The organism is Coprococcus sp. OM06-34AC, from assembly GCF_003462545.1.
GTDB lineage: Bacteria > Bacillota > Clostridia > Lachnospirales > Lachnospiraceae > Coprococcus > Coprococcus aceti.
Map to the genome: position 1 here is coordinate 115,343 of NZ_QTZF01000001.1, position 57,671 is coordinate 173,013.

Annotated in this window: 48 protein-coding genes and 2 tRNA genes (1 of these 50 cut by a window edge); 5 read left to right on the forward strand and 45 right to left on the reverse strand. The window is 43.5% G+C overall.

Annotated elements, in window-relative coordinates:
- Positions 1-114 precede the first annotated feature (114 nt).
- The 15 genes from DXB91_RS00495 to thyA form a co-directional block, all read right to left on the reverse strand.
- Positions 115-1,602, reverse strand: a complete 1,488-nt coding sequence (locus DXB91_RS00495; protein WP_118016561.1) for an MATE family efflux transporter — start codon at positions 1,600-1,602, stop codon at positions 115-117.
- A 600-nt stretch (positions 1,603-2,202) separates the two neighbouring features.
- Positions 2,203-3,264 (reverse strand): electron transfer flavoprotein subunit alpha/FixB family protein, encoded by a 1,062-nt coding sequence (locus tag DXB91_RS00500; RefSeq protein WP_015535002.1) that lies wholly within the window; start codon positions 3,262-3,264, stop codon positions 2,203-2,205.
- 27 nt (positions 3,265-3,291) lie between these two features.
- Positions 3,292-4,077, reverse strand: coding sequence for an electron transfer flavoprotein subunit beta/FixA family protein (locus tag DXB91_RS00505; protein WP_022058361.1), 786 nt, complete (start codon positions 4,075-4,077; stop codon positions 3,292-3,294).
- Between the two features lie 17 nt (positions 4,078-4,094).
- The gene (locus DXB91_RS00510; RefSeq protein ID WP_004852934.1) at positions 4,095-5,261 is read right to left on the reverse strand and encodes an acyl-CoA dehydrogenase; all 1,167 of its coding nucleotides are present in this window, start codon (positions 5,259-5,261) and stop codon (positions 4,095-4,097) included.
- A gap of 42 nt (positions 5,262-5,303) precedes the next feature.
- Positions 5,304-6,176, reverse strand: coding sequence for a 3-hydroxyacyl-CoA dehydrogenase family protein (locus tag DXB91_RS00515; RefSeq protein ID WP_022216397.1), 873 nt, complete (start codon positions 6,174-6,176; stop codon positions 5,304-5,306).
- Between the two features lie 154 nt (positions 6,177-6,330).
- Entirely contained in the window at positions 6,331-7,122 is a 792-nt protein-coding gene (locus DXB91_RS00520) for an enoyl-CoA hydratase-related protein (RefSeq protein ID WP_004852940.1), read from the reverse strand.
- A 25-nt stretch (positions 7,123-7,147) separates the two neighbouring features.
- Positions 7,148-8,332 (reverse strand): acetyl-CoA C-acetyltransferase, encoded by a 1,185-nt coding sequence (locus tag DXB91_RS00525; RefSeq protein ID WP_044998303.1) that lies wholly within the window; start codon positions 8,330-8,332, stop codon positions 7,148-7,150.
- Between the two features lie 140 nt (positions 8,333-8,472).
- The gene (locus tag DXB91_RS00530; protein WP_118016562.1) at positions 8,473-10,452 is read right to left on the reverse strand and encodes a YgiQ family radical SAM protein; all 1,980 of its coding nucleotides are present in this window, start codon (positions 10,450-10,452) and stop codon (positions 8,473-8,475) included.
- Positions 10,453-10,456: 4 nt separating this feature from the next.
- Entirely contained in the window at positions 10,457-11,449 is a 993-nt protein-coding gene (locus tag DXB91_RS00535) for a rod shape-determining protein (RefSeq protein ID WP_117548903.1), read from the reverse strand.
- A 112-nt stretch (positions 11,450-11,561) separates the two neighbouring features.
- Positions 11,562-15,071 carry a hypothetical protein gene (locus tag DXB91_RS00540; RefSeq protein ID WP_242992600.1) on the reverse strand — a complete coding sequence of 1,170 codons (3,510 nt, stop codon included), beginning with the start codon at positions 15,069-15,071 and terminating at the stop codon, positions 11,562-11,564.
- An 80-nt stretch (positions 15,072-15,151) separates the two neighbouring features.
- Positions 15,152-17,488, reverse strand: a complete 2,337-nt coding sequence (locus DXB91_RS00545; protein WP_117548902.1) for a tetratricopeptide repeat protein — start codon at positions 17,486-17,488, stop codon at positions 15,152-15,154.
- Positions 17,489-17,525: 37 nt separating this feature from the next.
- Positions 17,526-18,527 carry a rhomboid family intramembrane serine protease gene (locus tag DXB91_RS00550; RefSeq protein WP_118016563.1) on the reverse strand — a complete coding sequence of 334 codons (1,002 nt, stop codon included), beginning with the start codon at positions 18,525-18,527 and terminating at the stop codon, positions 17,526-17,528.
- Positions 18,528-18,542: 15 nt separating this feature from the next.
- Positions 18,543-19,652, reverse strand: coding sequence for a heavy metal-binding domain-containing protein (locus DXB91_RS00555; RefSeq protein ID WP_118016564.1), 1,110 nt, complete (start codon positions 19,650-19,652; stop codon positions 18,543-18,545).
- A gap of 121 nt (positions 19,653-19,773) precedes the next feature.
- Positions 19,774-20,274 (reverse strand): dihydrofolate reductase, encoded by a 501-nt coding sequence (locus DXB91_RS00560; protein ID WP_117548899.1) that lies wholly within the window; start codon positions 20,272-20,274, stop codon positions 19,774-19,776.
- Between the two features lie 42 nt (positions 20,275-20,316).
- Positions 20,317-21,147 carry a thymidylate synthase gene (gene thyA, locus DXB91_RS00565; RefSeq protein WP_118016565.1) on the reverse strand — a complete coding sequence of 277 codons (831 nt, stop codon included), beginning with the start codon at positions 21,145-21,147 and terminating at the stop codon, positions 20,317-20,319.
- A 156-nt stretch (positions 21,148-21,303) separates the two neighbouring features.
- Here thyA and DXB91_RS00570 point away from each other — a divergent pair, with 156 nt between their 5' ends.
- Positions 21,304-21,705 carry a helix-turn-helix domain-containing protein gene (locus DXB91_RS00570; RefSeq protein ID WP_117548897.1) on the forward strand — a complete coding sequence of 134 codons (402 nt, stop codon included), beginning with the start codon at positions 21,304-21,306 and terminating at the stop codon, positions 21,703-21,705.
- A 60-nt stretch (positions 21,706-21,765) separates the two neighbouring features.
- Entirely contained in the window at positions 21,766-22,209 is a 444-nt protein-coding gene (locus tag DXB91_RS00575; RefSeq protein WP_117548896.1) for a helix-turn-helix domain-containing protein, read from the forward strand.
- A gap of 5 nt (positions 22,210-22,214) precedes the next feature.
- Here the strand turns inward: DXB91_RS00575 and DXB91_RS00580 are convergent, their stop codons facing one another.
- The 5 genes from DXB91_RS00580 to DXB91_RS00600 form a co-directional block, all read right to left on the reverse strand.
- Complete coding sequence (locus DXB91_RS00580) at positions 22,215-23,093, reverse strand: TIGR01212 family radical SAM protein (protein ID WP_118016566.1); 879 nt, start codon at positions 23,091-23,093, stop codon at positions 22,215-22,217.
- A 27-nt stretch (positions 23,094-23,120) separates the two neighbouring features.
- A complete protein-coding gene (locus tag DXB91_RS00585; protein ID WP_118016567.1) occupies positions 23,121-24,767 on the reverse strand; it encodes a putative manganese-dependent inorganic diphosphatase in 1,647 nt (548 codons plus the stop codon).
- A gap of 170 nt (positions 24,768-24,937) precedes the next feature.
- Entirely contained in the window at positions 24,938-28,144 is a 3,207-nt protein-coding gene (gene carB, locus DXB91_RS00590; RefSeq protein WP_117548893.1) for a carbamoyl-phosphate synthase large subunit, read from the reverse strand.
- Positions 28,144-29,217: a carbamoyl phosphate synthase small subunit gene (locus DXB91_RS00595; RefSeq protein WP_117548892.1), complete on the reverse strand. Its 1,074-nt coding sequence runs from the start codon at positions 29,215-29,217 to the stop codon at positions 28,144-28,146. Before DXB91_RS00595 ends, carB begins: the two co-directional genes overlap by 1 nt.
- Before the next feature lie 192 nt (positions 29,218-29,409).
- Complete coding sequence (locus tag DXB91_RS00600) at positions 29,410-30,069, reverse strand: epoxyqueuosine reductase QueH (RefSeq protein WP_082418038.1); 660 nt, start codon at positions 30,067-30,069, stop codon at positions 29,410-29,412.
- A gap of 163 nt (positions 30,070-30,232) precedes the next feature.
- Between DXB91_RS00600 and DXB91_RS00605 the strand changes: the two genes are divergently transcribed.
- Positions 30,233-30,463 carry a hypothetical protein gene (locus tag DXB91_RS00605; protein ID WP_022216385.1) on the forward strand — a complete coding sequence of 77 codons (231 nt, stop codon included), beginning with the start codon at positions 30,233-30,235 and terminating at the stop codon, positions 30,461-30,463.
- A 98-nt stretch (positions 30,464-30,561) separates the two neighbouring features.
- Here the strand turns inward: DXB91_RS00605 and DXB91_RS00610 are convergent, their stop codons facing one another.
- The 7 genes from DXB91_RS00610 to DXB91_RS00640 form a co-directional block, all read right to left on the reverse strand.
- Complete coding sequence (locus DXB91_RS00610) at positions 30,562-30,978, reverse strand: putative ABC transporter permease (protein ID WP_022216384.1); 417 nt, start codon at positions 30,976-30,978, stop codon at positions 30,562-30,564.
- Between the two features lie 55 nt (positions 30,979-31,033).
- Positions 31,034-31,555 carry a DUF6106 family protein gene (locus tag DXB91_RS00615; protein ID WP_022216383.1) on the reverse strand — a complete coding sequence of 174 codons (522 nt, stop codon included), beginning with the start codon at positions 31,553-31,555 and terminating at the stop codon, positions 31,034-31,036.
- Positions 31,556-31,622: 67 nt separating this feature from the next.
- Entirely contained in the window at positions 31,623-32,177 is a 555-nt protein-coding gene (gene ispF, locus DXB91_RS00620) for a 2-C-methyl-D-erythritol 2,4-cyclodiphosphate synthase (RefSeq protein ID WP_022216382.1), read from the reverse strand.
- Positions 32,178-32,236: 59 nt separating this feature from the next.
- Positions 32,237-32,310: transfer RNA gene (locus DXB91_RS00625), tRNA-Met, on the reverse strand.
- A 12-nt stretch (positions 32,311-32,322) separates the two neighbouring features.
- A tRNA-Val gene (locus tag DXB91_RS00630) sits at positions 32,323-32,395 on the reverse strand.
- A 91-nt stretch (positions 32,396-32,486) separates the two neighbouring features.
- Entirely contained in the window at positions 32,487-33,020 is a 534-nt protein-coding gene (locus DXB91_RS00635; RefSeq protein ID WP_118016568.1) for a DUF1700 domain-containing protein, read from the reverse strand.
- Positions 33,021-33,057: 37 nt separating this feature from the next.
- Positions 33,058-34,125 carry a transglutaminase domain-containing protein gene (locus DXB91_RS00640; protein ID WP_242859624.1) on the reverse strand — a complete coding sequence of 356 codons (1,068 nt, stop codon included), beginning with the start codon at positions 34,123-34,125 and terminating at the stop codon, positions 33,058-33,060.
- A gap of 233 nt (positions 34,126-34,358) precedes the next feature.
- On the opposite strand from DXB91_RS00640, the gene argH reads away from it, so the two are divergent.
- Both argH and DXB91_RS00650 read left to right on the forward strand, forming a co-directional pair.
- Entirely contained in the window at positions 34,359-35,768 is a 1,410-nt protein-coding gene (argH, locus tag DXB91_RS00645; RefSeq protein ID WP_118016569.1) for an argininosuccinate lyase, read from the forward strand.
- Positions 35,769-35,773: 5 nt separating this feature from the next.
- Positions 35,774-35,971: a hypothetical protein gene (locus DXB91_RS00650; RefSeq protein WP_022216378.1), complete on the forward strand. Its 198-nt coding sequence runs from the start codon at positions 35,774-35,776 to the stop codon at positions 35,969-35,971.
- Positions 35,972-36,062: 91 nt separating this feature from the next.
- Here DXB91_RS00650 and sigG read toward each other — a convergent pair whose 3' ends face one another.
- From sigG to DXB91_RS00740, 18 genes are all read right to left on the reverse strand, one after another.
- On the reverse strand, positions 36,063-36,845 hold the full coding sequence (gene sigG, locus DXB91_RS00655) for an RNA polymerase sporulation sigma factor SigG (RefSeq protein WP_022216377.1): 783 nt from the start codon (positions 36,843-36,845) through the stop codon (positions 36,063-36,065).
- A 168-nt stretch (positions 36,846-37,013) separates the two neighbouring features.
- The gene (locus DXB91_RS00660) at positions 37,014-38,609 is read right to left on the reverse strand and encodes a peptide chain release factor 3 (RefSeq protein ID WP_055222719.1); all 1,596 of its coding nucleotides are present in this window, start codon (positions 38,607-38,609) and stop codon (positions 37,014-37,016) included.
- A 21-nt stretch (positions 38,610-38,630) separates the two neighbouring features.
- Positions 38,631-39,131, reverse strand: a complete 501-nt coding sequence (locus DXB91_RS00665; RefSeq protein ID WP_015535018.1) for a helix-turn-helix transcriptional regulator — start codon at positions 39,129-39,131, stop codon at positions 38,631-38,633.
- A 37-nt stretch (positions 39,132-39,168) separates the two neighbouring features.
- A complete protein-coding gene (locus DXB91_RS00670) occupies positions 39,169-39,915 on the reverse strand; it encodes a 4'-phosphopantetheinyl transferase family protein (protein ID WP_158564562.1) in 747 nt (248 codons plus the stop codon).
- Positions 39,916-40,008: 93 nt separating this feature from the next.
- Complete coding sequence (locus tag DXB91_RS00675) at positions 40,009-42,579, reverse strand: tubulin-like doman-containing protein (protein WP_118016571.1); 2,571 nt, start codon at positions 42,577-42,579, stop codon at positions 40,009-40,011.
- Between the two features lie 171 nt (positions 42,580-42,750).
- Complete coding sequence (locus DXB91_RS00680) at positions 42,751-43,713, reverse strand: NYN domain-containing protein (RefSeq protein ID WP_022216373.1); 963 nt, start codon at positions 43,711-43,713, stop codon at positions 42,751-42,753.
- 20 nt (positions 43,714-43,733) lie between these two features.
- Positions 43,734-45,164, reverse strand: a complete 1,431-nt coding sequence (locus tag DXB91_RS00685; RefSeq protein WP_117548885.1) for an alanine/glycine:cation symporter family protein — start codon at positions 45,162-45,164, stop codon at positions 43,734-43,736.
- Positions 45,165-45,399: 235 nt separating this feature from the next.
- Entirely contained in the window at positions 45,400-48,123 is a 2,724-nt protein-coding gene (locus tag DXB91_RS00690; RefSeq protein WP_118016572.1) for an FtsX-like permease family protein, read from the reverse strand.
- Between the two features lies 1 nt (position 48,124).
- On the reverse strand, positions 48,125-48,826 hold the full coding sequence (locus tag DXB91_RS00695) for an ABC transporter ATP-binding protein (protein ID WP_118016573.1): 702 nt from the start codon (positions 48,824-48,826) through the stop codon (positions 48,125-48,127).
- A 245-nt stretch (positions 48,827-49,071) separates the two neighbouring features.
- Positions 49,072-49,713: a TetR/AcrR family transcriptional regulator gene (locus tag DXB91_RS00700; protein ID WP_158564563.1), complete on the reverse strand. Its 642-nt coding sequence runs from the start codon at positions 49,711-49,713 to the stop codon at positions 49,072-49,074.
- A gap of 97 nt (positions 49,714-49,810) precedes the next feature.
- Complete coding sequence (locus tag DXB91_RS00705; protein ID WP_118016575.1) at positions 49,811-50,293, reverse strand: 6-carboxytetrahydropterin synthase; 483 nt, start codon at positions 50,291-50,293, stop codon at positions 49,811-49,813.
- Positions 50,290-51,360: a hypothetical protein gene (locus tag DXB91_RS00710; protein ID WP_118016576.1), complete on the reverse strand. Its 1,071-nt coding sequence runs from the start codon at positions 51,358-51,360 to the stop codon at positions 50,290-50,292. Before DXB91_RS00710 ends, DXB91_RS00705 begins: the two co-directional genes overlap by 4 nt.
- Positions 51,344-52,729 (reverse strand): TIGR03111 family XrtG-associated glycosyltransferase, encoded by a 1,386-nt coding sequence (locus DXB91_RS00715; protein ID WP_117548871.1) that lies wholly within the window; start codon positions 52,727-52,729, stop codon positions 51,344-51,346. The genes DXB91_RS00710 and DXB91_RS00715 overlap by 17 nt, the downstream gene beginning before the upstream one ends.
- A complete protein-coding gene (gene xrtG, locus DXB91_RS00720) occupies positions 52,701-53,309 on the reverse strand; it encodes an exosortase family protein XrtG (protein WP_117548870.1) in 609 nt (202 codons plus the stop codon). Before xrtG ends, DXB91_RS00715 begins: the two co-directional genes overlap by 29 nt.
- Positions 53,310-53,362: 53 nt before the next feature.
- Entirely contained in the window at positions 53,363-54,694 is a 1,332-nt protein-coding gene (locus DXB91_RS00725; protein WP_118016577.1) for a Firmicu-CTERM sorting domain-containing protein, read from the reverse strand.
- Positions 54,695-54,722: 28 nt separating this feature from the next.
- Positions 54,723-55,184, reverse strand: a complete 462-nt coding sequence (locus DXB91_RS00730; RefSeq protein ID WP_117548868.1) for a 6-carboxytetrahydropterin synthase — start codon at positions 55,182-55,184, stop codon at positions 54,723-54,725.
- Between the two features lie 371 nt (positions 55,185-55,555).
- On the reverse strand, positions 55,556-56,839 hold the full coding sequence (locus tag DXB91_RS00735; protein ID WP_117548867.1) for an aminotransferase class I/II-fold pyridoxal phosphate-dependent enzyme: 1,284 nt from the start codon (positions 56,837-56,839) through the stop codon (positions 55,556-55,558).
- A 311-nt stretch (positions 56,840-57,150) separates the two neighbouring features.
- Positions 57,151-57,671, reverse strand: partial view of a TIGR00266 family protein gene (locus DXB91_RS00740; protein ID WP_118016578.1) — the 3' portion only. 157 nt of this gene lie beyond the right edge of the window; only the last 521 of its 678 coding nucleotides appear in the window; its start codon lies off the right edge, out of view; it ends in the stop codon at positions 57,151-57,153.

Sequence of the window (57,671 nt, forward strand, 5' to 3'; positions counted from 1 at the left end):
ACACTGCATTCATCACACGAAACTATATTACTATATAGTATTCTACCACTATACAAATGCCACGTGCTATGTATATATTATTATGCTCTCATCATATCTCATTATCTTCGTCTCTTAATCTCTTTGGACGCTTTCCATAGGCTTTACTATTTTCTTATAGACCCTGAGAAGAAAGATCGTCGATATGATCACACTGAAAACCTCTGCGATAGGGAACGCTGCCCACACACCATTCACGCTGTTCATTGCTTTCGACAGGAAATATGCCACAGGAAGTATGACAAAAAGCTGTCTCGCCATAGACACTATCATACTGTACACGCCCTTTCCTACAGCCTGAAACATTCCCGAACATGTGACAGAAAATCCTGCAAATATAAACGCTGTACTCATGATCCTGACCGCTGGTATCCCCATCAACAGCATCTCATCTGTGGCATCAAATATTTTAAGTATCTGTCCCGGAAATACCTGCATGATAGCAAGACAGAATACCATAATGGAACAACCGACCATCACACCAAGCTTCATGGTGCGTTTCATTCTGTCAGGTTTCTGCGCTCCGTAGTTGTATGAAATTATCGGTATCATTCCGTTGTTCAATCCGAATACAGGCATAAATGCCATACTCTGCACCTTGAAATACGCTCCGAACACTGCAACGGCCAATTTCGAGAATGAGTACAGTATCAGATTCAGGAAATAATTCATCACAGAACCTATTGCAACCATGATAACCGACGGCACACCTACGCTGAGAATCTTACCAATTATCTCGCCATGTGGCCTGAATCTTCTGAGTGTTATATGGAGATCCGGATTCTTCTTGATATTGAATATCATAGCAAGAGTTCCAGCTATACACTGTCCACATACAGTTGCAATGGCAGCACCCTTTACTCCCATTTGTGGACATCCGAGAAGACCAAATATCATTATAGGATCAAGTATAAGATTGATGACAGCACCGAGTATCTGGGTTATCATACTGTACATTGTACGTCCCGTGGACTGCAGCAATCTCTCAAATGTCATCTGGAAAGCTATACCGAAAGCACAACAGCAGCACACCTCGAGATACTCTGTTCCATATTGGATTACCCGTACATCCCCCGTCTGACTTTCCATGAATGTCCTTGCAAAGAATAAACCTATTATCAGGAATATCACATATCCTATCGCCTCAAGGAATATTCCCTGTCTGGCAACTTCATTTGCCCTGTCAAATTTCTTCTCTCCAAGTGCCTTGGATATAAACGCATTAAAGCCAACTCCCAGTCCCGAGAAAACTCCTATCATCAGATTCTGTATCGGAAATGCCGTGGACACAGCCGTAAGTCCGTCCATGCTGAATCTTGACACAAACACACTGTCCACAACATTGTACATAGCCTGGAACAGCATGGAAATAATCATAGGAAGTGACATTGACATCAGAAGCTTTCCCTCGGACATCACTCCCATCTTATTTTCTCTACTCTCACCTGCGAACGCTTTTCCATTAGCAGATATTGTTTTATTATCAGATATTATTTTCTCACCAGATTTTTTCCTGTTATCAGGTGATTTTTCATTATTTTCGACGCTGTCTTTCTCTTTCATATGTACCTCTCCTCTGAATGCTCCTGCTGTGCATAATGTACTGTACCTGCCATTTGTGCTTATCCTCACACACACTTATCTTCACTTGCACTTATCCGCACATGCATACTCTCTTTATCTACTATACTCAAACTAATTAATACTACATTATTTTTGTATTATTTACAATACACTTGTATTTTGATTTTCTATCTCTATTTTCTGATTTCTAATTTTCGATTTATCGATTTCTCATCGACTCAATTCACCGACTCGTATATTGGACCCATATATTCACATTTACAATCATCAATTCATTTATAGCTCACTAATAATGCTATTCACTCATCATCGAGCAGAGTATCCCTAGTAATGAAAACGGACACTCAGCAAAGAACAGCACGTTATTTTTCGCCAGTATATCCTCAACACGACCCTCACGTAGCCGCACACAAATCGTTCCGTACCTGAATTCATCCTGCAACAGCCCTATGCAATTCAAACGATTCTACAATTCAGACCACCATACAGCTCAAAAAATCCCCCTCTTGAACATCAAATCCAAGAGGGGGACTTATAATTGATAATCTAAAATTATCTATATGACAAACAAGCTGTTAATTACTTATTAGCAAGCTCTGCCTTGATAGCCTCTGTAAGAGCTGGAACGATCTTGTTGAGATCTCCAACTACACCATAGTCAGCTACATCAAAGATAGGAGCATCCTCATCCTTGTTGATAGCAACGATGATGTCTGACTCTTCCATACCAGCTACGTGCTGGATAGCACCTGAAATACCGATTGCGAAGTATACCTGTGGACGAACTGTCTTACCAGTCTGACCAACCTGAAGCTCCTTTGGCTTCCAGCCTGAATCTACAACTGCACGTGAGCATGATACCTGTCCACCAAGTACCTCTGCAAGATCATCAAGGAGCTTGAAGTTCTCTGCTGAACCAACTCCACGACCACCTGAAACAAGGATTTTAGCATCCATGATATCCTTGATATCTGAGATAGCCTTTGAGATCTCAAGAATCTCAACATACTTGTTGTTAGGTACGAATCCTGGATTGTACTCGATAACCTCTGCCTTCTTACCAGCTACCTTGTCAAGCTTCTGCATAACACCTGGACGAACTGTAGCCATCTGTGGACGGTTGTCAGGACATGCGATTGTAGCGATTGTGTTACCACCGAATGCAGGACGTGTCATAAGAAGCTGATTGTGCTTCTGCTCCTGATTTGGAAGTGCAACAAGAGGGAAATCACCGATCTCAAGTAATGTACAGTCTGCTGTAAGACCTGTAGCAACTCTTGCTGAAACTGTTGGACCAAGATCTCTACCGATTGCTGTAGCACCAACTAAAACGATCTCTGGCTTGTACTCATTGATAACTGATGCAAGTGCGTGTGCATATGGCTCAGTTCTGTACTCCTTGAGCTCTGGATCGTCAACAACGATAACTCTATCTGCGCCGTACTCTGCAAGCTCATCTACAAGACCCTTAACGTCTGAACCGATAAGGACTGCAGTTACCTGCTCATCAAGCTTCTCTGCCAGTCTCTTTCCTTCGCCGATAAGCTCGAAAGAAATACCACTTAACTTATTATCTACCTGCTGTGCAAAGACAAATACGCCTTTGTAGTTCTTCATTTCTTCTGCGTTCATTGCGCCCATTTTATTCACCACTTTTCCTTTACTATATTAGATTACATGCTTATCCTTTAACTTGCCAACAATATAGCTAACTGCCTCATCTGGAGAATCAGGAACAACCTTCTCGCCTGCACCCTTTCTTACCTTATCTGAAGCCTTAGCGATCTTTGTAGGTGAGCCCTTAAGACCGATGTTAGAATCATCAACATCAACGAGGTCTGCTCTGCCAAGTGTTGTGATCTCTGCATTAACTGCATCGAAGATTCCACCTGGAGTCATGTATCTTGGCTCATTTAACTCAGAAAGTGCTGTTACAAGGCAAGGCATCTTAGCCTTTAACATATGATATCCGTCATCATACTGACGCTTAACGATAACTGCGTCTCCGTCAACCTTGATCTCCTGTGCATATGAAATTACAGGAATTCCAAGATGCTCAGCGATCTGTGGTCCAACCTGAGCTGTATCTCCATCGATAGCCTGACGACCTGTTATGATCAGATCATAATCAAGCTTTCTGAGAGCTCCAGCGATTGTTGTTGATGTAGCCCATGTATCAGCTCCACCAAGAACACGGTCTGTTACAAGAACACCCTTGTCAGCTCCCATAGCGATTGCTTCCTGAAGAACGTCAGCAGCCTTTGGAAGACCCATTGTAAGAACTGTTACCTCTGCACCATACTGATCCTTTAATCTAAGTGCAGCCTCAAGTCCTGCCTTATCATCAGGGTTCATGATTGTAAGCATTGCTGCTCTGTTTAATGTACCGTCTGGGTTGAACTGTACTCCACCCTTTGTATCAGGTACCTGCTTTATACAAACTATAACCTTCACGTTAAGTACCTCCTATATTACTTTAATAAGTTTGCAGAAATAACCATACGCTGAACCTCTGAAGTTCCCTCGTAGATCTCTGTAATCTTAGCATCACGCATCATACGCTCAACATCGTACTCCTTGATGTAACCGTAACCACCGTGTAACTGAACACACTTTGTAGTAACTTCCATAGCAACCTCGGCTGCGTAAAGCTTAGCCATAGCTGCCTCTACTGAGTAAGAAACCTTAGCACCGCTCTGGTACTCATCCTTCTTTCTTGCTGCCTTGTATACGAGAAGCTTAGCTGCCTCGATCTTTGTTGCAAGGTCTGCAAGAACAAACTGTGTATTCTGGAACTGAGCGATTGATCTGCCGAACTGCTTTCTCTCTTTAACATAGTTTACTGTTGTCTCGAGAGCGCCCTCTGCAATACCAAGAGCCTGAGCAGCGATACCGATACGTCCACCGTCAAGTGTGTGCATAGCGATATTGAATCCCTTACCCTTCTGTCCAAGAAGAGCGTCCTTTGGAATACGGCAGTCTGTGAAGATAAGCTCGTATGTTGAAGAACCACAGATACCCATCTTGTTCTCCTTTGTACCGAATGTAAATCCAGGTGTACCCTTCTCTACGATGAATGCTGAGATCTCCTTCATCTTTCTGCCACGCTTCTCAACGATACCAGTAACTGCGATAACGATATATACGTCAGCCTCTTTACCGTTTGTGATGAAGCACTTTGATCCGTTAAGTACCCACTCGTCTCCGTCAAGTACAGCCTTTGTCTGCTGTCCCTGAGCATCTGTACCAGCACCTGGCTCAGTAAGACCGAAAGCACCAAGCTTTCTGCCTGAAGCAAGATCAGGAACATACTTCTCCTTCTGAGCTGGTGTACCAAATGTTACGATAGGATCAACACAGAGTGATGTGTGTGCTGATACGATAACACCTGTAGTACCACAAACCTTTGAAAGTTCCTCAACGCACATAGCATATGTGAGAATATCACAGCCCTGTCCGCCTAACTCCTTAGAAACAGGGATTCCTAAGAAACCATACTTTGCCATCTTCTCTACAGTCTCTCTAGGAAATCTGTGCTGTTCGTCAATTTCCTGAGCAAGAGGCTTTACTTCATTCTGCGCGAACTCTCTGAATAAATTCTGCGCCATTTCATACTTCTTGTCTAAAGCGAAATCCATTCTAATTATTCCTCCATGAATATATTATATTACTTAGCACTATTACTGAGCATCAACTGGTGTCTTTGTACGATCAGCATTGTATACATAGAATCCTCTGCCGCTCTTAACACCAAGGTTGCCGCCACGTACCATCTTACGAAGTAATGGACATGCACGATACTTGCTGTCACCTGTCTCATTGTACAGAACGTCCATGATTGCAAGACAGATATCAAGGCCTACGAAATCACCTAACTCAAGTGGTCCCATTGGATGGTTAGCACCAAGCTTCATAGCAGCGTCAATACCAGCTATGTCTGATACACCTTCCATCTTGATGAATGCAGCTTCGTTGATCATTGGGATGAGGATTCTGTTTACTACGAATCCAGCAGCCTCGTTAACCTGTACTGGAGTCTTACCGATCTCCTCTGAGATCTTAACGATCTTCTCTACAATCTCAGCTGGTGTATTAACACCTGCGATAACCTCGATAAGCTTCATTCTGTCAGCTGGATTGAAGAAATGCATACCGATCATAGGACGTGTAAGACCATTTCCAATCTCTGTGATAGAAAGTGATGATGTGTTTGAAGCGAATACACACTCTGGCTTGCAGATCTTGTCAAGCTCAGCAAATGTTGTCTTCTTTACTTCCATGTTCTCGAAAGCAGCCTCAACTATAAGGTCGCAGTCTGCACATAAGTCTTCCTTAAGACCTGGAGTGATGCTGGCAAGAATACCATCAACCTTCTCCTGTGTCATCTTTCCTTTTTCTACGAGTCTTGCATAACCCTTAGCGATCTTGTCCTTACCGCCTTCAGCCCACTCCTGCTTGATATCACAGAGTGCAACCTCGTATCCGTCAACCTGAGCAAATGCCTTAGCAATGCCCTGACCCATGGTTCCTGCACCAATTACGCCAACCTTCATTTTTATGTCCTCCTAAATCTTTTTTTCCGGTAAACATGAGAAATTCATATACGTTTCGTTTAACATGCTACCATAATACTTATATCACACATTTAGGATGGTTTACCTTTATCAGATTCCCCACCCTAAATGTTAATATCAGAACTGTTAATTATTACTTATTCTGGAAAGGAACAACCTTAAGTTTCTTCTCCTTGTCTTTCTCAAGGAAATTGCCCATTCCTGCCTTCTGATCCTCTGTCTCGAAACAGTCACCAAAAAGCTTCTCTTCAATAACAATTGCCTGATCCATATCTACCTGTAAGCCATCGTTGATAGCCTTCTTGCAGTTTCTTACTGCAATAGGAGCGTTTGCTGCGATTCCGGCTGCCATCTTCTTAGCTGCTGGAAGGAGCTCCTCAAGTGGATAAACAGCGTTCACAAGACCGATTCTGTAAGCCTCATCTGCCTTGATGTTTCTTGCTGTGTAGATAAGCTGCTTAGCCATGCCTGCACCTACAAGACGTGCAAGTCTCTGTGTTCCGCCAAAACCAGGTGTGATTCCAAGACCAGCCTCTGGCTGACCGAATATTGCATTCTCTGAGCAGATTCTGATATCACAGCTCATTGAAATCTCGCATCCGCCGCCAAGAGCGAATCCATTCACTGCTGCGATGACTGGGATAGGGAATGTCTCAATGGCTCTGAACACATCGTTACCCTTCTTACCGAAGGCCTCTCCCTCTGCCTTTGTGAGTGTTGACATCTCACCTATATCAGCTCCGGCAACAAATGACTTCTCACCGGCACCTGTAAGAATAAGACATCTTGTTGTATCAAGATCAACTGCCTTGAATGTTGCATCAAGCTCTTCAAGAACTGCACTGTTGAGTGCGTTCAAAGCCTTTGGACGGTTGATTGTGATAATTCCTACATATCCATCCTGTTCGTATGTAACAAACTCCATGATGTATCTCCTTTATTATCTAAAATTAGTCCTCGATCTTAACGACTGTTGAGCAGCCCATTCCACCACCGATACAGAGAGTAGCAAGACCTGTCTTAGCACCCTTTGCCTGCATCTCATGAAGAAGTGTAACAAGAATACGGCATCCTGAAGCTCCAACTGGATGTCCAAGAGCGATAGCACCACCGTTAGGGTTAACCTGCTTGTCAACATCAAATCCAAGTTCCTTAGCAACTGCTACTGACTGTGCAGCAAATGCCTCGTTTGCCTCGATAACATCGAAGTCCTCAATCTTGAGACCAGTCTTAGCCATAACCTTCTTGGTTGAAGCTACAGGTCCGATACCCATGATTGAAGGATCAACTCCGCCAAGTGCTCCAGCTACCCATGTAGCCATAGGCTTAACGCCAAGCTCCTTAGCCTTCTCCTCGCTCATAACAACGATAGCTGCAGCACCATCATTGATACCTGAAGCGTTACCAGCTGTAACAAATCCGTTAGGATTGATTGTTCTGAGTCTTGAAAGTGTCTCAACTGTTGTACCAGGTCTTGGTCCCTCATCCTTCTTGAACTCAACCATCTCTTTCTTCTTCTTTACCATAACTGGAACGATCTCAGCATCAAATGCACCTGACTCCTGAGCTGCAACAGCCTTCTGCTGGCTCTTTGCTGCAAACTCATCAATCTCCTCACGTGTAAGACCCCACTGCTCACAGATATTGTCAGCTGTCTTGATCATGTGATAATCATTGAATGCATCCCAGAGAGCATCGTTTACCATTGTATCTACGAGTACACCATTGTTCATTCTGTAACCGAAACGACCCTTCATCATAGCGTAAGGAGCCATAGACATATTCTCCATACCACCTGCAACTACGATATCAGCATCTCCTGCCTCGATCATCTGTGCAGCCATGTTGACACAGTTAAGACCTGAACCACAGACAACGTTAACTGTAACAGCAGTTGTCTCGATTGGAAGTCCTGCCTTGATTGAAGCCTGACGTGCAACGTTCTGTCCCTGACCAGCCTGGATAACACATCCCATGTATACGTGGTCTACCTGATCTGCAGGAACTCCTGCTCTGTTGATAGCCTCCTTGATAACGATTGAACCAAGCTCTGCTGCTGGTGTTGTGCTGAGTGATCCACCCATTGTTCCGATAGCTGTACGACATGCGCCTGCTAAAACAATCTTCTTTGCCATTTTCAAATCCTCCATTTAAAAAAATATTAGTGTGACATAAGACTACATATAAAAAAACCTTAAAGGTTCACACAATCTGCCATAATTCTAGCACAAAAGCATGTGCCACGCAACCAAAAATGAACGACTCCGCGAAGGAGCTATTTCCTTTTATTCCTGTTTTTGCCATTTTTAGCATTCTTCTGCCCGGATGATTTTGTGTTTTTCTGTGGAACAACTTTATTATTTTTGCTGTTTTTACCATTATTGATTGAATTGTTCTTACTTTTATCATTTTTGCCATACGAACGTTGTCCCTGGTGTTCACCTTTCCTGTCCATCTTTCTCGGCGCTATCAGACATTTTTTATCAAAACCGATAAGATCCTGTCTGCCGGCCTTTATGAGCGCCTCTTTGACCAGATCATAATTCTCCGGTTTTCTATACATCATAAGAGCCTTCTGCATTGCCTTTTCATGTGGATTATGAGGTACATATACCGGTTTCATGGTTCTAGGATCGACTCCGGTATAGTACATACATGTGGATATCGTGGACGGCGTAGGATAGAAATCCTGCACCTGTTCAGGCATATAGCCTATATCCCTTACATATTCGGCAAGCTCCACCGCCTCCTTCAGCGTGGATCCGGGATGTGATGACATCAGGTACGGAACAACATACTGCTGCTTTCCAGTCTTTGCATTTACCCTTTTGTATCTATCAATGAATTTCTCATATACACTGTTCTGTGGCTTGCCCATCATCCTGAGAACATTATCCGATACATGCTCCGGCGCAACTCTGAGCTGTCCGCTTATGTGCTTCTCGCAAAGCTCTTTCAGGAATTCATCGCTGCTGTCCGCCATCACATAATCGAATCGTATTCCCGATCTGATAAATACTTTTTTCACACCTGGAACCGCTTCCAGCTTCCGCAGAAGCTCAACATAATCCTTGTGGTCAACCTTCAGATTCCTGCACGGTTCCGGGAACAGACACTGCTTGTTGGTGCATACACCATATTTATCCTGCTTTGCGCATGATTTATGCCTGAAATTCGCAGTCGGCCCTCCGACATCATGTATATAGCCTTTGAAATCAGGATCATGCGTCATGCGCTCCGCTTCCTTTATCAGTGACTCGTGGCTTCTTGTCTGTATGATCCTGCCCTGGTGAAATGTCAGTGCGCAGAAGCTGCATCCTCCGAAGCAGCCCCGGTTGCTCGTCAGGCTGAATTTTATCTCTGATATAGCCGGGATACCGCCCGCCTCCTCATATATCGGATGGTAGTTATTCATATATGGCAGATCATACACATCGTCCATCTCCATCTGGGTGAGCGGATAAGCCGGAGGATTCTGAACAACATATCCTCTGTTTCCGTATCCCTCAACCAGCGTTTTAGCCGAGTATGGATCTGTATTTATATACTGTGTATAAAAGCTTCTTGCATATTCCAGTCTATCCTTTGAAAGACTGTCATAATCCGGCAGTATAATGGAATCCTCGGGCGCACCGGATATATCCTTTGTCCTGTAGCATGTACCCCTGACAAATGTGATATCTTTCACATCTATTCCGCTGTCGAGCGCCTCCGCTATCTCTATCATGCTGTGCTCGCCCATGCCATACGAAAGTATATCGGCGGATGAATCCACCAGAATGGAATGTTTCAATTTATCAGACCAATAATCATAGTGAGCCATACGTCTGAGGCTGGCCTCTATACCTCCGATTATGATTGGAACATCCTTGTATGTTCTCCTTATCAGATTACAGTAAACCGTGGTGGCATAATCAGGTCTGAGTCCCATCTCTCCACCTGGAGAGTACGCATCCTTCTGTCTTCTCTTCTTAGATACGGAATAATGGTTCACCATGGAATCCATATTGCCTCCGCACACCAAAAAGCCCAGTCTTGGTCTGCCAAAAACATCAATGCTCTTGTCATTCTTCCAATCAGGCTGGGCAATCATACACACCTTATATCCATATCTTTCAAGCAATCTGCTTATGATGGCAGGACCAAATGAGGGATGGTCAACATAGGCATCACCTATGACAAACACAAAGTCTGCCTGTGTCCACCCTCTCTTCTTCATGTCCTCCATGCAGATCGGCAAATAATCTCTTTCCATACATTTAATCTTCTTTCTTATCGCTGAGGTTGACAGACATACCAGCGCCGAGAGCCACTGCCTCAAGTGCTTTTTCCGATACATATGCCTCTATCCCTGTGCGCTCTTTGATTATTCTGTCCATTCCGTATATAAGACTTCCTCCTCCGGTAAGCACAATGCCCGATACCGCAATGTCAGCCACCAGCTCCGGCGGTGCAGTCTCAAGAACATTGTGTATTGCTCCAAGAATATGCTCTGTAGTCTCCTCAAATGCATCCACTGTTTCATTCGCAGTTATTGTTACAGCCTTTGGAAGTCCCTTGATAAGATCACGGCCCTTGATCACATACTCAATATCTTCATCACGCTTTACGACTGAGCCAACAGCGATCTTCGCATTCTCCGCTGTCTGATAACCTATAAGCAGGTTGTATTTTCTTCTGGCATACTTGATGAGTGCATTATTATAGTCATCTCCGGCGTATTTTATGGAGCTGCTCTCCACTGCACCACCAAGGGATACGACCGCAATATCCGTGGTTCCACCGCCTATGTCAACCACCATATTACCCTTTGCCTCATAGATATCTACATTTGCTCCTACAGCAGCAGCCAAAGGTTCCTCCATGACATACACATTCTTGGCACCGGTCTTGTACACTGCTTCCTCAACAGCTCTTCTCTGCACCTCGGTAACACCGCTTGGAACACACACGCATATCCTTGGTCTTCCAACTCCCGAACGTTTCTCCATTGCGCTTCTGATAAATGCCTTGAGCATTATCTCCGCTATTGTATAATCAGATATAACTCCCTTATTGAGAGGTCTGACGACCTCTATATTCTCCGGAGTCTTTCCTATCATTTTCTTGGCTTTTGTTCCTATTGCTATTACTTTTTTTGTAGATACTTCATATGCGACAACAGACGGCTGGTTTACAACAATTCCCTTACCTCTTACGCTGATCAATACATTTGACGTTCCTAAATCTACTCCAATATCAGTTGAAAGCATATAAATTCTCCTTTATCACAACAAAATAATACCAGTGCTATAACACAGATATTATAAGCACTGGTATTGTTTTTTTCAACAAAATTCTACAACGGTATATCCGTCACAAAACTTATTTTATCTCTTTTTTAAGAATCTTCTTGTCGATAGGATCTCTGGTCTCAGCAGCCTTCATGGCATCATCCATAGCACCGAGAAGTCTGTCGATATTTCCTGACTCCATCGCCATCAAAGCATTCTTTATAGCTGTATCTGCTCCACTCTCAAGCTTGAAGCCCTTCTCATCAGCGTAGCACTCTGCCACATTGATCATTCCGCTCTCATTGATCTGGTCAAAGTATACTCTGTTGTTGAACGATCTTGCCTGAGTCATATTTGCTGCAAGCATATTGCTGAGAGCTGTCTTCTCTCCTGTGAGGATGATCTTAATATCATTCTTCTCAGGTGAACACATATCAACCATCTCTTTGAATCTCTCAGGTGTTATAAGTCCTGCGCTCTCAATGATAAGACATCCGCCCTTGAGCTTGCCAACTGCTCCTGCAAGCTTACCGCTGTTTATAACCTTTGCCTTAACCTTTGCCTTTGCCTCAGACTTGCAGATTCCCATATCATAATAGAACTTTGCAAAATCCTCACCGACCATGGTAAGTCCAAATCCGTGCTGTCCAAGAATAACAACATTCTTAGATCTCTTAGGATCTACCTTGAGAGTCTGGAGAACGTTAACGATCTGTGCACCAGCAGGCTCGACTCCGAGATACTTGTAGAGGTACTTTGCCTCCTTAGGCAGTGATTTACGTCTCGCAGCAACAGCCTCACTTACTGAAGCAGCCATAGTTGCTTCTTCATCTTGTGTGATAACCTGTGCAGCTTCCTCAACCTTACCTTCCTTCAGAAGCTCTTCCTGCTTCTTGTACTCTTCCTCACGCTTTATAGCCTTTTCAAGTACCTTTGCAGCAGCAGTAGCCTTGCTTCTTATATCCTCGAGCTGTTTCTTGACATCAGCCTCGACCTTGTCTATTGCTGAGAGATCTTTCTTCTTCTTCTCCTCAGCCTCGGCCTTTGCCTGATCAGCAGCCTCTTTTCTTGCAACAATGCGCTCAGCCTGTTTTGTCTTGAGCTCAGCGATCTTGTTCTTTAACTCTTCTTCTTTCTTCTTTGCATCATCGAGAAGCTTCTTAGCATCAGCTTCAGCCTTTGTCTTCATATCTGAGGCTTCCTTCTCAGCCTTCATAGCTGTAGTCTGAACCTTCTCGAGCTCACTTGCCTCTGCCGTAGCATACTTCTCTTCCTCAGCAGCAAGGAACGCCTCATGCTTGGTCTCTCTATCTTTTCCTTCTGCCGTAAGCTTATCTGTCTTTTCCTTGGCAGCAGCTTCCGCATTCTGGATCTCAACCTCTTCTGCGATCTTAGCCTCTTCGACTACCTGCTCTGCTTCCTCGGCAGCAGCCTCTGCCTTTGCCAGAAGATCCTCAGCCTCAACAAGAGACTTCTTAGCTGAATCGAGAGCTTCCTTAGCCTCTGCCTTCGCAGCCTTGAATGAGTCATTCTCCTTCTTTGCGGCGGCAACATCCTCACTGATCTTCTTGTTGTCGTTCTCAGCAGATGTAATCTGATCAGCAGCCTTCTTTATGAACTCCTCGCTGTCTGAAATCTTCTTCTGAACCTCTTCCTTGGCCTTCTTTGCTGCCTCAAGAGCCTTTGCAGCCTCCTCCTCAGCCTTCTCTGCCTTCTTCAGTTCTTCCTTCTGTATTGCAAGCTTTGTGTTTGCATCATTTCTGCTGTTCTTTGCATTCTTAACAGCCTTCTCTGACTCCTCAAGCTTCTTCTGGAGCTCATCAAGAGTCTTCTGTGACTGACTCTCCATCTCAGTGGTATTCTTAAGATTAGCATCAGCCTCTTCCTCAGCCTTCTTAGACTCGCTGAATATTGCACCAGCCTTTGTCTTGTCTGCCTCGGCAGTCTTCATGATCTTGGATGCTCTTGCTTCCTCATCTGTGCGCTTCTTCTTGGCTGACTCTATAGACTTCTTCTTGTCTGCATCTATGTCTGCCAGCTTCTTCTTATCTGCATCCACAGCCTTGTTGTACTCAGCGACACCCTTATCCACATTGGTCTTCTTAGTGTCGGCAAGTGCCTTTATAGCCTTGTCAGCAGCAGCCTGAGCCTCATTGATCATATTGTTCTTATATGTATCAGGATCGCTCTCCTTGAGGATTCTGTCTGACTCTTTCTTAGCAGATTCATTTGTATCTGCTATCTCTTTCTTGAGCTTTGCAATATTTGCATCAAGCTCTTTCTCCTCGCGCTCAAGCAGCTCAGCGTCGTTCTTCTTCTTTGCCTCAGCCTCCTGTGCCATCTTTGCATCATAGTTCTGTTTCTTGGCAGCAAATTCTTCAAGCTGCTTTTCGAGATCCTTCTCTGTCTTCTCGCATTCCTCGATGGTCTTCTTCGAGGTCTCAGCATGCTTCTTTGCCTCTTCAGCGTTCTTTCTGGCATCGTCGATTGCCTGCTGCTTCTTTGCCTCAGCCTCAGCCTTAGCCTTTTCAGCGGCAGCCTTCTTTCTTGCCTCTTCTGCCTCTTTGCGCTTCTTCTCCTCTTCAGCCTTACGCTTAGCCTCTTCCTCGGCCTTCTTCTTAGCTTCTTCCTCAGCCTTCTTCTTGGCTTCCTCCTCAGCTTTCTTCTTGGCCTCCTCTTCAGCCTTCTTCTTGGCTATCTCCTCAGGGCTCTCCTCGTCTATATTGGACAGGTTCTTTATTCCTGCTCCAAGGAAATCGTCATCATCGTCGTCATCATCGTCAAAATCATACAATGACTCTCCAGCCGCAGCCTGCTTGTTTCTATCTGGGAGAATGCTGAACAGATCTCCGTTCGCATCACTGCCTCCCTTAGGTGACTTAACTTTATTCACCTTTGCATTCTTATCAGTTACCCACTCAAGTGTCTCTTCATCCTCAGCATTTTCATCATCATCAGTGAGAACAATATTGCTTCCACCTGTTGACTTAACTGTGCCTTCAGTTCCGGCACCGAACTTAAATCCGCCGCCAAGACCGCCTTCTGTTTTAGGTGTTTTACCAAGACCGCCGCCAAGACCGCCTGATCCAAGGCCTCCTTCTGTCTTAGGTGTACTTCCGAGTCCGCCGCCAAGGCCGCCTCCGAGTCCGCCAAGACCGCCTTCACCTAATCCGCCGCCAAGGCCGCCTCCGAGACCACCGCCCGACATATCATCAGCGATACCTCCAAGGTTAAGACTGAGCTTAGGTGCAGCTCCCTCTGGTTTTTTATCTTCTTTTTTATCTTCAGGCTTCAGTCCCTCTCCCTCTTTTGGAACGTCTTCCTGTTTTTCATCCTCAGTTGAAGTTTCCGGTTCATCCTCATGAACAATTCCAAGAGCCTCTTCTCTCTTACGGCGTTTCTTAGCCTCGATTCGTTCTAACTCCTCCTTGGACAAAGTTTTGTGTTGGCTTTTAGCAGTCTCAGCATCTTTCTTCTTGCTGCCACTCTTGAGAAGTTCTTCCTCTTCTTCTCTCTTTTTCTTGGCAGCTTCTGCAGCTCTTTCCTTTTCAAGCTGTGCCTTGATCGCCGCAATCATTGCTTCTGTCTGATCTACAGCCAATTCCCTCGCCTCCTTCCGTTTGTTCAAATAAAAAAGCAATACACTATATGTATGATCATGCTACTTTATTTCTTCTTTGATCAGCCCTTCAATCTGAACGGCTTTTTCTTCGGTTGCTCTGGTTCAGCGTCAACCATTTCCTGCTGTGAGGATGCCTGCTCATCCGTCTTCTCCTCGTCGGGAGCTGCCACAGCCTCCTCTTTATCTTCATCATCAAAATTCAATATAGAATTGAACTCCGTGTTGAATTTAATTCCAAGTCTTGCAAGGAGTCTGTCTGTTTCACCGATAAGATCCTCCTCTTTCTTAAGACTTTCCGATATCTTGGCTTCATCAGCCTCTATCTCTGCATTTATATCTTTCTCTGCCGACAGATCATACAGTGCTGCATTCTCTGTGTTGTAGTCAGGGAACAGACTGCTCTTAAACACCGGGAAGCCATTATTCTTTGGCTTTTCCGGTTCTGTCTCCATCGCAATTTTCTCTTCTGACTTATCCTCTGCTTCCATTATGAATTCCTCTTCGACCTCTGATTCAGCTTCAGCCTCAGTTTCTTCGATCTCCAGTTCAGCCTCAGCTTCAAATTCTTCCACCTCTGGTTCGACTTCCACTGGAACTTCTTCCATCTCAGATTCCTCAGATTCCGCATCGATTGTAAATTCTTCTAACTCTGGCTCAGCTTCAGTCTCAAATTCATCTTCAATCTCCGCTTCGGCATCGATCGTGAATTCTTCCTCAACCTCCGGCTCTGCCTCGACTGTGAATTCTTCCTCAGCCTCTGGCTCTGCCTCGATCGTGAATTCTGCGCCAACCTCAAGTTCTTTTTCGAATTCAGGCTCAGAATCTGAATCTACCTCGAATTCTTCTTCGATCTCCGGTTCGATCTCAACTGAGACTTCATCAACTTCCGGTTCATTCTGCTCTACACCCGGCTCAACAGCAGTTTCTTCCACATCATTCTGAGACTCCGCATCTTCCATCAGATCCTCGAGATTCTCATCGTCAACCTCGAACTCCTCAAGAGATTCAAAGGCTTTATCAAAATCAAACGTTTCTGATTCAACCGGTTCATCAGGCAAAGTCTCCGGCTCTGCATCCGCCTCAAATCCATCCTCAAAGTCTCCCTCGAACTCAGAATCAAAGGTCTCCACAACAGTATCGTCTTCAGAATCGCAATCTGACGCACTGTCAGATACGTCATCAAAATCGTCACCATCAACCTCAACCATGACTACTTCCTCCGGCTCTTCTTCGATAACATAATTATCTTCCTCCACCGGTTCGGAATCCTCATACTCATTGTCGTTATCTTTGTTATACACCGCTGCATCCTCAGGAGTCAGCTCTCCGCTTATCTCGGTCATATCCTGTGACTTTCCCTCAGGAGCTTTCTCACTGTCACTGCTCATCGCCTTGAGCTCAGGTTTTGCCTTATTCCCGGCATCATCAGCGGTATCGGAAATAACTTCCTCGAGCAGTTGTTCCTTGTCAAGATTCTCGTTCTTCAGAGATTCCATCTCCTGCTCGACAAGCTCTTCCTCTTTCCTTGACATCAATCCAAATAAACCTCTGGATTTCTTCTTCGGCTCAGAATTCTCTTCTTCCTGACGAGCTTCCTTTTTCTGCTCTTTTTTATCCTTCGATCTAATCCACATCTGCTTGAATTTCATGGAACTCGTCACAGGTGCGTCATCCTCGACCATGATCATGATCTTAGCATCCTTTGGATGCATTCTCAGATCGTCTTCTTCCAGTATCTTATTTTCATTTGCTCTTGTATCTGCCTGCTCAGGATCATCATCCGGCATCTCCGTGTCAGGATAACAATAGATCATGGATTCAAGATCCACATCGCCGCCCATGAGCTTGTCCAGCATATACAAATGTGAAGAGTTCTTGTAATGCGCTCTGAATTCAACACAGGCGCTGTCAAACTTCTCCCTGTTTCTTATGTACGCATGAAGCAGAAGCATCTCAAAATCCCACTCTTCATCCGTCTCAACATCATTCGCCGACACCAGTATGCTGTAAAGTTCATTCACGGGCTTCCTGTGTGCCTTGGCTATCATATATTCAAGTCTGTATGTACCTGCATCCTTATTGGCCTGATTAAATGTATATATCTCAAAATAATGCTCTGCAAGCTGTGTAAATCCCATGGATAAATACAGTTTTATCAAAGAATATATTATCTTGTTACCAGCCGGAGCCATGGCATGTGCCTTGACAAGCGCCGCTCTGGCCTCAGGATATCTTTTGTTCTCGTAATACACCTCGCCGCATATTCTAATAAATTGTGGACTAAGTGACTTCGACAGATCCTGATGTTCAAGTATATCGAGAGCGAGACTGTAATCGCCATTGTCTGCAAGTTCCTTTATTTTGTTTACACTTGACATACTGATTCCAGTACTCATAACCCAGCCTCCCACTTTTTATCATCGTATTATTTTATCATAAACGGCTATTCTTTACAACCTTTTGATTGGTCAGCAAAAGGACTATCCCGGCCACTATCCCAGCCGCAAATCCCGCCACATGGGCAACATTATCAATACCTTCTGACATCTTTCCGTTAACCAGTGTCAGAATAAATAATATAAGCATATTAATAAGTGACAGATCCTTCACCCGGCCCTTATTGTAAAATGCTATGACAACCAGCACTCCCAGAAGACCAAATATCGCTCCGGATGCACCAGCCGAGTAAGCATATGTATTATTATAAAAACAATCTATGTATGATGCAAATGACGCAGTAAGACCCGTGGCAATATAAACTATGACATAATTGAATCTGCCTATTATATTCTCAACCCTCGCACCGAGTGCGATCAAAATTACCATATTTCCAACCAGATGTGCTATTCCAAAATGTGTAAACATTGATGTCAGGAATCTGTAATATTGTCCTTTTTCTGATATCGCAAGCACTTCCACAGCCAGTTCCGTAGGTTGATAAACAAAGATACATGCAACGTACACCAGAATATTTAACAACAGTAATATCGGTGTTACAACACCGAAGATTCTTATCAGATTGTGCTGGGATCTGCGGTTATCCACCACCGTTTTTTTATCGATCACATCATAGAGTGAGTCAAAGTCAGTGGGCTGATTCTCAAATATATACAGCTTTCCGTAATCCTCCGTGAACAGCCAGACATTGTCCAGTTCTTCAACTATCTTTTTTGTCATATCATCAAACATTCCGTTTGGAGTGATGAGTATATTGAGAAGATTGACTTTTCTATGCGAATCCGAAGAAACGTCAAGCAATATTTTATTATTGAACTTTTTCAGAGTCTCAGAATCAAGATTATGATTACTGCCTATAACAACAATATATACGGCATCGCTGTCTGCTCTGCCGTATACGTTGTTACTTTCCGGATTGAGTTGTCTGTAACCCTTCTCCTTAAGATTTTTTATTATCTGTACCATGTACTGTTGCATATCGTCTTATAATCCTTATAATCCAAGGAAGAGATTCTCAACTTTCTCAATAACAGAGTCCTTCATGGATCCTCTGCTCTTCTCGTAATTAAGACCGGACTCCATGATCTCAAGAAGCTGCATTCTCATTCCTGTATCAATGTCCTTGATGTACTTCATGAGTACATCCTTGATCTCTATTACATACTCTTTTGTCTTCATCTCTTCAAGCATAGGCTCGTAGTTGAATGTGATAGAGTTCTTCATATCATCCTGCTTTCTTCCACAGATCACACATTCCTCTGCGCCGCCTTCGTTTACGTGTCCACAGTTACATGTCCACACAAGTCCATCTGACTTGTAGTTTGCTACTGCATCAATTCCCTTTTTAAGCTTGAGTGCCTTAAACTTAACGTCAGACATCTCAATTCCGATAGAATCTGCATCTATCTCGTATACTCCGCTGGCCTTGACATACTTCTTGATGTATACCTTGACGGAGGATATCATCTTTATATACTTATCCGGAAGCTTACACTCCACATAATCCGACTTGAGGAGCTTGAGGTTGGTCTTATCAAATGTAAAATCAACATCCGGCAGTGTTATATTGTCACCATAGATATTGGTGAACTGAAGCTCTGCCTTAAGCGCCTTTATATCGTCGTTATTGTAGTTGTTGAACCACACGGAAATCTTTGTTCCCTTGCCCTCTGATGCAAGTACAACCTTTGATGCCCTTGGCACGAGCAGGTCGTAATAGTTTCTTACATAAATCTCATTTCTGATGAAGCTGCTCTTGTCAAATTCTGACTTGTACTGCTCCTTTATGTTTACCAGAGTTCCACTGGCAACAACAGCAGTCACGTTGTTGGTGTATTCCTCAACACCCGTTCTGAATCCAACTACAGCATTATACTTCGTCTCACGAACCATATCTGTGAAATTATTGATTGTTTCATTGAGGATCTCATCGATCTTCTCCTGATAGATATCTCTTCTATCCGTGGCAATATCCGCAATAGATGTTCCGAAATCCTTCAAAAAGTTGGAATTAAGTATCGTCTGTGTGAACTTGTATGTTCCATAGTCAACGATATCATATCCCTCAAAGCTTGTTCCCGATGTAATTAATACTTCCTTCATTAGCGCACCTCCCAAATATAAAAAAATTGTATCACAATAATCTTCATTTAACAAATGTTTTTTGTGAATTTTCAATCAAAAAAAGGTGCTTTTTTGTGAATATTATAAAAATTATTATAATTTATTTCTTCACATCACTATTTTTATATGTGACAAATGTAAAATTCACCTCTGACACATCCTCACCCGGTCTCTCATCCGTCACATTCCAGTTGTCCATTTTGTCGAGATCCGAAATAAATGCATCAGCCTCAAATTCTCTGTCTATTTTGGTGATAACCGCCTCATCACAATATGGTATGAGCTCATCGTAGATAGTCTGTCCGCCTATGACAAAAATGTCATCCGTGTTATACTTTGCCAGCTCTGCAAACAGTTCGTCCATCGAGTGGACAACCACCGCATCCTCAACTGTATATTCGGGATTTCTGCTGAGAATTATATTTGACCTTCCCTTGAGCGGTCTTCCACCCGGAAACTCCTCCAGAGTCTTCCTCCCTAGAACAACGACATGCCCCATCGTGGTCTGTCTGAAATTCCTCTGATCCTCCGATATCCTTATCAGTAATCTGCCTTTATTTCCAATAGCCCAATTCTTATCTACTGCTGCAATAAACTTCATATGTCCTCCATCTGTATACTTCCCGTCCCATGCTTCATAGTCTTATATCGCAATAGGAATATCCTTAATCTGTGGTCCCGTCTCATAGTCTTCTATTCTGAAATCATCCAGAGTAAAGTCATAGAAATCCTTAACATCAGGATTCATGTAGAACTTTGGAGCAGGATATGTAGGTCTTGTTATCAGCTCCTTGACTATCGGTATATGTCTGTCATATATGTGAGCATCCGCGATCACATGTACCAGTTCTCCCGGCTTAAATCCCGTGACCTGGGCAAGCATATGTACCAGAACCGCATACTGGACAACATTCCAGTTGTTGGCCGCAAGAACATCCTGGGATCTCTGATTCAATATAGCGTTGAGTCTGTCCCCAGTTACATTGAATGTCATGCTGTACGCACACGGATACAGGTTCATCTCACTCAAGTCCTGGTGAACATATATGTTAGTGAGCATTCTTCTGCTATATGGGTTATTCTTAAGGTCATATATCAGTCTGTCCACCTGATCCATCATACCCTCTTTGTATTTATGCTTTACACCAAGCTGATATCCATATGCTTTTCCTATGGAACCGTCGTCATCCGCCCAACTGTCCCATATATGGCTCTTGAGATCATGAACATTATTTGACTTTTTCTGCCAGATCCAGAGCAGCTCATCAATAGCCGACTTCACATACGTCTTTCTAAGTGTTATCGCAGGGAATTCCTTTGACAGATCATACCTGTTGACAACACCAAAGCGCTTTATGGTGTAGGCATATGTTCCATCTTCCCACTTTGGTCTGACCTTCTCCCCCTCCGTACTATATCCATTATCGATTATATCTTTACACATGTTTATAAAGAGATCATCTGCAAGACTCATTTGGGTAACCTCCGATTGTTTTTTCAGATAATTATATCATACTCTCCATCCCACATGTGATTAATTATTACATCAAATAACACTTTTTATTACATTTTGATTTACAACGGACTATTTTTGTGTACAATGCAAAAAAACATTCAAAGGAGGTGAAACATGAAACCACATTCATCCAATCCACTACCTGCCCTTCTCAGATACTTCAGACAGAAGGCAGGACTCACACAGCAGGATGTCGCAGCCGCGCTCTCTATTTCCAGATCCGGATATGCCAACTACGAGGAAGGGAGAAACATACCAAATATAGAACAGGCCATAAAACTGTCAGAGCTTCTCGACCACGATTTTCTATACGCATACACCCTGTCATCAAGATACATGCAGGGGCATCCAAAGCCATTGCAGATCGTCATGGAGGACAATTCATACATGACCGCCATAGAATCCAACCAGAGCACAGCAGACATGCTGGGCAATTACAGATCTCTAAACGACAGCGACCGCCAACTGATAGACACATTTGTGGCAAATCTAGCATCTAAAAATTCCAGACTGTAGATTCAGTATTATACCCACCAATTACAGTAAATATTATTTTCAAGGAGAAAACAGGAAAATATGAAAAAAAGAAAAGAACGCAACATTGATCCGTCGGTGTACGAAGACGATTCATCCGATCAGGATTTTAACTGTGCAGTGATAGGCGGCGCACTGAAGTCTCTAAGGCGCAGCCACGGAAAAAGGCAGCAGGAAATAGCCGCCATCTTGAAGGTGTCCGTCTCCGCCTACTCGCACTATGAATGCGGAGAGCGAATCCCGGATCTCATAAATCTTATCAGGATATCCAATTTATACAGTATTAATATGAGTCATCTGGTGCTGCTCACCTGCATCGATATAGCAAAGAAAAATAAAATGGACATCAGCGAAGTGTTCCTCGCCTACAGTCACGGCAGGACTCTTCCACCGGAAGCGACAGGAATACTGTCCGACTGTGATCAGCTTGACGACAATGGCAGGGAAAATCTCAGGCTGTTTTTAAAGTCTGCACTGAGCTGCTAGCAGACTCACAATTTCGAAATAATACGGTTCAAATCGTTTATAACTCTCTTCTTATCAGCACTCCACAGAGGCGCAACAAGAATATTCTTAGGCCCATCCCCGGTGAACCTGTGAACAACCATATCAGGAGGAAGCTCTTTAAGACAATCACACAAAATATCTGCGTATTCAGCAAATGTCAGTGCACGGAACACTCCTTCCTCATACATTTTTTCAAGAACAGTTCCCCTGAGGACATGAAGCAGTTGGAGCTTTATACCATTTGCGCCGCTTCGCACTATGTACCTTACCGTATCAATCATATCCTCCTTCGTCTCACCGGGCAGGCCTATTATCATATGAACTATAATGTGAACTCCCAGTTCTCTGAGTCTGTTCATCGTCTCATCATACACACTTATGTCATAACACCTGTTGATGAGCTGTGCTGTCCTGTCATTTGCTGTCTGGAGGCCAAGTTCTATCCACACAGGTTTAACAGCTATTATATCTTTTATCATATCTATGACCTCCGGGCCAAAGCAGTCCGGTCTGGAGGCTATCGATACAGCCGCAATGTCATCCCTTCTTGCAGCCGCCAGAAACTTTTCGCACAAAGCATCGACATCACCGTATGTATTTGTATATGACTGGAAATAAGCTATATATCTGTCGCATTTGCATTTGCCTGATATTCTCTTTTTTGCCAGTTCTATCTGTTCATCTATGCTCATGACTGCATCCTCAGAGAAATCTCCCGAGCCGCTGGCACTGCAAAAAATACAGCCACCTGTCCCGGCTTTACCATCACGGTTGGGACAGGTGGTTCCTGCATTCAATGATATCTTATATAATTTCTCTCCAAATGTATCTCTTATATACGCATTTGTTGTATATATATCCATACTGTTACCTTCTATATACGATCCTGTCTATATCTGATGTGTCGCCTTTACAAGAGCAGGAACTATCTGTTTCTTTCTTGATACAACACCGGAAAGATATGCATAGCTATCCTCAAGCTGCACATCAAATGCTTTGCTGCACAGTTCCTGTGCATTCTCTCCCACACATATGATACCTGAGCCCTCCTGAAGAATATTGGTCATTGCAAACAGGACCACATCACAGCCAGGCTCCATATATCCACCGAGGAATTCACGCATACCGTTTCTTATTCTGTCAATCTCTTTCTCATTGACGGAATTGATCTGTCCAACAGCAACAACCATATCTCCAATGTCGAATTTCTTGAAATCCTGATGAAGTATCTCATCCATGGTCTTGTCCTTGAGGTTGCTTCCCGCGTCGAACATCTCCATGGCAAATTCATATATGTCTATCTCTGCAAGCCTTGCAAGCTCCTTTGCAGCAGCCTCGTCTATGAATGTACACGTCGGAGACTTAAATGCCAGTGTATCGGAAAGTATCGCTGCGCAGAGCAGTCCGGCTATCGGCTTATCTATCTTGACATTCTGCTCTTTGTACATCTGATAGATGATCGTAGCAGTACATCCAAGTGGCTGATTTCTGAAATACACAGGATTCATGGTCTCTATATTCGCGATCCTGTGGTGGTCGATTATCTCGAGTATCTCGGCATTCTCCACGCCGTCAACAGACTGGGTTCTCTCATTGTGATCAACAAGTATGAGCTGTTTCTTTCTCGCATTGATGTAGTTACGCCTTGATACAAGTCCCTTGTAGTTGCCATAGCCGTCCGTAACCGGAAAGTATCTCACTCTGGTCTTTGCCATGGTCGTCTTAAGTGTATCTATATCGTCATCCTCATAGAATGTCATTATACGGTCTCTTATCATGAAGAATCCGATAGGCATGCTCTGTCCGATAAGTCTGGCAACAGCATAGGTGTCAGTCGGTGTTACGACAACCGCACATCCCTTGTTCTTAGCAAATTCCAGGACAACATCAGATATGCTGTTCACAAGACAGACTATGAGCATGCTCGCACCGCAGTTTATGGCCGCAAGCTGAGCCTCAACCCTGTCACTCACTATGACTATGTCATTTTCCTTGACATGTCTCTCAAGGATGTCAACCTGGGCAGCTCCCACGATCACTCTTCCATCCTTAACATATCCGTCGGCGTCACCGTATACAAGCTCGCCATTTATAGTATCTATTATGTGTGAGAACTTTGTACCAGCTATGAACAGGGAATTATCATCCTTCTCAAGCATATATGCCTCGGCTATATCTCCAACAGTTATGATTCCTTTTATCTTGCCGTTATTGACGACCGGAAGTGTCGTGGCGTCGTTATCCTGCATTATCTCAAATGCTCTCTTCATGGTGATGTCTCCCGACACACCATCAACTATTCTGTATGCTATATCCTTCACCTGTACATTTACATTGCTCACAAGTTCCGGCTCCTGCACACCAAAATAATCAAGGACAAACTGTGTCTCTTTATTTATATTTCCAGCTCTCTTTGGAATGTATTTGTTCTCATGCTGATTTTTCAGATGGGCGTACGCAATCGCTGAACATATAGAATCCGTATCCGGATTCTTATGTCCTATGACAAACACCTCATCTGTAGGAACATTATGCATATTTCACCTCTTATTTCTATCAATTATAATGTATTCATTTCTATGCCACGCAGGGAAGATGCCTTGTGACATCCCACATGCTAACAAGCATAAATTGAATGAGGCAAAATGACAACCCCTTTTAACGTTGTTTATCATTTTGCCCCATTTTTTATCTGTTTAATCAGAACTTATATCTCGCTTATATCCACGAGTGAAAGCTTTGTGGTATCAGCGGTCTCAAGGCTTGTGAGCAGCGCATCGGCTGTATCAAGGCTTGTAAGACATGTAACACCTGTCTCTACTGCGTGACGTCTGATGATAAATCCATCCTTGCTTCTCTCAACACCCTGTGATGGAGTGTCGATGATCAGATCGATCTCATGGCTCAGTATCAGGTCAAGCAGATTTGGTGATGGCTCCTCAACCTTGTTGATGAGCTTTGCAGGAACACCATTCTCATTGAGAACTCTGCATGTGCTTCTTGTTGAATATATCTCATATCCAAGAGCAGCAAATCTCTTACCAATATTTATAGCATCCATCTTATCTGAGTCCTTGACTGTGAGGATCATCTTCTTGGTCTTTGGAAGATTGATTCCGGCTCCAAGGAATGCCTTGTACAGAGCCTCATTGTAGTTCTTGGATATACCAAGGCACTCTCCTGTTGACTTCATCTCAGGTCCAAGGCTTATCTCAGCGCCTCTGATCTTCTCAAATGAGAATACAGGCTTCTTGATCGCGAAATACTCTGACTCCGGCTGAAGACCAGGTGTGTAACCCATATCCTTGATCTTCTCACCTGTGATAACACGTGTTGCAAGATCTACGATAGGTATTCCTGTTACCTTGCTTATATATGGAACTGTACGGCTTGAACGAGGATTTACCTCTATTACATATACCTCATCATTGTATGCAATAAACTGTATATTTATAAGTCCGATTACGTGCAGGCTGTTTGCAAGCTTCTTGGTGTAATCAGCGATGACTCTCTTTGTCTTTGGTGAGAGTGTCTGTGCAGGATATACTGAGATACTGTCTCCTGAATGTATTCCGGCCCTCTCAACATGCTCCATGATACCAGGGATAAGTATGTCATCTCCGTCACATACAGCATCGACTTCGACCTCTTTACCCATGATGTACTTATCTACAAGTATTGGGTGCTCCTGGGTATGTCTGTTGATGATATCCATGAACTCTATGATATCCTTATCAGAGATCGCGATCTGCATTCCCTGTCCACCGAGAACGTATGAAGGTCTTACAAGTACCGGATAACCCAACTCATTTGCAGCCTCAAGCGCCTGCTCTCTTGTAAATACCGTCTTACCAGCAGGTCTTGGTATACAGCACTTCTCAAGGATCTCATCGAAGAGCTCTCTGTCCTCTGCTGCATCTACATTCTCTGCACTTGTTCCAAGGATTGGTACCCCCATCTCCATGAGTGCCTCTGTGAGCTTGATAGCGGTCTGTCCACCGAACTGTACAACAGCTCCATCCGGATGCTCCAGATTTACTATAGCCTCAACATCCTCCGCTGTAAGAGGCTCAAAGTAAAGCTTGTTTGCTATATCAAAGTCTGTACTGACTGTCTCAGGGTTGTTGTTGACGATGATTGTCTCGTAACCCTTTCTCTCAAATGCCCATGTGCTGTGAACTGAACAGTAATCGAACTCGATACCCTGTCCGATTCTGATCGGGCCTGAACCAAGTACCATTACTTTCTTCTTTGAATTGTCCTCAGCGACCTCGTTCTCCAGAGAATCAAAGCATGAATAGTAATATGGAGTCATGGCATCAAACTCTGCTGCACATGTATCAACCATCTTGAAGTGTGCTGTTACACCGTAGTCGTAACGCATCTGTCTGATCTCTTTCTCTGTCTTGCCTGTGAGTCTCGCGATAACCTTGTCAGGGAACTCAACTCTCTTGATCTCCTTCATTAGCTCCTTGGAGATATCTCCCTTGGACTCGATTATCTTTCTCTCAGCCTTAACAAGGTTGTGGATCTTGTCTATGAACCATCTGTCAATCTTGGTGATGTCATAGATCTGATCGTATGATATTCCACGTCTGATAGCCTCAGCTATGACATAGATACGTCTGTCATCAACATGTCCGAGAAGCTTTATAACCTCTTCGTCTGTCATATCCTTGTATCTGCTTGACCAGAGACTGTCTACATGCTGCTCCAGTGAACGGAGAGCCTTCATAAGTGCACCCTCAAAGTTTGTACAGATACTCATAACCTCACCGGTTGCCTTCATCTGTGTTGTCAGATCATGGTCAGCGGCGATGAATTTATCAAATGGAAGTCTAGGGATCTTGACAACCACGTAATCAAGTGCCGGCTCAAAGCTGGCATATGTCTTCTTTGTAATAGCGTTCTTGATCTCATCCAGGTTGTATCCAAGGGCTATCTTGGCAGATACCTTTGCAATAGGATATCCGGTTGCCTTTGATGCAAGTGCCGATGATCTTGAAACTCTTGGGTTTACCTCGATAACACAATACTCAAATGAATTAGGATTCAGAGCAAACTGAACGTTACATCCACCCTTGATGTTGAGCTCTGAGATAATGTTCAGTGCTGAACTTCTGAGCATCTGGTATTCCTTGTCTCCAAGTGTCTGCGACGGAGCTACAACTATAGAATCTCCTGTGTGAACTCCGACAGGATCAAGGTTCTCCATGTTACATACAGTTATACATGTACCATTTGCATCACGCATAACCTCGTACTCGATCTCCTTCCACCCTGCTATACATCTCTCAACGAGGACCTGCCCAACACGTGAAAGTCTGAGACCGTTCATGAGGATCTCCTTGAACTCTTCCTCATTGTTGGCTATACCACCACCTGAACCTCCAAGTGTATATGCAGGACGAAGAACGACAGGGTATCCTATCTTCTTGACAAAGTTAAGACCGCCCTGAACAGTTGTAACGACCTCTGAAGGTGCTACAGGCTCATGGATCTTCTCCATAGTCTTCTTGAACTCAAGTCTGTCCTCGGCCTTCTTGATGGTCGTTGATGATGTTCCTATGAGAAGCACGTCATGCTCTCTGAGGAAACCTGACTCATCAAGCTCCATGGCGATGTTGAGGGCTGCCTGACCGCCGAGTGTCGGCAGAAGGCTGTCCGGCTTCTCCTTCTCAATGATAGCCTTTACAACATCAACCGTAAGAGGCTCAATATATACCTTATCTGCTATATCCTTGTCCGTCATGATGGTTGCAGGGTTTGAGTTGATGAGGACAACGCACAGTCCCTCTTCCTTAAGAGAACGGCACGCCTGTGTTCCGGCGTAATCAAACTCAGCAGCCTGACCGATGACTATAGGACCTGATCCGATAACTACAACCTTTTTTATATTAGGATTCTTTGGCATTACTTTGACACCTCCATCATATTCATAAATGTATCAAACAGCGAATCTGTATCCAGCGGACCTGCACATGCCTCCGGATGGAACTGAACTGTCTGTGCATTCTTTCCAAGATAGTGAACTCCCTCTACTGTTCCGTCATTTACATTGACGAAGCTGACCTCTGCGATCTTTCTGTCGAGGCTGTCTTCCTTGACCATATATCCGTGATTCTGTGTTGAAATATATACCTTGCCGGTCTTCATATCTCTTACAGGATGGTTTGCACCTCTGTGTCCGTACTTCATCTTCTCTGTATCACCGCCGTTGGCAAGCGCCATGAGCTGATGTCCAAGACATATAGCAAAAATTGGAATATCTGTATCGAAAAGCTTCTTTACCTGAGCTATTGTGACCTTACACTCCTTTGGATCTCCAGGACCATTTGTAAGCATGATTCCGTCCGGAGCGTCTGCGATGATCTCCTCAGCAGGTGTCTCTGCAGGATATACAGTAACCTGACAACCTCTTGCAAGGAGGGACTTGACGATGTTCTTTTTAACACCGAGATCGATGACTGCAACCTTATATCCATCGCCAGGATAGAACATTTTCTCCTTACATGTAACATCGAGAACAACATGTCCCATCTTCCATGCCTTAATACGCTTCATGCACTCATCAAAATCATAATTCTCATCAGTTGTGATCATACCTCTCATGGTACCATCTTTCCTGAGGATCTTGGTAAGTGTTCTGGTATCTATTCCTTCTATACCAGTTATATTATTCTCAACAAGAAATTCGTTTATGGTCATCTCGCTTCTGAAATTACTAGGAGTCTTGCAGAGCTCTCTAACAATGAATCCTGACTGCCAAGGTCTGCCAGCCTCCATATCCTCTCTGCATACACCGTAGTTGCCTATAAGCGGATATGTCATACATACTGACTGCCCTGCATATGATGGATCTGTAAGAATTTCCAGATAGCCGGTCATCGAAGTATTGAATACTATCTCACTGATTATCTCGTCAGTAGAGCCAATACTTTTACCTTCAAACACGTGTCCGTCTTCAAGTATCAAAAAAGCTTTCATAATCGTATTCCTTTCGTTTTTTCTATTTTTGCTCAAAAAAAAAGAGTGAAAACGGGGAAACGCTTGAGATAACCCACATTTATTGGCCTCTTTTTTTCTTAATTTAATAAATACTACCACATTTGACAAGGCGGTACAATATTTTTTTCGATATATTTTTTATTTTTGTGTTCACGACAAAAATATTGTTTTTTATTCAATATTTTTATTAATTTTTTCATCTCTGAGCTCAGCAGCCCGTCTGCTGAATTCACATCCACAGAAATTCTGTCTGTATAATCCATATTCCTTTGACAGCTCTATCGAGTGCTTATATCCATTTTTCTTCTTGAAATCACTGAACAGATAATCTATGTCGTATTTCCTGCTCATCTCTGCACCTATCTCGTTCAGCCAGTCCGCATTCTTGTGGGGGCTTATCGACAATGTGGTCGTAAATACGTCATATTCATTTTTCTTCGCATGGATCGCGCTCTTCTCAAGTCTCAGCTTATAGCAGTCATAGCACCTGAGTCCTCTCTCAGGAAGATCCTCCCTGCCCTTAGCCATATCCAGAAACACCTGCGGCTCATGCTCCGCCAGTTCGACATCCACTCCTTCCACATATACTTCATGTACAAATCTGTCAAGCTCACGGAATCTTTTTATGTACTCATCGTAATCCGTTATATTTGGATTGTAAAAATAAGCTGTTATGTCAAAATGCTCCGCAAGGACCGACAGACAATGGCTGGAACATGGCGCACAACAGCAGTGCAGCAACAGTTTTTTTCTGCCGCATTGTGTATTTTCACTATCAAATTCAGCTATCTGTCTCTCCATCATTTGATAATAATTTGCATTTTGCATCATTGTTTTCTCCTTTTTTGTTGATATTTCACACCACATTTTACAACATTCGATGACCTTTTGCACATTTGTGCATGTTTACTAGTTGACTTTGTTATATCTTTACAATATACTGTAGATAGTTACTAAAGCACGTTATGATCATTTATCAATGGAGGTGTAGATTATGACAGTTCAGCAGGCAATTAAAAAGTACAAGTTAGAGCCGCTCAGCGTCAGCGTTGCCAAGGTCAAAGCCAAGGAGCTCAACGTTGATGAAGTTCTTTACATGAATGTGCAGAAGAACAAATATGCGTATATCGTACGCGATTCACGTGGTATAATGTTGTACTCTGATGAGCGCAATCTTTATACTAAGCTTTATAAGGGTTTAAAGATTACTCCCCTTGAATCATAATATTTTCACACGGAATTTATTAAATATGCACACACATGGAATATGGGAAAAAGCTGTTACTCCACTCCCCTATGGAATCAAGAGCTTTTTCCCATATTTTATATTAATCTGTACTCAGGCCTTTCTTCATTATACATATGACACCGTATCTCATCATCCACATATATTATGATCAGCGACAGGAACATCCACAGGATAGAATAAGGCACACATATCTGCCCCGCAAGATTTAACGGCATATCAGAGTAATCCCACACGTTAAGTCCTAGTCTTATATTCACAACATACCCGGTCAGGAACTCCAGCTCAGATATTATCACAGAGGAAACCAGCATCTGCGCAAGTATCCCCATCTTCGGAAACATCTGGTTCAGTCCGCCGCACAAAAGCGTAGCAAGACCTCCACAAATTATCATGGAATAATGGGAATAATGCCTGGCTGATATCTCCAGGAAATAATATATCATCCCACCCGTCATAAATATAGTAAAGCACTTACACACAAAGACCCTCACAGCGACACCTCCTGTATATATACAGTTTAGTATCAACCGTGAGGGTCAATATTATTTATTCTTTATACTTTCCTCTGAAAAAGTTATTTACATGATCAATAGTTCTGTCTGAGAGCTCAAGCTTCACGAATTCAGCCTTGCCGTTTTTGTTGAGGACGAACACATACACACCATCCTGATTCTGCTTATTGCCGGATGTGAAATCCCTGGTCTTTATTGAGCTGTCCTGCTGAAGCTCATTGTCGAGGTAAATGCATCCCTCTTTCGCAATGAACTTTACATCGGCGTTGCTGAAGCTCATGATCTTTTTTCTGCTCTTCTTTGCAATGATCCTTGCGATGTCTATATCCTCATTCACCATTATATATTCATACTCCGTCTCTCTTCTGGAAACAAAAATACCAAATACAACAGCACCTGCAATCGCAACTAAGAATCCAATACTGCCAAAGCCCTGAACGAACATCGCTGCGCCAAGTCCGGCGATCATCAGCACGATTCCGGCAGCCATACCGCAGGTAACACTCGCAGGTGTCTTCGCCTTAACTATATGTTCTGCATAACCATCATTTAACATACCTTTTTTCTCCTTAAGTTCTTTAAAATTCTAAGCCCTTATATTCTAGCATACATGGGCTGTTTTGTCATCTTATTCCCGCTGGACATCCACCGCATCCGCCACAGCCTGCCGTTCTGACAGCTCCGGCATCATCTCCGGCGTAATTAAATGCCGACTCTATGAGGCACACCGCCTGGGAGCTTATTCCAAGTCCCCCTCCGGTAAACCCAAGCTTCTCCTCCGTTGTCGCCTTGATATTGACCTGATCCTTGTCTATACACAGGCAATTACAGATATTCTCCCTCATCTGATCAATGTACGGCGCCATCTTAGGGCTCTGGGCAATTACGGTCGCATCTATGTTCTCGATGATGTAGAGCTTCTCCTCGAGAAGTCTCTTCACTTCTGACAGGAGCTTCATGCTGTCCGCTCCCTTATACCTCTCATCAGTATCAGGGAAATGCTTTCCAATATCCCCCAACGCCGCAGCACCTAGAAGCGCATCCATTATCGCATGAAGAAGTACATCCGCATCGCTGTGTCCAAGGAGTCCTTTCTCATATGGAATCTCAACTCCTCCGATTATAAGTTTTCGTCCCTCAACTAGTCTGTGGACATCGTATCCCATTCCAACTCTCATGTGATATCCTCCTTATATGAATAAAAAAAAGACGGAATGTCTTCCGTCTCATTAAATAGTAGCGAGAGGGGGATTCGAACCCTCGACACTGCGGGTATGAACCGCATGCTCTAGCCAACTGAGCTATCTCGCCATGTCTTGTAAATGGGACCTATAGGGCTCGAACCTATGACCCTCTGCTTGTAAGGCAGATGCTCTCCCAGCTGAGCTAAGATCCCATATTACTTCGTGTCATCGCTGACACCTTTGTTAGTATACTCAAGTGACCATGTTTTGTCAACAACTTTTTTCACTTTTTTATTTTATTTTTTATCGGTCTCCACCAAACAAGTAAATAATGAGATTCACTATGAACAGAATGATGACAACAGGTATCACGATATACCACACTATCTTAAATCCCAGCCAGATAACTCCAAGCACTATACCTATAACAAGTGCAGCCACAAGAATGAGTATTATCGCTGTCAGCACCTTGCCTATCGGTGAACTGAAATCAAGCTTGCCATAAGCAAAGCTTGTATTGCCCTCGTCGTCCACATTTACATGCCAGCCCTTCTGACTGCCTCCGCTGGCTTTGCGGGTGTTGTAGCTGTCATCATACGAAGATGATTCTGTATCATAATATCTTCCGCTTGCGCCCTGTCCCTCTGTGTCAATGATCGTCTTGGCGATCAGTCTTGCAGATCCCAGAGATGAACATATCTCCTCCTCTGACTTGCCTGCTTCTTTCTGCTTCTTAAAATAATCCTCATAATAATTTATCGTGTCATAATATGTCTGCGTTGAGACATTTCCATCAAGAGCTTTCTTCAGCTCATCCATAAACTCTCTTTTTCGCATATCGCACCTCCGCGCCATTATGTCAATTCTATTTTTATCACTTCATATTCAGATATACGACGACAACTTTGTAGCCGCCCATATCTTCCACCACATAATTTATAGACCTTATATTGCCATAATTGTACAGAAATGACAAGTCAAATGTTTCGTCATCTGTATATATAGCAGCTTCCAGCACATTACTGCCGCCCATCTGTATCCTTATGCCTTTTTTATACTCATCGAACGAATCATAGGTATAAAACCTCTTTTTATAGAAATTATACGCTGTGTCGGCACACTCTCTATAGAATTGCTTTTCCCATGAGTGAGTCAGTTCCAGTGTGCTGTCATCGACATTCACATAGGTGTGCTTCAGATAGCTGCCCATATCCGGCAGCGAATCATCCCATGTCAGATCCACATTATACCATTCTCCGCCGAGCTCTATCTGATTCCATGCATGAAGTCCTTCCTCCGTGCTTCCGACTACTATGTCACATTTGACGCCCAGACAGGACATGATTATGAAGAACGCCTCAGCGTAGCCGTCGCACACGCTCTGGTGAAGCACCAGCGCTCCATATGCCGTATATGCATCATCATTATTGTCGGGATATCCATAGACACAGTTTTCCACTATATAATCGTGCACGGCGATCTCCTTGTCAAGGTCGCTCATGCCATCTGAAATGTTGTCATTTATAAAGCTGTCGATCACCTCATATATCTGCTTCGCCCTTATGTTGTCCTCCGGGATATCCGTTCCTTCTATATATTTTCTGACAGCATAATAATTATCCGACAGTTCATAGTTGAGCTGTATTGCCAGATATCTTCCCGTCTCGATTATTATCCTGTACGTATCCACTGAGCCGTATGCCGAATCTATATATTTGTTGATGTTGTGCACATCACTTTTCGCCACATTACTTACATAATACATGCCCGACTCGTCTCCGTCCTCCATATCCTGGACAACGGCCGCCCGGAACTCCACCAGGCCATCAAGCATCTGGCTGCTCTTGATCACATTGAAGAACAACCACCGCACTCCCACCATCATCAGCGAGAGAACAACTACAATACTTATAACTCCAAGAATCTTCTTTTTTGTACCCAAACTTCCTGTCAATCCTCCATCCCTGCTTTGCTGCGGTGATCCGCCTGTATATTTTATCATCTGTACTTTTGCGCCGCAAGCACCAACCACGCATTTCCTGTGGTTATAAATAAACCTTATTTGTGTTGATATGCGCACTTTTATGTTGTAAAATGTACTTTGTTTGAAAACTACCTTATAATTTACTCATTTTTCAACCTAAAACAAAAAAATAACAGAAAAGAGGATTTAATATGGCTCAGCTCTGGGGCGGACGCTTCACAAAAGAAACAGACAAATTAGTATATAACTTTAACGCATCTATTTCATTTGATCAGAAATTCTACAGACAGGATATCCGCGGAAGTATCGCGCATGTAACCATGCTCGCTTCATCCGGTATTCTCACTGACGAGGAAAGAGATCAGATCATAGCGGGACTTAAGGGCATACTGAACGATGTGGAGAACGGTTCTCTGCAGATCACTTCAGAATACGAAGATATACACAGCTTTGTCGAGGCAAATCTCATAGACAGGATCGGCGATGTGGGCAAAAAGCTCCACACCGGACGAAGCAGGAACGACCAGGTTGCATTGGACATGAAGCTCTATGTAAGAGACGAGATCATCGAGCTCAAGGAGCTTATTTACAAGTTTCTGACTACTCTTCACAGACTTATGAATGAGCACATCGACACATACATGCCTGGATTTACTCACCTCCAGAAGGCACAGCCAATAACTCTGGCACATCACTTTGGAGCATACATGGAGATGTTCAAGCGTGACTACGACAGAATGAACGATATATATGACAGAATGAACTACTGTCCTCTCGGATCAGGTGCCCTCGCAGGAACCACATATCCGCTCGACAGAGAGCTCACCGCTTCTCTGCTGGACTTCTACGGTCCGACTCTCAACAGCATGGATTCAGTTGCCGACAGGGATTACTGCATAGAGCTTTTATCCGCCATGTCTACCATCATGATGCATCTCTCACGTTTCTCCGAGGAGATCATCATCTGGAACTCAAATGAATATCAGTTTGTTGAGCTCGATGATTCATACAGCACAGGAAGCTCTATCATGCCACAGAAGAAGAACCCGGATATAGCCGAGCTCGTAAGAGGTAAGACAGGCAGGGTTTACGGTGCTCTCACCTCCCTTCTCACAACCATGAAGGGAATCCCTCTCGCATACAACAAGGACATGCAGGAGGATAAGGAGCTCACATTTGACGCGATAGACACTGTAAAGGGATGTCTCGCACTGTTCACAGGCATGATAGCCACCATGACAGTCAACAAGCCTAGAATGGAAGCATCAGCCAAGAACGGATTCACCAACGCAACAGATGCCGCAGATTACCTTGTAAATCACGGTGTACCTTTCCGTGATGCACACGGCATCGTCGGCCAGCTCGTTCTGAAGTGCATAGAGGAGAACATCTCCCTCGACCAGCTTAGTCTCGACGAGTACAAGGCCATCTGTCCTGTATTTGAAGATGACATATATACAGCCATCAGCATGGAAGAATGTGTTCAGAAGCGTAACACAATCGGTGCTCCGGGACACGCTGCAATGCAGAAGGTGATCGATGCAAACGACAAGTTCTTAGCATGGGCTGAGCAGGATTTAACCAAGCACACCAAGGAGTGATTTTTATGAACAATACAACAAAAGCCAAATACGATATGGCAGAAAAGATGCTCAAGGTCGATATCTCTCTTGAGGAGGTTGCTCTTATGACCGAACTTCCAATGGAAACACTGAAAAAGATACAGCACGACATAGAAAAAGATGGCCTTGTAACCAGACACGATGTAAAGGATGTTGATCTCGGTACAAGTTATCTCATCTGATCATCTTCTATCACTATATGCATGTATTGCACAATAAATATCCCCGCTGTTTTTACAATAACAGCGGGGATATTTATATTGTGTATCACTATTACTTGTCCTCAAGATACCTTCTAAGACTTTTTATCGCATTCTTCTCGAGGCGGCTGACCTGCGCCTGGGATATGCATATCTCCTCCGCCACCTCCGTCTGGGTCTTTCCCTCAAAAAATCTCAGCCTCACTATATTCTTCTCCCTATCGCACAGCCTGTCCATAGCCTCTCTGAGATCAAGGTTTTCAACCCACATCTCCTCCTTATTCTTTCTGTCTCTTATCTGATCCATAATGTACAAGGTGTCTCCACCCTCCTGATACACCGGCTCATACAGGGACAGCGGTGCCGATATGGCATCAAGCGACATGACTATATCTTCCTTCGGTATACTTATCTCCTCCGCTATCTCCTCTATCGTCGGCTCCTTATCCTTTGTCTTCTGGAGATTTTCCTTGGCATATATCGCCTTGTAGGCTATATCACGCAATGACCTTGATACTCTTATAGCATTGTTATCTCTGAGATACCTTCTGCACTCACCTATGATCATAGGCACAGCGTACGTACTGAATTTGACATTGAGACTTCTGTCAAAATTATCCAACGCCTTGATAAGCCCTATACAGCCAACCTGGAACAGATCATCCGGATTCTCATTTGAACTGCCAAATCTCTGGATCACGCTGAGCACAAGGCGGAGATTCCCCTCTATAAACTCCTCCCGGGCAGAGCTGTCTCCCTGCTCCATCCTGTCAAACAGCATGTTCTTCTCATCCTCTGTAAGATATGGTAATTTCGATGTATTTACACCACATATAACCACTCTGTTCAGCGCCATATCATGTCCCTCCACGTGTTATCTGTCTAACACTAGGATTGTCAGATACATGCCAATTTATTCATATTTGCACCACTTTTACTGATATATATGCACGCAAAAAGACCATGAAAACCAATTTGTGCCCTAAGTCACTCATCATCTTCATGGTCTCTTATCTTCGTATATCTAGTTCTTTCTGAACTCCTCAAGTTCAAGTCCCTCATTGTGCTGGAGAACCTGATCGATGACCCACTCATTTGCAAACAGGAGAAGCGGATTACCCTTCATGTCCTTAACCTTCTTGACATCGCTCACACGCTTGAGCTTTGTCACGTCTATGGTAGGATCCTTCACCCATCTGATATAGTTATATGGTATCGGCTCAAGTCTTATCTCACAGCCGTACTCGTTCTCAAGTCTGTACTTAAGTACATCAAACTGAAGCACACCTACAACTCCGACTATGATCTCCGAAAGTCCCGCAGTGTACTCCTGGAATATCTGTATAGCACCCTCCTGGGCAATCTGAGTTACACCCTTGACAAACTGCTTACGCTTCATGCTGTTGAGCTGAACGACCCTGCAGAAGTGCTCCGGTGCAAATGTAGGGATACCCTCATACTCAAACTTCTTTCCGCCTGTTGTGAGTGTATCTCCAATTGAGAACAGATCAGGATCAAATACACCTATAACGTCACCGGCATACGCCTCGTCGACGATCTTCCTGTCCTGAGCCATAAGCTGCTGTGGCTGGGAAAGCTTGATCTTTCTCTTGCTGGCAGCATGATATACCTCCATGCCTGCCTCAAACTTACCAGAGCAGATTCTCATAAATGCGATTCTGTCTCTGTGAGCCTTGTTCATATTTGCCTGGATCTTGAACACAAAAGCTGAGAACGGCTCTGTTACAGGATCTATGATTCCCTCTGATGAATTACGTCCGATAGGAGGTGTCGTCATCTTAAGGAAATAGTTCAGGAACTGCTCGATACCAAATGTATTCAGCGCAGAACCGAAAAATACAGGGGAGAGCTCTCCGGCTCTGACCTTCTCTATATCCATCTCCTCTGTGGCACCATCTATAAGCTCTATCTCCTCATTGAACTGGTCAAAGAGGTATGGGCCGACAAGCTCCTTGAGAGCCTCATCGTCTATATGATAATCTGTTTCCTCCGCCTTCTTGGCTCCACCTGTCGATATAGCCTGGAACGTGGACACTATCTTGGTCTTTCTGTCATATACACCCTTGAACTCTTTTCCTGAACCTATAGGCCAGTTGACAGGGCATGTCTTGATACCGAGAACAGTCTCTATATCATCGAGAAGCTCAAATGTATCCCTTGCATCTCTGTCCATCTTATTTATAAATGTGAATATAGGTATATGTCTCATGACACATACCTTGAAGAGCTTTATAGTCTGAGCCTCAACACCCTTGGATGCATCGATCACCATGACCGCAGAATCCGCAGCCATAAGTGTACGGTAGGTATCCTCCGAGAAATCCTGATGTCCAGGTGTGTCAAGTATGTTTATGCAATATCCGTCATAATTGAACTGCAGAACAGACGAGGTTACCGAGATACCTCTCTCCTTCTCTATATCCATCCAGTCCGACACTGCATATTTGGAATTTGCCTTTCCCTTTACAGATCCCGCTGTGTTTATTGCGCCGCCAAAGAGCAGAAACTTCTCTGTGAGTGTAGTCTTACCTGCATCAGGATGTGAAATTATGGCAAATGTCCTTCTTCTGTTGATCTCTTCTCTTAACTTGTCATCCATTATCTTTTCCTCATATACAATTTATTGATTCTTATTCTTCAAAATGTCCCTGTTCTTCTGAGCCCAGAGCATAAGCGACTGTATATTCACAGACATCTTCTCCAGCTCCTCAAGGACAGCGTCAAAAGCTGCAACCTCGGTCTCGTCGACTATTCCATCAGCGGTGATCTCTATAAGCTGCTCAGATATATCCTCCATCTTCTTGGAGGATCCGAGGAACTGAAGTATGAGCCTGTCAAGGCTGTCCGCATTTATCGGCTTCACCGTCTCTTTTCCTATAGGGCAGTCGCCTGAACAATAGCTGTTACAGAGCTCGGGTATGTCATACGCCTTTGACATGGAAAGTACCTCCTCAGGGTACGGAACTACTGTGCCAAGCTCTATTCTTGAAAGCCTTGTCCTGTCTATATTGAGCACCTCTGCACTCTTCTCCCTGCTTGTAAGGTTATCGTTCACCTTAGACGCATTATATCTTGCGACATAATATTTATTGTTAAGCGCCTTTGTAGCTTTTTTACTCATTTTTTTCTCCTTATGTAGTTCTTCCTAATACACCTAATTAAACATAATAACACACAATATCAGCCGAATCAATCATCTTAATATCCGGTGAAAAAGTTCCATCAGAAGCTGCGCAAAATGCAGCTATAAAGTCTATATTCATATCTCCCTCTGCATGCGCAGGATCCGCTATTTCATCCATATGCATACGGCCGTCACACTCAGCCCTGCATACGGCATAATTGCCCAGCCAGATATTCTTCTTCTCCATATGTGCATTGTCCATGACCATTTGCTGTTCCTCATCCTTCATAAGTATGCCTGTTCCGGTCATCTTGCTGTACGCCTCGCGCCTTGTCCACACACATGTGCTGTATATTTCCGGGTGTGCACACGACATCACACATTTTTTATCCTCATCCGAATACAGGCGGTTAACTATGCTGTCCGGTATCCTTCTGACTCTCTCAACGTCTATACCACAAGGCTCACTGCCTATCGCAGCCGCCACACAACCCTCGGTATGGCTTATCGAAAACTGAATGTCCTTTATAAACGGCTTTCCCGCCTTATTCTTCTCATACGTGACCAGCCGTTCATCAATTCCGGCACATTCCCTGAGAGCATGTGCAAGCAGGATTCCCGCTGCAAGACTGGCATTCCTGTCATCCCGCCTCCTGAGACGTTTCACCTTACACCTTCTGTATTCCGATACTGCATCCAGACATCTGCCATATATCCCATCGTCAGCAAATGCCCCCGTATCCATTATATATGCTCTGTATCCGTTAAAAGATTTATTCAAATCCAATTCCATCTCTTTCTACAAAATACGCCATGGTCATAACAACAATACAGCCCCTTAATACTCGCATATTAAAGGGCTGTATAAACTAACCTATATTGTGACAAAATCAGGGAAGCTCTTCATATCCTTGTTCACCTCATCAATATGAAGTCCCTTGTAATCATATACTGCATTGTAAGCCATCTGCATCTCCATCGCACACTGCATCATGGATACCGGAACACCGACAAATATATCATCGATCGAGATCTCTATCTCACCCGGATTGAGCGTTATTGAATCCTCCTTCTCATTGTAAGGTGGAGCCATCAGTATAGCTTTGACTGCCTTGCTGAAATACGGCATCACATTTGGAACCGATATATATTTCTTTGCAAGAAGCTTCTCCTTATATCCGTCAGCAAGAACACACAGAGGCTGTTCCTCTGATATATCATCCACAAACGCCCTGGCAGCCTCCTCCATGATGGATGTTCTCCTGTCGTTGATCGGAGATCCATACATAACGTTGAGATCCTGCTCCGTTAGCTTCTTATCAGCAAATGCCACTGTGAACATCTTCTCAGGACCATATGCTCCCACACCGGAAAACAGCTCTCTGTATATCTTCTCCATCTCATCCTTGACAGGAACAACTCTTCCACTGTCTATATTGGACTCGTTGTCCAGCATGAGCTTGATGATCCCTGTCTCCATCTCTTTTATCCTTCTGGATGTGACATAATCAGTCGGAAGGAATTCATGTCTCTTGGCTTTCTTGAGTATATTGCCAACAGCCTTATCACCGTTATTCGCAAGATCCTCGATGGAATTCTTCAGATCCTCTCCAAACTGTGAATATATCTCGTCAAGTCTCTCTGCCCTCTGCTGAAGCCATCTAAGTGTATCTCCAAACAGATCCTGTGCATCGAGTTCATCTATAAGCTTTGTTCTCTCCGCAGCAAGTGCTTCCTTGATGCATGCATCGAAATAACCATTCTCAGTCTCCCTCTTCGCTGAAGGGAAAGTGAAGAATCTCTTCGCAACAATTGTCTTGATGGAATCAATGATTCTGGTATATTCACCCGACGGTGTATAATCCTTCATCATCTTCTCAAGCTTTCTGACTTCAGCCATCATACCCTTTGTGGAATCTGTTACACCGGCACTCGGTGCACCTATGACATCTATTGCGCCATATGGGCCAAACTCATTCATATATTTGGATATCACATCATCAAGTGAACTCCAAAGCTTGTTCTTCATCGACTTTATGATAACCGGAAGTTCCTTCTCAAAGTTCTCCATCTTCCTGGCAAAGCCCTCTCGAAGACCGTCCGTATTCTTCTTTATCATCTTATATGTAGGCTTGGTGATCTGGCCGTACTGTATGAGACCGTTCACGGCAAGTTTGATATCCTCACCCTGCTCCTCCTGCAAGAATACAGTGAGCTCTGCGAGTACATTCTTGATATCCTCCTCGGCATTGCCCTCCTTGAACGGAGATCTGAACAATCCCTTATATGCCTGGGAAAACAGATCATTCTCACACATATTCTCTATCTCTTTGATAGGAATATGGTAGTCAGCCTCGCTTACTACCTTGTAATAGCAGTTTGACTTCTTGATATTCTCATCACTGTGCTCCATCTTCCAGTTCGTGATGGAATATCCCTCATTCTCAAAAAATACATCCCTGAGAAGCTTCCTGTCGTTCTCCACGTCATTGTTGCCAATGAACTTGTTGCTGGCTAGCCTGTAGAGGAAGCTTGCTGTATCCCTTGTGATGTATCCCTCAGGTATGTAGCCCTGTTCGTCCTTTCTACCTGATACAAGCATGCAGGCATCAAAGAGATTCTCCCTGATGACCATCTTGTTTTTCTTACTGATAAATGTATAGTTGTCATCCTTCTCGGAGAGCTTCATATAATAATCAACTTCCTTGAGGGTCGCACATCCATTTGCATTGAGTCTCGCCACAAGCTCTGTATCTTCATATACAGCCTTATGGCCGAACAGTACATCCGGTGTGAGCAGGCAACCGCCAATCCTCAGATTGTTCCACTTCTTCGCCTTGCCATACGCACGTATGTTATATGCGACATCTGAAAGGATTCCACTTCCGGTTCCTCCGGCGATTCCGGATACGATCAGAACATCGACTGTTCCCTCCGTCGTCTTGTCGTATACATCCTGAAGCTTGTCAAAAAGGAGCATTCTGACATCCGTATATGCATTCGAGAACATCAGACGTCCAATCTGTCTGTTCCCCTTTGCTCCGTCTCTTCCTATCGTGATAGCCGGGAATTCAGGATCCATCCAGTTTGCAAGATTCTCATGGATCGGATTCTTCTGGATTCCATTCTCCAGAACATTCTCAATATCCGGTCTGTATATACTGATAACCTCAAGGGCATTGAAACCGACACCCTCCTTGCTATCATCTATGGTAGCCTCCATCTCTGCTATATCTGAATCTATCATGAGGAAATTAATGTTATCCTCGGGTGTGATGTTATCCATCAGCATACCCTTAAGCGCGCAAACGGTCCTGCCTCCAAGTCCCCCAAGACCTATTACGAGCAGATTCTTGTTGAATCTGTTCTCATGACTTATACGTCCAAAAACACGTATGTCTTTTAATTTGCTAAACTCCTCTTTTTGAGTATCAATAAGTATCATAGATTATGCCTCTCCTTAATATGCACGTACACTTCTTCCCCCATAGTGAATTTTCTGTACCTGAAAACTCACATTTTCAATTTATCACTATTCTTATTGATTTTCAACAAAAAGCGTTAATTTATTTGGCATTTTTTCTAAATTTTGACATATTTAAGCATTAAACACTTTCTACTTATCTGTCAATTTTACCCTGTCTCCCACGATCTCAAAACAACCGAAGCTTTTGAGAAAGCTTGAAAACTTACTGTATCCATATTTCTTTATGCTGAAGCCGGGTATAATATTCTTAAGTTCTGTATTCAGCAGTCCCATATTGTACATAGTGTCAGAATTCTCCGTGAGAAGTCTCACTATGCGCAGCTTGACAGCACTCTTAGGATCGATATGGTTCTTGATGGACACAAATTTCTGCCTGCCGCTGTCTATATCCAGATCGTCAAACTCCTCACTGAGGAATGTTGACAGCTTGGAATATCCATAATTTCTCACGTCAAAGTCAGGATATTTGTTCACAAGGCGGCTTCCGATCTCACCCATATGAGTCTTCTTATCCTTGTCATCGTTCTCATCTATTATATTGTAAACCGTCTTCTTTATGTCCCTTATGCTTGTGATATATGACTCGTCCACAGCCGCAGCCTCAAGCATGGCATTCTTCGATGCCGGCTTGTTGAGATCCTCTGTCACCAGTGAATCAAGGATCTTGAAGCTTGTACACGCACTCACGAACGCTTTCGGAGTCTTGCGTTCTCCCATTCCGATGACCTGCTTGCCAGCCTCCCTGAGTCTTGATGCAAGCCTAGTGAAATCGCTGTCGCTTGTCACCAGACAGAATCCATCTATATTGCTCGTATAGAGAAGATCCATCGCATCTATTATCATGGCCGAATCCGTTGAATTCTTTCCCGCCGTGTATGAAAACTGCTGTACAGGCTGTATAGAATATGACAGCAGACAATCCTTGTCCCAGCCATTGTTATTCTTTGACCAATCCCCATATATCTTCCGCACCGTTATTGAGCCGAGCCTTGACAGCTCATCAAATATACTCTCAATATATTTTGCCGATACATTCTCTGAATCGATAAGTATCGCATACTTGTTAGAAATCTCACTTGATATTTCTTCCATATAAAAGTCCCTTTCATTTATCAGTTCTCTTTGCCGGTCTCAACCCCAAACTTGCCCGGTCCATCCTGAAAATACTCACGGGTAAGCTTCACAACTGTACCTGACAGCATGAATACTGCGATCAGGTTAGGTATGATCATAAGTCCGTTGAAGGTGTCCGCTATATCCCAGAGAAGTCCGAGATCCATGGTCGCACCGATGATTGCGACAAATGCATACACAACCATGAACGGCTTGATAAGCTTACTTCCAAACAGGAATCCGACACATCTTGAACCGTAAAGTCCCCATCCGAGTATGGTTGAGAACGCGAAACAGCACAAAGCCACCGCTGTGAATATCGATATCCAGTTGCCGTAGGTTGCAACAAAGCCATTGATCGTGAGATCGGCTCCTGCAGCCTGTCCGTAGGCTACCTCAGTTCCACTGCACAGTATTACAAGTGCCGTAAGCGTACATATAACTATAGTATCGATAAATACCTCGAATATTCCCCAGAGTCCCTGCTGCACCGGATGCTTTACATCAGAACATGCATGGGCTATGGATCCTGTACCAAGACCTGCCTCATTGGAGAAAATACCTCTCGATACACCCTTTCTCATGCTGAGGAACAGACTTCCAACTATTCCACCGGTCACGGACTTCGGATTGAATGCACCTTCAAATATAGAAGCGAACACTCCCGGCACACTCTTGATATTGATTATTACAAGAATTATGGCCATGATGATATACATAGCAGCCATGAATGGCACCAGCTTCTCTGTCACGCTTCCTATTCTCTTGATTCCTCCTATAAGTATGAGACCAACAAGAATAGCTATTATGATTCCTATCACAAGATTGATTGTAAATGTATTGCTCTTGTCAGCCAGATTATAATTAAAAAGTGCTGAATCTATAGCTGTTGTGATGGTATTGACCTGTGTTGCATTTCCTGTTCCGAACACTGTGAGTATACCGAGGACTGAATATGCTATAGCCAGGAAGTAAGCATTCTTGCCAAGGCCATTCTTGATGTAATACATTGGTCCGCCGACCCAGTCACCATTCGCATCCTTCTCACGGTAGAACACTGCAAGTACGACCTCTGCAAACTTTGTTCCCATTCCGAGAAGTGCTGAGATCCACATCCAGAATACCGCACCAGGACCGCCTATGGCGATGGCTCCAGCAACACCGGCTATATTTCCCGTTCCAACCGTTCCCGCCAGCGCCGTACACATGGCCTGAAAAGGACTGATGGCACCATCTGAAGTCTCCTTCTTGTTGAATATCCTTCCAAACGTATGCTTGAACGCGTATCCAAACTTTGTAAACTGAACCCCCCTGTTTCTTATGAGGAGCCACAGTCCCACGCCCACGATACATATCATGGATGGCACTCCCCATATAAAATTGTTCACCGATGAATTCACATCGGCAATGATCTTAAGTAATTTCTCCATATCTGTACTTCTCTTTTCCTATTACTTTTTTGCATATCATATATGATTTTACAATATAAACTGCACATTGTGCAAGAAAAAACGCGTATATATCCCGTATAGTCCCGCCAACAATCACAATACCTATCCGCTTTTCAGACAAATTTTGCACACAAAATAACGGAGACGATTATTTATACCGCCTCCGCAATCATATATTATTTTAAGGTACTTTTATTTCATACTGCCACTATCTTTACTCTCTGTTCTTCAGCACCTCAGCCGGCACTATCTTGTTCAGCCTGCCAACAAGAACTCTGTTGATTATGAAATACAGGACAAGTATTCCGCCGTAAAGCACAGCCCAGAGCCATGGGGCAAATGTCAGCTTGACGCCGCAGTTTACATTTGACACCAGAGAAGGATACACTGCACTCATTATAAGCTTTGCAAGTGGCAGGCATATGGCTGCTCCGATTGCGATTATGAAGAAATTGCCATCCAGATATAGCTTTCTGATCTCCTTCGTCCTGAAACCAAACACCTTTATCAATGAAATCGAGAATGCTGATCTGTCAATCATAACCTTCATCATCAAATACATTACCACTACGAATATAAGTGTCGAGATAATAACTATCATAATAACCATACTTCTCATCTGATCTGCAAATATTCCAGCAGCCGACTCTATATCGGCCTTTGTTGTGGTTGCGTAAAGTCTTGCAGGATCAACCTCCAGATCCTTGTCTGAAAATACTACATTGTACTCATCACTTCCAGCTCCGAACAGCTCCCTTGCATCATCTATAGTCATGAAAACATAAAATGCCGGAGTATATTGTGTCACGCTGTCCACTGTAAAACCATAATCTATATCATTCTCCTCGTCGTGGAGCACGATTTCGTCACCCACACCATAACCATATTTCTCAGCAAATGATGATGATATGGCAACCCTGTTCTTGCCATTCTTAAGGTCAACATCAAAATACTTAGTATTCTTTGAAAGTCCAAGAACTGTCACATCCCAGTTGTAACCATATACCTCTTTCTTCAAAGTCTTAGCATACGCTGCCTCACCGCCCTCAGGGGGATTCTCTGTAGGATACTTATATGTATACATATATTCATAGTGGGTATCCTCCACATTCTGCTTCTTGACCTTTGAACAGAAAGTTGCAGTGTTAAGACTTAACATCAGGCATATGAGGGCTATAAACATTCCAATCACAACGGTCACCCCTGTTCTCATCTCTCTGAGCATCTGTCTGACTCTGAATCTTCCGACAAATCCCATGTCTCCGAGATCGACATTGCTGCCCTTCGGCTGCTTGATCTCATTCTTTATAAGTGAAAGAGCTGTCTGTGAGAGCTTATTTCTGATAACGAAGTAGTTAACAACTATCGCTGCCAGTGGCGGCATCACGATACCGTACACTATAAGAATCGGCGGGATCTTCACATCCATAGCAGGAATTGAATAATACGCATATGCATCTGCCATCTGAACAGGGATTCCAACATTGCTTATTCCGATCAGGAAACCGATTATGCCTGCAACTGTTGTGACTATGACCGGAAGTGTCAGATAATGCATCATGAGATCTCTTCTCTTGACCCCCAGGGCATAGAGTGCACCTATGACGCTGCTCTCCTTCTCTATTCCATGTACAACGAATACCGATATGACATATGTGAACAGAAGCATGAGCAGCACACCGAAGAAATATCCCGCCTGTACATTGATCTGCTGGTCATCAGCGGCTCCGCCTGTTCTCGGATTATCATCACTTGTCACAAATGATGTAATATTTGCAAGATCTGTGTCGTAATCCTTGAGGAATGAATCCGTCTCCTTCTTGAGTTCTGCCACTCCATCCGCAAGCTCATCCGAGCCATCCTTTGCCTCTGCAGCTCCGTCGGTATACTCCTTAATACCGTCCTTGAATGCCTTGATGCTGTCAATGTCACTCAGGGCACTTTCAATACTCATCGCCAAAACTCCACCCTGACTGTCGGCAATCTTAGTCATCTCGTCATTGTAATTATCCTCTGTGAGCTCTGTATCCAAACCATACGCTGAGAGAGATGATGACGCCTGTTCAAGGTATGCCTCAAACAGCTCCTGTGCCGCATTGTTGAGCTTCCTGTTGTTATCAGTGAGTTCTCCAAGTCCATCTGCAAGTTCATTTGCGCCTGACTTAAGATCCTTTATGCCATCCTTGAAATCGTTTATGGCTGCGCCAGTTCTATCCCAATACTCTTGGAAATACTCATCATCTATGCTGTCTGTGTCGACCTTGATGTCTTCAAGTGCATCCTTCACGTCATCACAGGTGGTCTTGCTCTCGAGTCTGAACGCATACAGATATGTCTCAGTCTTGACACTCTCGCCTGTTGCATGGAGCTTATCATACGCCCCCTCTGTAACGAATACCGTTCCAAACACCTTACTGTCAACTACAGTATCTGACATCTCCTTGAAAAGAGCATTATAATCAGGTGATGTCCCTATTCCTGTCACCTTGAATTCATTTCCTGCTATCTGTATTATATCTCCGACAGAAATATCATTTACCTGACTGAATCTCTTCTCAACAACTATCTCATCATCAGCCTCCGCAAGATTTCCCTCATCACATTCCACGAGATCTATGTTCTCCCTGTTGGCAAATACCCTCAATGTCTTGCCATCCATGACCTCGTAGTCCTCGTAGAACATCCCCTCAACCTCTGCGCCAGCATCCTCAAGCCGGGATATCTCTTCATCGCTCAGTGGAACGAATACGGAAAACTGACCATCCTCTATCTTATTTGCCTCGTCATGTGTCTCGCCATTGTCAATGATCGTATATCCGGCTCCTATCAGCGAGACAATGACATACATACCCATGATGATAAGAAATGCAAGTGCTATGTATCTGAACAGATTCTCCTTCAGATCCCTCAGAACTCTTTTTCTCAAAACCTTCTGCATATTACAAATCCTCCAATTCTGACGCTGGAACTCTCACTTCGTTCTCATACTCCTTGCTTATAAGGCCATCCTTTATGAAGATAACCTTGTGCACCATATTCTTGATGGAATTGTTATGTGTTACTATCAGCATAGTCGTTCCATACTTCGCATTTATCTCCTCGAGAAGAACAAGAATATCTCTGGATGTCTTGGAGTCAAGAGCTCCTGTCGGTTCATCACAGAGGAGGAGTTTTGGATTTTTAACCAGAGCTCTCGCTATAGCACATCTCTGCTGCTGTCCACCTGAGAGCTGTGAGGGAAACTTGTTCTGATGCTCAGTAAGTCCTAGAGTCTCTATCAAGTCATCCATAGGGAGCGGATCATCTGTCAGATACTCACACACCTGTATGTTCTCCCTCACGGTGAGGTTTGGAACAAGGTTATAGAACTGGAATATAAATCCCAAATTATCACGTCTGTAGTCCGCAAGCTGGTCGCTGGTCATACCAAATATCTCTGTTCCATCAACCTTTATCGAACCTGAATCCATGGTGTCAAGACCACCTATACAGTTCAGAAGTGTTGACTTACCTGAACCTGACGTTCCCTGTATAACACACATCTGTCCTTTTTCAATACCTGTGTTTATACCTTTAAGCACCTGCACATAGCTTCCACCCTCTCCATAGCTCTTCTTTACTCCTGACACTTCCAAATACATAATTTTTCCTCCTTTATGATATCCTCGTTGTTCTAATTTTCATTTACTTTATTTTTTATAGCAATCCATTACACTTTAGTAGCTATTCAAATGTTCATTTGCATACATAACGCTGTTATGGTTTAAGCCTTTTTTTAGGTCTTCCCAGTAATTCGGAAGACCTGTAATAAGACATAATGGGAATTTGATTCCCCTGTACCACATTTTTCATTTTACTGTTTTCAATTTTCTATTCCGGTCAAATCTTATTCTGAATCCTGCCACGGCTTAACCAGGCCATACCAGCCTGAGATCAGATATTTCATACCTGTCTCAACGAACTTCAAGGCATCCTTCTCATTGTCAATATGTGTCACCATAAATACGAACATGTCGATCTGGGAATGTGACATCCAGTGAACAACATTTCTCTCAACCATCGGTGTTCCGTAAGCCTTACACATTGCCTCACATATAAATGTATTATGTGCATCCATCTGATCAACCACGTTGTCTGGCATGCTCTCCATGCTGGAACCCTGTGACTTCGTAAGCACGAGAAGTACTTCATCTCTATGTTTATACAGCTCATGCACAATATTTCTGGCCGACTCAAAATCACTGCCCTCATTGTGGTCTGATGCCATGCCGTTGTTCATCTCATCAACTTCAAATGAAAAATGTTCAGTCAATGCAGCATTGAGGCTGTCCAGCATGTGTCCAACAACATTACAGAACAGATCATCCTTGTCCTTGAAAAAGAAATACAGTGCTCCGGTTGTTACTCCTGCCTTTTGACATATGTTTCTGAGTGAAGCACCCATAAAGCCTTTGTCCATGAATTCTTTCTTGGCACACTTTAGAAGCTCTTTCCTCGTCTCGCTGTCATGTTGTATTTTCTTTGCCATAATCCTCACCCATTTAATTATAATATAAAATAACATAACAGTGTTACGTTTAATAACACCGTTATGTTAAAACATACCGATCATTTTGTCAACTATTTTATTTATTATACATATCGCTATAAATCCTGTCTATAGTCTCATCACGGCTCTGCTTTATTTCTTTCAATATCCTGTCCGCCAGAGAATTGATGGTCTGCATCTCTTCGGTGTAGCTGTCATCAATGAGACTAACCACATATGACATGGACGGTGACTCACTCATCTCCATCATCAGGAATATCCAGCCGTTTCTGTTGAGTATTTCGGTCAGCTCATCTTTGAAATACTCACACATATTCTCAAGTGTGGGATTTATCATGTCAAATGGTGCAATCTCATTCAAAGTCTTGTCCTGATATCTGCTCAGAAATTCTTCAACTCTGTGCTCCAGATGATGGAACTTTACAGTCTCATCTCTTCCCTTGACAACATTTATGACGATCTCCCAGGTGTGAGGATGTACCTCCCCAAGTACTCCATTTTTATATATTCCATGTCTGGCATTGAGGTAGAATTTGAATTTGTATTGTCTGAATCTCATCTGTTCATCTCCTCCCCGTAGAATACTTTTCTCGGATCATCGCCGTCTGTGACAGCTCTGAGTTCTGTTCTAATCTCGGCCCCCGCTTCATTTGCTGAGGTTCTTTTCCAGCTTTCAAGCATCTTATCACGTATCTGTTCAGCCGTTGACATATCTGTCATATACATAAGCACAACAAAATTGCCCTTTGACATTTCTGCGGTCACATGATTAGATCCCATGCAGCCCTTTATGAAATCCATTATCCCGAATATCTCATCTCTTGAAAAATAACGATCTCCCATCTGAACACTTATGAACAAGAAAGTGATCGGATAAAGCTCCGGATCTGTCGATTTTGAGAGCAGAGAGTCCACAACCTCCATATCGTAATATCTACCTGATTTTTTATCTGCAGGCTCAATATCCTTCTGCCTTAACTCTTCCCCATAGCTTTCTGTAAGTCTCTCATATTCATCGAATTTCTCATTTCTCGCTGTAAGTTCATCTTCTAATCTTTGAACCTTTCTGCCCATATGTCCTATCCTGCCGGCATATTCTATAACCATGCCGCCAAGGACAAGGAAGGCTGCTATCACAGCTATTACGATATAGAATTCAAAATCTTTCACTCCGTATGACGAAAGAACATATGACCTGTCAGCATATATCCCGACAACGTAACCAGATCCGGCAACAGAAGCCGTACTGACTATTCCCCTTTGTTCGCTCATATATTCGTCCAGACCTGATGCAGTCATGTTAGACAGTTCCGCCGTAGTTGCCGCATCCTTGATAAACATGATATCATCCTCTTCTATAAGGAACGCCCATTCCGAACCGGATACATCAACTACTTCATTGATGACTGACTCCATATCTTTCTCACTCAAACCTTCCAGTCTCTCAGCCAGAATAGATACCGTCTGCAGCTGGTCGTCCTTATACGCTGAAAAGATGTTGTCTCTATTGGTTTTCATGTGATAACCATAGTATATGGTTTCCAGAGCTATCATGAACAGAACAACAGCAAAAGCTGCCACAACTCGTCCTCTATATGTCTTATTCTTTTCAGCTTTCCTGCTCATGACATTTTCTCCTTCCTGTCACCTTGTACACCAATCTTCCAAGCCAGCGGAAGTCATGCTTTATGATGCTCCATGCCGTCTGTCTCTCCTCGCTGAAATTCTGCATCTTCCAGCTTCCCTTAGACTTCATGGAGTTGATTATTCCTGCAAATCTGAACCAGAACACGACAAAGTTGTACAGAGGAAGCAGGAATACAAGATACCATTTTCTCATGTAATATCTTCTGAGCTGTTTAAACGGACTCAGAAAAAGACTTATACATATATATAGCAGTGTTGTGGTAAACACATACAAAAGATACATGATTATGACTGAATCTATGATGAGCGCAAACGGATAATCCTGGAATATTCCAAGGCATATCAGCGCAAAGTACCATATCATACGCGGGAATGCAAATGTGTGATCAAACATAACCAGTCTCACAATGAAGTCAGAGAAAAATCCTCGCACAGCGTTCATCCTGTTCTTCATGAACATGTGGACAACCTCTATCTCGCCCCTCTGCCATCTCTGTCTCTGTATATATAGTCTGTTCATATCTTCTATTGGATCAACATAAAATATAGCTTCACTGCACAGAGCTACCTTATCTCCGAGCACATCCCTTATCTGAAACGTTACATGGGTGTCCTCGCACACAGTATCCGTATTGTACATATTGGTTTTCATGATGGTTGATCGTCTGAATGCTGAGAAAGCACCTGATAAAGTAAATATATTATTGAACTCCGACTGGAAATTCCTGCCAGCAAGGAACGCCTGACAGTATTCAAAGAACTCCAGCTTTCTAAGCAGTCTGAGTCCAAATCTGTCGGTATCATCGACCATTTCGGGGTTGGTCATGATCGTTCCGGTCATGCAGTCGATGTCAGGATTCCTCTCGAATTTGGTCACCATGTTCCTGATGGCATCCCTCTGGAGCACACCGTCACTGTCTATGTGTATGATGTATTTGCCGTAGCTGTTGAAAAGCCCCAGGTTGAGAGCCTTAGACTTGCCCTGTTTTGAATTTACCCAGTTCATTGTCAGATCTGGGAATTCCTCCTGACATTTGCAGAATACATCAAAGCTCCGGTCCGTACTCATATTATTTACAACAAGTATATATATCTTGCTGTTAGGATAACTTGACGCATCTATGGAGCTTATACATCTGTGAAGGCTATGTTCCTGATTATACACAGGTATGATAAGTGTTATCTCCGGAGAAAAGTTGATCGCCTTCTCCTTCCTCGACACCAGTTTCTTCTTTATCAGTATGAAAAAATTGCCAATAGTAGGTATAATCTCCATGACGATCGGTATGATGACCCATGCCGCCCAGAAAAGTATGGAGCTATGAAAGATCTGTGTTATCAGTGTCATATCTGAAACCTCCTACCTTCTGTCTGATGATCTGAGCCTTTGTAAATACAAAGAAATACAAAAGCACAGTACATGCATAGAACACCAGACGTCCTATTATGCTGTGGGCAACGAAGTACGAACCTCCGCCGAACACATGGACAATGAGACATATGGTGAATATCCTGAGTACATTTGCCGCAAATATCAGAGCCGGTCCAACTATACTGAGCACCACCTTCTCGTATGTATGGTACATGGGGAAGAACCACAGAAGTGAAAGGAATGCCAGCATCTCCACTATTCCTGAACACTCGTAGTCTATATACATGGACAGGTTGGCGTCACCGGTCGCTATGAACACTATATTCTTGTTGAAGTATCCCTCATATATACCGGTCATGTCTCCGAACATGCCAGCAACAGCGGACACGCTCTTCTGAAGAGGTGCAAGAACGACAGGCTCCACCTTGATGAGCATGAACACAAAAAGTCCTATGCTTCCGGTTATAAAATACCAGAAATCCAGTTTTCCACGTTTCAGCACGGTCAATATATATATCCAAAGTGCCAATACTATAACAAAAACTATATTCATCATCGGTGTGCACCTCCTCTCATTTATATTCACATCCTGCTATAACATTCAGCCGGTTAGATTCTCTTTCTTCTATATACTATTACTCCGCCTACGGCCATGAGCAGGGCTATGGCAGCACCGGCCCAAGGGCCTGTAGGTGTTCCGGTTATGGTAACTCCCTCTGCACCTATATTCGGGTTGGACACAGTGATGGTTGCACCCTGATCCAGCTTTATGCCAAGGTAATCGGCTAACTTGTCAAGTGAGATGGAGAACTCTATCTCATCACCCTTGCCTGTCTCAGTATGTACAGGATCATATACCGTAAATGCCACATCGCCATCCACATCATTGTAATAGCCTGCAAATACTCCGAAATTCCTGTATATTCCGGCTCCAAAGCCGTTGGTCTGTCCACCCCAGTTTATGGATCCGTTGGAATTTACAGGGAGTATATTAAGTACACATGATTTTCCATCCACTGTGATATTCCACAACTGGAACTGCATCTGGGATGTATACAGATCGTTCATGGAGAAGTGTACATACAGTCTTCCATTCTCCACTGCAAGTTGTCCCTTGTGGGTCGAGTAACCATTGTTACTGTTGTATGTTATATCCGCTGACGGATACTGACTCCACTCACCATAATATCCATCGATCACAAGTCCTGATGTGACAGGCCCTGTTATCTCTTCTGTAGTTCCAGTTTCTGTTGTGGCATTCTCCGTTGCCTTCTCTGATGTGCTGACCTCAGTGGTTGTCTGTTCTGTAGTGCTCTCTGTTACCTGTTCTGTAGCCTCCGTGGTATCCTCTGTAACTTCCTCGGTAGTAGTCTCCTCTGTACTGTTATCCGCAGACTCCGTGGTTGCCTCACTTCCAGCCTCTGTAGTCGTCTCAGATGATGAACTGTCACCTGCTATATCAAGCTCAGCCGTATTGTCATTCCAGCCTATTGTTATATTCCGTACATCCGTTCCATATGTGCTAACTGGCACCTTTGCACTCCAGGACATATCCGCATATCCCCAGCCAGATGACGATGCGCCGGTATTTGTCGTATAACCAGTAGCGCCGTCGATTGCCTGATACCATGCATTTAACACGTTAAACGATGAACCATCGCCATTGTTGCCTGTGTTAATAACCAACTTGGATAATGCCCCCGGAGCTGTCTGTCCATTCACAGATATATCAAATATTTGCTGAATGTAATTAGTCCACGAACCACTGTATTCCAGATAGATGTACTCGCCATCCGTTGTCACTTCCATGCTGCCGCCATTTCCATCGGAGAGTGTCTGTGCCTGACTCCCGAATATGGAAACACCCGAAAAGATGATCACCATGCATATCGCAGTTATAATTCCTGTAAGTCTCTTCATTTTAGTTCTTCTGTTCTTCATATAATCACGCCTTCTCTTGTAGTAAAATCTATTGTAAGTTGTTTGCTCCTGTCATACTCTCAAGTCTCAGTATGTCGTCAAATATCTTCTGATAATTCCTGTTACTCGTATCCATATTCATAGTAGGCAGCAACAGTCTGTCTGACACCTGATACACGCAGAGCGGATTCTCGGATATATCAAGCTGATAAAGCTCCATTCCATTCTTCTCAAGTCTTTGTCTGAGTTCTTCATAGAAATAATCGCCAATCGTCTCGAGCGTATTCTCGCACCCCTGAAACTCAGGAAGCTCATTCAGATACTTGCCTCTGTACTGATCTATGAACGCCGAAACTATCGCCTCCAGCTTGAAGAAAGGTATATCCTCACTCTGGTCCTTCATTCCTATATATGTGACGATCGTAAATGAATGCCCGTGCATCTTCTCCCTGTCACCGTTGAAGCTGTGCCTGGCATTGAAGTAGGATCTGTATATATAATAATTAAACAACCAGCCACCTCCCTGCTCTCTATGTCAGATTACGACACAATAAACCTATTCTTATCACCTCTAGATTATAGATACCTAATTGTGATATATCAATGATGAAAAATCGCCAAAATTATGGCTAATTTATGAATATTTTGTAACTTTGTGTATAATCAGAAGTTTTCAACCGTTTGCGCTGTTCATATTTCTTTGTTCGTTTGATCGTTATTGACTGAATAATCACAAAATCGGTCAAACAGTCATAATGTGAATGGCCGCACAAAAAAAGATCCCATCCATATGAATGAGATCTTTTTTGACCATTATTACTTTTTTTAATTGTATTTCTTTAATTGATATAGCCCGCGGAGTCGTTGCACAGAAGTCGCCTTTTACACCTCAAGCAGTTTCTGAACACTTACAAGCTTTACACAGAGAACAAATATCTCTGTTGCCTGCTGCATCTCCTCCGGTGTAGGGAATGAAGGTGCGATCCTGATGTTGCTGTCCTTTGGATCGTTGTGGTATGGGAATGTTGCTCCTGCACCTGTGAGAATAACTCCAGCCTCCTTGCACTTTGCAACTATCTCCTTTGCACAGCCCTCCATGGCGTCAAATGATATGAAATATCCGCCGAGAGGCTTGATCCATGAACCAATTCCAAGTCCATCAAGCTCCTCCTCAAGGACTTTGAGAGTTGCCTCAAACTTTGGTCTCATGAAATCTGCATGCTTCTTCATATGTTCCTTGAGTCCGTCAAGGTTCTTGAAGTATCTTGCATGTCTGAGCTGATTTACCTTATCGTTTCCTATGGTCTGTATTGTGTAATGCTTCTTGGCATCCTCAAGATTTGCATGTGATGTAGCCATAGCTGAAACTCCTGAACCAGGGAAGCTTACCTTTGATGTTGAAGCAAACTCAAATACCATATCAGGATTGCCTGCCTTCTCACACTCCCCGATGATATCAAGTATCTCTACCTGATTGTCCTCGTACAGATGATGGATGACATAGGCATTGTCCCAGAAGATCCTGAAGTCCTTAGCCGCAGGCTTGAGATTTGCAAATCTTCTTACTGTCTCATCGCTGTAGCAGATTCCCTGTGGGTTTGAGTACTTTGGCACGCACCATATACCCTTTACTGTTGGATCTGAATTTACAAGTTCTTCAACCATATCCATATCTGGACCTGTCTCTGACATAGGTATGTTGATCATCTCTATTCCAAAATGCTCTGTGATAGCAAAATGTCTATCATATCCTGGAACAGGGCAGAGGAACTTCACCTTGTCAAGCTTGCACCAAGGTGTCTCTCCCATTATTCCATGTGTATATGCTCTTGATACAGTGTCAAACATAAGAGTAAGACTTGCGTTACCACCGATGAAGATATGATCCTCAGTGGTTCCCATCATCTCAGCCATAAGTCTCTTGACCTCTGGAATTCCATCAAGGCACCCATAGTTTCTGCAGTCTATGCCACACTCTGACTTCATATCAGAATCACTGTTGATAACATCCATAAGACCAACAGATACTCCAAGCTGGGTTGGTGATGGCTTTCCTCTTGACATATCAAGGTTCAGGCCAAGAGCCTTCTTCTCCTCATATGCCGCAAGCAGCTGCTCTCTAAGTTCCATTAACTCTTCTTTTGATAATTCACTGTACGCTTTCATAAAAGTCTCCCTTGCTACCTAACAATGTTATAGTTATATGTCCGGGTTGCACGTCAAAACGTTCTATATTAAATAGACGATTCTAACGTTCAACCCTTGTATCATATAATTTATTTCTCCGGTTGTCTAGACCTTAATCGCATAAGTTTGTAGTATTTCGCAAATTTTGGTTGAAAAATCTAAGTTTAATCACTGTATTCGACTATATTTTCGTCAAAATTTCATATTTAACTTTTTATTTTCAAGTTAGCCGACATTGAAAGATGCTGCAGTGTTCTTTTGGGGTCGGCTTAAATATATGGCTCTATTGGTTATTTAGATGGTATCATGGATGCTATCTCAGCGGCAAGCTGTGACTTTGGCATGGTCTGAAGTGTTATTCTGCCAGGGCCTGTTACCACTGTATTGAAGAATCCCTCTCCTCCAAAGAACATATTCATGGCACCACCCTTTACTGTCTCTGCGTTCAAGGAGCATGTTGCATCCATCATTGCAAGATAACCAGTGTCAATAACCATCTGCTGTCCAGGTGCAAGCATGTAATCCACAACTGAACCATCGATTTCAAGGAACACTATTCCCTGACCTGTAATCCTCTGCATAATAAATCCCTCACCTCCGAAGAACCCACCGGCTATCTTCTTTTGAAAAGCTATCTCCAGATTGATTCCCGGTGTCGATGCAAGGTATGCTGACTTCTGACAAATGATCTCCTTGCCAGGTTCTATCTCAACCGCCATGATATTTCCCACAAAGCTTGAACCGAATGCTATCAGTCCAGGTCCCCCCTGAGCCGTATATGTATTTCGGAACATCGATTCACCGGATATGG

Bases quoted from the DNA above. Each gene is read 5' to 3' on its own strand.
- DXB91_RS00575 (WP_117548896.1), top strand. From the start codon at position 21,766: ATGAAAAAAAGAAAAGAACGCAACATTGATCCGTCGGTGTACGAAGAC.
- DXB91_RS00690 (WP_118016572.1), bottom strand. From the start codon at position 48,123: ATGCAGAAGGTTTTGAGAAAAAGAGTTCTGAGGGATCTGAAGGAGAAT.
- DXB91_RS00585 (WP_118016567.1), bottom strand. From the start codon at position 24,767: ATGCATAATGTTCCTACAGATGAGGTGTTTGTCATAGGACATAAGAAT.
- DXB91_RS00615 (WP_022216383.1), bottom strand. From the start codon at position 31,555: ATGTTAAATGATGGTTATGCAGAACATATAGTTAAGGCGAAGACACCT.
- DXB91_RS00665 (WP_015535018.1), bottom strand. From the start codon at position 39,131: ATGAGTAAAAAAGCTACAAAGGCGCTTAACAATAAATATTATGTCGCA.
- DXB91_RS00735 (WP_117548867.1), bottom strand. From the start codon at position 56,839: ATGAAAGCGTACAGTGAATTATCAAAAGAAGAGTTAATGGAACTTAGA.
- DXB91_RS00530 (WP_118016562.1), bottom strand. From the start codon at position 10,452: ATGGAAAGAGATTATTTGCCGATCTGCATGGAGGACATGAAGAAGAGA.
- DXB91_RS00500 (WP_015535002.1), bottom strand. From the start codon at position 3,264: ATGGGCGCAATGAACGCAGAAGAAATGAAGAACTACAAAGGCGTATTT.
- DXB91_RS00680 (WP_022216373.1), bottom strand. From the start codon at position 43,713: ATGGAAGAAATATCAAGTGAGATTTCTAACAAGTATGCGATACTTATC.
- DXB91_RS00685 (WP_117548885.1), bottom strand. From the start codon at position 45,164: ATGGAGAAATTACTTAAGATCATTGCCGATGTGAATTCATCGGTGAAC.
- DXB91_RS00555 (WP_118016564.1), bottom strand. From the start codon at position 19,652: ATGAAGGAAGTATTAATTACATCGGGAACAAGCTTTGAGGGATATGAT.
- DXB91_RS00520 (WP_004852940.1), bottom strand. From the start codon at position 7,122: ATGGAGTTTGTTACATACGAACAGGATGGATATGTAGGAATTATCACA.
- argH (WP_118016569.1), top strand. From the start codon at position 34,359: ATGGCTCAGCTCTGGGGCGGACGCTTCACAAAAGAAACAGACAAATTA.
- DXB91_RS00560 (WP_117548899.1), bottom strand. From the start codon at position 20,274: ATGAAGTTTATTGCAGCAGTAGATAAGAATTGGGCTATTGGAAATAAA.
- DXB91_RS00605 (WP_022216385.1), top strand. From the start codon at position 30,233: ATGACAGTTCAGCAGGCAATTAAAAAGTACAAGTTAGAGCCGCTCAGC.
- sigG (WP_022216377.1), bottom strand. From the start codon at position 36,845: ATGGCGCTGAACAGAGTGGTTATATGTGGTGTAAATACATCGAAATTA.
- DXB91_RS00660 (WP_055222719.1), bottom strand. From the start codon at position 38,609: ATGGATGACAAGTTAAGAGAAGAGATCAACAGAAGAAGGACATTTGCC.
- DXB91_RS00550 (WP_118016563.1), bottom strand. From the start codon at position 18,527: ATGCAACAGTACATGGTACAGATAATAAAAAATCTTAAGGAGAAGGGT.
- DXB91_RS00495 (WP_118016561.1), bottom strand. From the start codon at position 1,602: ATGAAAGAGAAAGACAGCGTCGAAAATAATGAAAAATCACCTGATAAC.
- ispF (WP_022216382.1), bottom strand. From the start codon at position 32,177: ATGAGAGTTGGAATGGGATACGATGTCCACAGACTAGTTGAGGGACGA.
- DXB91_RS00595 (WP_117548892.1), bottom strand. From the start codon at position 29,217: ATGAAAGCTTTTTTGATACTTGAAGACGGACACGTGTTTGAAGGTAAA.
- DXB91_RS00545 (WP_117548902.1), bottom strand. From the start codon at position 17,488: ATGAGTACTGGAATCAGTATGTCAAGTGTAAACAAAATAAAGGAACTT.
- carB (WP_117548893.1), bottom strand. From the start codon at position 28,144: ATGCCAAAGAATCCTAATATAAAAAAGGTTGTAGTTATCGGATCAGGT.
- DXB91_RS00510 (WP_004852934.1), bottom strand. From the start codon at position 5,261: ATGGATTTCGCTTTAGACAAGAAGTATGAAATGGCGCAGAATTTATTC.
- DXB91_RS00600 (WP_082418038.1), bottom strand. From the start codon at position 30,069: ATGATGCAAAATGCAAATTATTATCAAATGATGGAGAGACAGATAGCT.
- DXB91_RS00700 (WP_158564563.1), bottom strand. From the start codon at position 49,713: ATGGCAAAGAAAATACAACATGACAGCGAGACGAGGAAAGAGCTTCTA.
- DXB91_RS00715 (WP_117548871.1), bottom strand. From the start codon at position 52,729: ATGACACTGATAACACAGATCTTTCATAGCTCCATACTTTTCTGGGCG.
- DXB91_RS00725 (WP_118016577.1), bottom strand. From the start codon at position 54,694: ATGAAGAACAGAAGAACTAAAATGAAGAGACTTACAGGAATTATAACT.
- DXB91_RS00675 (WP_118016571.1), bottom strand. From the start codon at position 42,579: ATGATACTTATTGATACTCAAAAAGAGGAGTTTAGCAAATTAAAAGAC.
- DXB91_RS00570 (WP_117548897.1), top strand. From the start codon at position 21,304: ATGAAACCACATTCATCCAATCCACTACCTGCCCTTCTCAGATACTTC.
- DXB91_RS00695 (WP_118016573.1), bottom strand. From the start codon at position 48,826: ATGTATTTGGAAGTGTCAGGAGTAAAGAAGAGCTATGGAGAGGGTGGA.
- DXB91_RS00580 (WP_118016566.1), bottom strand. From the start codon at position 23,093: ATGGATATATATACAACAAATGCGTATATAAGAGATACATTTGGAGAG.
- DXB91_RS00650 (WP_022216378.1), top strand. From the start codon at position 35,774: ATGAACAATACAACAAAAGCCAAATACGATATGGCAGAAAAGATGCTC.
- DXB91_RS00515 (WP_022216397.1), bottom strand. From the start codon at position 6,176: ATGAAGGTTGGCGTAATTGGTGCAGGAACCATGGGTCAGGGCATTGCT.
- thyA (WP_118016565.1), bottom strand. From the start codon at position 21,147: ATGAGTCTTGCAGATGATCTCTTTATAAACATGTGTAAAGATATAATC.
- DXB91_RS00705 (WP_118016575.1), bottom strand. From the start codon at position 50,293: ATGAGATTCAGACAATACAAATTCAAATTCTACCTCAATGCCAGACAT.
- xrtG (WP_117548870.1), bottom strand. From the start codon at position 53,309: ATGATGAATATAGTTTTTGTTATAGTATTGGCACTTTGGATATATATA.
- DXB91_RS00635 (WP_118016568.1), bottom strand. From the start codon at position 33,020: ATGCGAAAAAGAGAGTTTATGGATGAGCTGAAGAAAGCTCTTGATGGA.
- DXB91_RS00525 (WP_044998303.1), bottom strand. From the start codon at position 8,332: ATGGCAAAGAAGATTGTTTTAGCAGGCGCATGTCGTACAGCTATCGGA.
- DXB91_RS00535 (WP_117548903.1), bottom strand. From the start codon at position 11,449: ATGCTTTCAACTGATATTGGAGTAGATTTAGGAACGTCAAATGTATTG.
- DXB91_RS00710 (WP_118016576.1), bottom strand. From the start codon at position 51,360: ATGAGCAGGAAAGCTGAAAAGAATAAGACATATAGAGGACGAGTTGTG.